The organism is Streptomyces altiplanensis (assembly GCF_053591575.1).
In genome coordinates this window covers 115046-172502 of the sequence record NZ_JBSFUB010000004.1, presented here as the reverse complement: position 1 = coordinate 172502, position 57457 = coordinate 115046, and the positions used below count along the sequence as shown (strand labels likewise).

The 57457-nt window shown below is 71.6% G+C and carries 45 protein-coding genes and 1 pseudogene (2 of these 46 cut by a window edge); 21 read left to right on the top strand and 25 right to left on the bottom strand.

Annotated elements, in window-relative coordinates; translation table 11 throughout:
- The 3 genes from ACWD0Y_RS03220 to ACWD0Y_RS03210 all read right to left on the bottom strand — a co-directional run.
- Positions 1-943, bottom strand: partial view of a BCCT family transporter gene (locus tag ACWD0Y_RS03220; protein ID WP_450258774.1) — the 5' portion only. It extends 773 nt beyond the left edge of the window; the window shows 943 of its 1716 coding nt (coding positions 1-943); the start codon lies at positions 941-943; the stop codon falls past the left edge of the window.
- A gap of 117 nt (positions 944-1060) precedes the next feature.
- Positions 1061-2347 carry a M14 family metallopeptidase gene (locus ACWD0Y_RS03215; protein ID WP_450258767.1) on the bottom strand — a complete coding sequence of 429 codons (1287 nt, stop codon included), beginning with the start codon at positions 2345-2347 and terminating at the stop codon, positions 1061-1063.
- Positions 2347-4362 carry a Xaa-Pro dipeptidyl-peptidase gene (locus ACWD0Y_RS03210; RefSeq protein ID WP_450258766.1) on the bottom strand — a complete coding sequence of 672 codons (2016 nt, stop codon included), beginning with the start codon at positions 4360-4362 and terminating at the stop codon, positions 2347-2349. The genes ACWD0Y_RS03215 and ACWD0Y_RS03210 overlap by 1 nt, the downstream gene beginning before the upstream one ends.
- A gap of 174 nt (positions 4363-4536) precedes the next feature.
- Between ACWD0Y_RS03210 and ACWD0Y_RS03205 the strand changes: the two genes are divergently transcribed.
- Positions 4537-6048 carry a M1 family metallopeptidase gene (locus ACWD0Y_RS03205; protein WP_450258765.1) on the top strand — a complete coding sequence of 504 codons (1512 nt, stop codon included), beginning with the start codon at positions 4537-4539 and terminating at the stop codon, positions 6046-6048.
- A gap of 166 nt (positions 6049-6214) precedes the next feature.
- The gene (locus ACWD0Y_RS03200; protein ID WP_450258764.1) at positions 6215-7246 is read left to right on the top strand and encodes a LacI family DNA-binding transcriptional regulator; all 1032 of its coding nucleotides are present in this window, start codon (positions 6215-6217) and stop codon (positions 7244-7246) included.
- A 36-nt stretch (positions 7247-7282) separates the two neighbouring features.
- Here ACWD0Y_RS03200 and ACWD0Y_RS03195 read toward each other — a convergent pair whose 3' ends face one another.
- Positions 7283-10108, bottom strand: coding sequence for a glycosyl hydrolase (locus ACWD0Y_RS03195; RefSeq protein ID WP_450258763.1), 2826 nt, complete (start codon positions 10106-10108; stop codon positions 7283-7285).
- 326 nt (positions 10109-10434) lie between these two features.
- On the opposite strand from ACWD0Y_RS03195, the gene ACWD0Y_RS03190 reads away from it, so the two are divergent.
- Entirely contained in the window at positions 10435-12504 is a 2070-nt protein-coding gene (locus ACWD0Y_RS03190; RefSeq protein ID WP_450258762.1) for a pentapeptide repeat-containing protein, read from the top strand.
- Positions 12505-12930: 426 nt separating this feature from the next.
- Entirely contained in the window at positions 12931-13863 is a 933-nt protein-coding gene (locus ACWD0Y_RS03185; protein ID WP_450258761.1) for a nitroreductase/quinone reductase family protein, read from the top strand.
- Positions 13864-13952: 89 nt separating this feature from the next.
- On the opposite strand, the gene ACWD0Y_RS03180 is transcribed toward ACWD0Y_RS03185, so the two are convergent.
- Positions 13953-14816 (bottom strand): oxygenase MpaB family protein, encoded by an 864-nt coding sequence (locus ACWD0Y_RS03180; RefSeq protein WP_450258760.1) that lies wholly within the window; start codon positions 14814-14816, stop codon positions 13953-13955.
- Between the two features lie 310 nt (positions 14817-15126).
- Here ACWD0Y_RS03180 and sph point away from each other — a divergent pair, with 310 nt between their 5' ends.
- From sph to ACWD0Y_RS03165, 3 genes are all read left to right on the top strand, one after another.
- Entirely contained in the window at positions 15127-16146 is a 1020-nt protein-coding gene (gene sph / locus ACWD0Y_RS03175) for a sphingomyelin phosphodiesterase (protein WP_450258759.1), read from the top strand.
- Positions 16147-16275: 129 nt separating this feature from the next.
- Positions 16276-16956: an NAD(P)-binding protein gene (locus ACWD0Y_RS03170; RefSeq protein ID WP_450258758.1), complete on the top strand. Its 681-nt coding sequence runs from the start codon at positions 16276-16278 to the stop codon at positions 16954-16956.
- A 78-nt stretch (positions 16957-17034) separates the two neighbouring features.
- Positions 17035-18030, top strand: a complete 996-nt coding sequence (locus tag ACWD0Y_RS03165) for a cation diffusion facilitator family transporter (protein ID WP_450258757.1) — start codon at positions 17035-17037, stop codon at positions 18028-18030.
- 179 nt (positions 18031-18209) lie between these two features.
- On the opposite strand, the gene ACWD0Y_RS03160 is transcribed toward ACWD0Y_RS03165, so the two are convergent.
- The gene (locus ACWD0Y_RS03160; RefSeq protein ID WP_450258756.1) at positions 18210-19760 is read right to left on the bottom strand and encodes a substrate-binding domain-containing protein; all 1551 of its coding nucleotides are present in this window, start codon (positions 19758-19760) and stop codon (positions 18210-18212) included.
- A 553-nt stretch (positions 19761-20313) separates the two neighbouring features.
- A pseudogene (locus tag ACWD0Y_RS03155) lies at positions 20314-20538 on the bottom strand (Appr-1-p processing protein); the annotation flags it as partial.
- 121 nt (positions 20539-20659) lie between these two features.
- On the opposite strand from ACWD0Y_RS03155, the gene ACWD0Y_RS03150 reads away from it, so the two are divergent.
- Positions 20660-21388, top strand: a complete 729-nt coding sequence (locus ACWD0Y_RS03150) for a MerR family transcriptional regulator (protein WP_450258755.1) — start codon at positions 20660-20662, stop codon at positions 21386-21388.
- Between the two features lie 45 nt (positions 21389-21433).
- Here ACWD0Y_RS03150 and ACWD0Y_RS03145 read toward each other — a convergent pair whose 3' ends face one another.
- From ACWD0Y_RS03145 to ACWD0Y_RS03125, 5 genes are read right to left on the bottom strand one after another with little or no spacing between them, the layout of a single operon-like run.
- Positions 21434-23608: a 3-hydroxyacyl-CoA dehydrogenase NAD-binding domain-containing protein gene (locus ACWD0Y_RS03145; RefSeq protein ID WP_450258754.1), complete on the bottom strand. Its 2175-nt coding sequence runs from the start codon at positions 23606-23608 to the stop codon at positions 21434-21436.
- A gap of 35 nt (positions 23609-23643) precedes the next feature.
- The gene (locus ACWD0Y_RS03140; RefSeq protein WP_450258753.1) at positions 23644-24858 is read right to left on the bottom strand and encodes an acetyl-CoA C-acetyltransferase; all 1215 of its coding nucleotides are present in this window, start codon (positions 24856-24858) and stop codon (positions 23644-23646) included.
- A gap of 59 nt (positions 24859-24917) precedes the next feature.
- The gene (locus tag ACWD0Y_RS03135) at positions 24918-26060 is read right to left on the bottom strand and encodes an acyl-CoA dehydrogenase family protein (protein WP_450258752.1); all 1143 of its coding nucleotides are present in this window, start codon (positions 26058-26060) and stop codon (positions 24918-24920) included.
- Between the two features lie 9 nt (positions 26061-26069).
- Positions 26070-26240: a hypothetical protein gene (locus tag ACWD0Y_RS03130; RefSeq protein WP_450258751.1), complete on the bottom strand. Its 171-nt coding sequence runs from the start codon at positions 26238-26240 to the stop codon at positions 26070-26072.
- Positions 26240-27385, bottom strand: coding sequence for a CaiB/BaiF CoA transferase family protein (locus ACWD0Y_RS03125; protein ID WP_450258750.1), 1146 nt, complete (start codon positions 27383-27385; stop codon positions 26240-26242). Before ACWD0Y_RS03125 ends, ACWD0Y_RS03130 begins: the two co-directional genes overlap by 1 nt.
- Positions 27386-27517: 132 nt before the next feature.
- Here ACWD0Y_RS03125 and ACWD0Y_RS03120 point away from each other — a divergent pair, with 132 nt between their 5' ends.
- On the top strand, positions 27518-28744 hold the full coding sequence (locus tag ACWD0Y_RS03120; RefSeq protein WP_450258749.1) for a saccharopine dehydrogenase family protein: 1227 nt from the start codon (positions 27518-27520) through the stop codon (positions 28742-28744).
- On the opposite strand, the gene mmpA is transcribed toward ACWD0Y_RS03120, so the two are convergent.
- Together mmpA and ACWD0Y_RS03110 are read right to left on the bottom strand one after the other, a co-directional pair.
- On the bottom strand, positions 28731-28955 hold the full coding sequence (gene mmpA, locus ACWD0Y_RS03115; RefSeq protein ID WP_450258748.1) for a morphogenic membrane protein MmpA: 225 nt from the start codon (positions 28953-28955) through the stop codon (positions 28731-28733). The genes ACWD0Y_RS03120 and mmpA overlap by 14 nt on opposite strands.
- 51 nt (positions 28956-29006) lie before the next feature.
- On the bottom strand, positions 29007-29708 hold the full coding sequence (locus tag ACWD0Y_RS03110) for an endonuclease V (RefSeq protein WP_450258747.1): 702 nt from the start codon (positions 29706-29708) through the stop codon (positions 29007-29009).
- 33 nt (positions 29709-29741) lie between these two features.
- Between ACWD0Y_RS03110 and ACWD0Y_RS03105 the strand changes: the two genes are divergently transcribed.
- The gene (locus ACWD0Y_RS03105) at positions 29742-30041 is read left to right on the top strand and encodes a YciI family protein (protein WP_450258746.1); all 300 of its coding nucleotides are present in this window, start codon (positions 29742-29744) and stop codon (positions 30039-30041) included.
- Between the two features lie 20 nt (positions 30042-30061).
- Here ACWD0Y_RS03105 and ACWD0Y_RS03100 read toward each other — a convergent pair whose 3' ends face one another.
- Positions 30062-31150, bottom strand: a complete 1089-nt coding sequence (locus ACWD0Y_RS03100) for a WD40/YVTN/BNR-like repeat-containing protein (protein ID WP_450258745.1) — start codon at positions 31148-31150, stop codon at positions 30062-30064.
- A gap of 173 nt (positions 31151-31323) precedes the next feature.
- Here ACWD0Y_RS03100 and ACWD0Y_RS03095 point away from each other — a divergent pair, with 173 nt between their 5' ends.
- From ACWD0Y_RS03095 to ACWD0Y_RS03085, 3 genes are all read left to right on the top strand, one after another.
- Complete coding sequence (locus ACWD0Y_RS03095; protein ID WP_450258744.1) at positions 31324-31740, top strand: SsgA family sporulation/cell division regulator; 417 nt, start codon at positions 31324-31326, stop codon at positions 31738-31740.
- Between the two features lie 324 nt (positions 31741-32064).
- Positions 32065-33702, top strand: a complete 1638-nt coding sequence (locus ACWD0Y_RS03090; protein WP_450258743.1) for an ABC-F family ATP-binding cassette domain-containing protein — start codon at positions 32065-32067, stop codon at positions 33700-33702.
- A 268-nt stretch (positions 33703-33970) separates the two neighbouring features.
- A complete protein-coding gene (locus tag ACWD0Y_RS03085) occupies positions 33971-34945 on the top strand; it encodes an acyl-ACP desaturase (RefSeq protein ID WP_450258742.1) in 975 nt (324 codons plus the stop codon).
- A 197-nt stretch (positions 34946-35142) separates the two neighbouring features.
- Here the strand turns inward: ACWD0Y_RS03085 and ACWD0Y_RS03080 are convergent, their stop codons facing one another.
- The 3 genes from ACWD0Y_RS03080 to ACWD0Y_RS03070 all read right to left on the bottom strand — a co-directional run bounded on the left by ACWD0Y_RS03080 (position 35143) and on the right by ACWD0Y_RS03070 (position 38129).
- The gene (locus ACWD0Y_RS03080) at positions 35143-36738 is read right to left on the bottom strand and encodes a GMC family oxidoreductase (RefSeq protein ID WP_450258741.1); all 1596 of its coding nucleotides are present in this window, start codon (positions 36736-36738) and stop codon (positions 35143-35145) included.
- 89 nt (positions 36739-36827) lie between these two features.
- Positions 36828-37070, bottom strand: a complete 243-nt coding sequence (locus ACWD0Y_RS03075; RefSeq protein ID WP_450258740.1) for a WhiB family transcriptional regulator — start codon at positions 37068-37070, stop codon at positions 36828-36830.
- A 69-nt stretch (positions 37071-37139) separates the two neighbouring features.
- On the bottom strand, positions 37140-38129 hold the full coding sequence (locus ACWD0Y_RS03070) for a multicopper oxidase domain-containing protein (RefSeq protein ID WP_450258739.1): 990 nt from the start codon (positions 38127-38129) through the stop codon (positions 37140-37142).
- Between the two features lie 173 nt (positions 38130-38302).
- Here ACWD0Y_RS03070 and ACWD0Y_RS03065 point away from each other — a divergent pair, with 173 nt between their 5' ends.
- Together ACWD0Y_RS03065 and ACWD0Y_RS03060 are read left to right on the top strand one after the other, a co-directional pair.
- Positions 38303-40792, top strand: a complete 2490-nt coding sequence (locus ACWD0Y_RS03065) for a ThuA domain-containing protein (RefSeq protein ID WP_450258738.1) — start codon at positions 38303-38305, stop codon at positions 40790-40792.
- A gap of 60 nt (positions 40793-40852) precedes the next feature.
- Positions 40853-43015, top strand: a complete 2163-nt coding sequence (locus tag ACWD0Y_RS03060) for an OmpL47-type beta-barrel domain-containing protein (protein WP_450258773.1) — start codon at positions 40853-40855, stop codon at positions 43013-43015.
- A gap of 21 nt (positions 43016-43036) precedes the next feature.
- On the opposite strand, the gene ACWD0Y_RS03055 is transcribed toward ACWD0Y_RS03060, so the two are convergent.
- On the bottom strand, positions 43037-44173 hold the full coding sequence (locus ACWD0Y_RS03055) for an ABC transporter permease (RefSeq protein WP_450258737.1): 1137 nt from the start codon (positions 44171-44173) through the stop codon (positions 43037-43039).
- Positions 44174-44478: 305 nt separating this feature from the next.
- On the bottom strand, positions 44479-45909 hold the full coding sequence (locus tag ACWD0Y_RS03050; protein WP_450258736.1) for an FAD-dependent oxidoreductase: 1431 nt from the start codon (positions 45907-45909) through the stop codon (positions 44479-44481).
- A 147-nt stretch (positions 45910-46056) separates the two neighbouring features.
- Between ACWD0Y_RS03050 and ACWD0Y_RS03045 the strand changes: the two genes are divergently transcribed.
- Positions 46057-48135, top strand: coding sequence for a DHA2 family efflux MFS transporter permease subunit (locus ACWD0Y_RS03045; protein WP_450258735.1), 2079 nt, complete (start codon positions 46057-46059; stop codon positions 48133-48135).
- 27 nt (positions 48136-48162) lie between these two features.
- Here ACWD0Y_RS03045 and ACWD0Y_RS03040 read toward each other — a convergent pair whose 3' ends face one another.
- The 3 genes from ACWD0Y_RS03040 to ACWD0Y_RS03030 are packed head-to-tail and all read right to left on the bottom strand — an operon-like array spanning position 48163 to position 51019.
- Complete coding sequence (locus tag ACWD0Y_RS03040) at positions 48163-49278, bottom strand: HTTM domain-containing protein (RefSeq protein ID WP_450258734.1); 1116 nt, start codon at positions 49276-49278, stop codon at positions 48163-48165.
- On the bottom strand, positions 49275-49952 hold the full coding sequence (locus ACWD0Y_RS03035; RefSeq protein ID WP_450258733.1) for a DUF5819 family protein: 678 nt from the start codon (positions 49950-49952) through the stop codon (positions 49275-49277). Before ACWD0Y_RS03035 ends, ACWD0Y_RS03040 begins: the two co-directional genes overlap by 4 nt.
- 8 nt (positions 49953-49960) lie before the next feature.
- A complete protein-coding gene (locus tag ACWD0Y_RS03030) occupies positions 49961-51019 on the bottom strand; it encodes a PucR family transcriptional regulator (RefSeq protein ID WP_450258732.1) in 1059 nt (352 codons plus the stop codon).
- 197 nt (positions 51020-51216) lie between these two features.
- Here ACWD0Y_RS03030 and ACWD0Y_RS03025 point away from each other — a divergent pair, with 197 nt between their 5' ends.
- Positions 51217-51351: a hypothetical protein gene (locus ACWD0Y_RS03025; protein WP_450258731.1), complete on the top strand. Its 135-nt coding sequence runs from the start codon at positions 51217-51219 to the stop codon at positions 51349-51351.
- Positions 51352-51355: 4 nt separating this feature from the next.
- On the opposite strand, the gene ACWD0Y_RS03020 is transcribed toward ACWD0Y_RS03025, so the two are convergent.
- The gene (locus ACWD0Y_RS03020; RefSeq protein ID WP_450258772.1) at positions 51356-53320 is read right to left on the bottom strand and encodes an NAD-binding protein; all 1965 of its coding nucleotides are present in this window, start codon (positions 53318-53320) and stop codon (positions 51356-51358) included.
- 379 nt (positions 53321-53699) lie between these two features.
- On the opposite strand from ACWD0Y_RS03020, the gene ACWD0Y_RS03015 reads away from it, so the two are divergent.
- The 4 genes from ACWD0Y_RS03015 to ACWD0Y_RS03000 all read left to right on the top strand — a co-directional run bounded on the left by ACWD0Y_RS03015 (position 53700) and on the right by ACWD0Y_RS03000 (position 57111).
- Complete coding sequence (locus ACWD0Y_RS03015) at positions 53700-54491, top strand: hypothetical protein (RefSeq protein ID WP_450258730.1); 792 nt, start codon at positions 53700-53702, stop codon at positions 54489-54491.
- A gap of 46 nt (positions 54492-54537) precedes the next feature.
- A complete protein-coding gene (locus ACWD0Y_RS03010) occupies positions 54538-55509 on the top strand; it encodes a hypothetical protein (protein ID WP_450258729.1) in 972 nt (323 codons plus the stop codon).
- Positions 55510-55589: 80 nt separating this feature from the next.
- Entirely contained in the window at positions 55590-56207 is a 618-nt protein-coding gene (locus tag ACWD0Y_RS03005) for a TOPRIM nucleotidyl transferase/hydrolase domain-containing protein (protein ID WP_450258728.1), read from the top strand.
- A gap of 181 nt (positions 56208-56388) precedes the next feature.
- Complete coding sequence (locus tag ACWD0Y_RS03000) at positions 56389-57111, top strand: VOC family protein (RefSeq protein WP_450258727.1); 723 nt, start codon at positions 56389-56391, stop codon at positions 57109-57111.
- A 184-nt stretch (positions 57112-57295) separates the two neighbouring features.
- On the opposite strand, the gene ACWD0Y_RS02995 is transcribed toward ACWD0Y_RS03000, so the two are convergent.
- Positions 57296-57457 carry the 3' portion of a hypothetical protein gene (locus tag ACWD0Y_RS02995; protein WP_450258726.1) on the bottom strand. It continues 102 nt past the right edge of the window, so the window shows 162 of its 264 coding nt (coding positions 103-264); the start codon falls outside the window, past its right edge; it ends in the stop codon at positions 57296-57298.

Genomic DNA, 57457 nt, shown 5'->3' with positions numbered 1-57457 from the left:
CGGCCAGCTGCGGCAGCTCGTCGGCGTAGGAGGCGAGCGAGGTGGGCAGCAGGTCGAGGACGATGATGGTCGGGCCTGCGACGAAGACGAAGACCGCGAGGACCACGGCGAGGACCATGTTGGTGTTGGACAACCACTGGATGCCCTTCTCGACACCGGAGACGGCCGAGAAGACGAAGGCGACGGTGAGAACTCCGATGATGGAGATCAGGAGCCCGGTGCCGGCCCTCTCCATCCAGCCCAGTTCACGGAATCCGCTGCCGATCTGGAGGGCGCCCAGGCCGAGGGAGGTCGCGGAGCCGAAGAGGGTGGCGAAGATGGCGAGGATGTCGATCACCCGCCCGGGGGTGCCGTCGGCGCGCTTCCTGCCGATCAGCGGCTCGAAGACGGCGCTGATGGTCTGTCTCCTGCGGCGCCGGAAGGTGCTGTACGCGATGGCGAGCCCGACCACCGCGTAGATCGCCCAGGGGTGGAGGGTCCAGTGGAAGAGGGTGGTGGCCAGGGCCGTCTGCATGGCGTCCGCCGAGTCGGCGGGGTCGGTGCCGGGCGGCGGGGTGGTGTAGTGCGCGAGCGGCTCGCTGACGCCGTAGAACATCAGGCCGATGCCCATGCCCGCGCTGAACATCATCGCGACCCAGGAGACCGTACTGAATTCGGGCCCCTCGTGCTCCTGGCCGAGCGGGATCCTGCCGTAGCGGCTGATGGCGAGCCAGAGAGCGAAGACGACGAATCCGGAGGCGGCCAGGACGAAGGCCCAGCCGCCGTTGTGGATCAGGCCGCTCAGCATCGTGTCGGAGACGGTCTCCAGCGTCTTGGTGAAGACGGAGCCCCAGACCACGAAGGCGAGGGTGAGAACGGCCGTCACGCCGAACACCACCCGGTCGGTCCGGGGCGTCTCGTCCTCGTGCGGGTGGCGGCCGGGGAGAGCCGCCCTGACCGGCAGCCGCAGCCGTTGAGCCGGTTTCTGTTCGTGCGACACAAGCGGCACCTTTCAGGGATTCACGGAGCCTTTTTTCGCTCTCCCGTACCCCCTACCACATGTGTCGCACGTCACAGCCGTCTAACAGGTGGTGTCGGGCCGCCCGGCGGTGAGGTGGTGGGCCGCCCGCTCGTCGAGCAGGAGGACGGCCAGGTTCCGCCGGGACTGGCGGAGGGGTACGTACGCCCCCTCGGTGTCCGGCCGGGACACGACCCCGTGCAGGGACAGCTCATCCCCCACGTCCGCGTACTGCGCCGCGGAGAGGTGGTAGCCGCAGGGCGGGTCCTGGATGGTCTCGGCGGGCTCGGCCGGATCGTTGTCGGCGCCGCCCAGATGGACGGGGCCCCGGTCCGCGAAGCCCGCGAGACGTGCCCGGGCGGTGGCTGCCCCGATGCGGCCGCGCCGCTCGTGCGCATAGGCGAACGCGCTGTCGAGGGCCGCCAGCTGGGTGTCGACGCGGCGCTTGTTGTTGTGTGCGGGGTCCTTCTTCTCCGCTTCGGTGAGGGGGTCGACGCGGGTCTCCACCAGGAGCCCCACGGAGTGCTTGATGCCCGCCGTGTTGCGCAGGATGCGCTCCTGGCCGTCGCCCGCCACCTGCTTGACGGGCTCGCCCGTCACCGGGTCGGTCCAGATGCCGTAGACGCCGCTGCTGAATCCGGCGTCCTCGGTACCGGGGCGCACGTACGACTCGGAGAGGGTGCGCGCTTCGGCGTGCACCCGGCCGGCCGTGTTGAGGTTGCGGGGCCAGAGGGCGAGCAGGTCCTTGTCGTAGTACGGCGGGGTGGCGCCGTACTCGTGCAGGTCGTAGACGATGTCGGGGCGGTGGTCGCGGATGACGGCGGCCATCGCCCGGCCCTCGGCGGTCCTGAGGGCGATGTGGTCGCGGTTGATGTCGACACCGTCGGAGTTGCCCCGGGTGCCGGCGGCGCGGCCGTCGGGGTTGGCGGTGGGGATGACGAGGACCGTGGAGCGGGCGAGGAAGTCGAGGGTCTTCCTGTCCTTGGCGTACGCGAGGTCCCGGACGGTGGTCAGGCAGGCTTCCCGCCCTGACGGTTCGTCACCGTGCTGGGAGCAGATCAGCAGCACGGTGTTCTCGGTGCGCTGCCGCTCCGCGATGCGTACGAGCTGGAGCGGGCGGCCCTGCTTCGTGGTGCCGATGCCGGACATCGTGACGCGCTCGCTGCCCCGGTCGACGGCGGCCAGCAGGGCCTGCTCCTCGGGCTGGGTGGTCCAGCGCGCGCCGTCGGACACCTCGAAGCCGGTACGGGGCGGAGCCGACGCCGCCCGGGCGGGCGCCGTGAGGACGACGGGAGCGGCCAGGGTCGCCACTGCGGCCCCGAGTGCGAGTGCGCGGACATGTGGGTGCATCAGCGGGTGCCTCCTGGGACCGGGCGGATGGAGCGCGGCTCGGCCACGCCGTCGAGGCGGGCGCCCGACGGGGCGGACCAGCGGGAGCCCGCGGTGGCGGTGGCGAACGCCTTGGCGCCGCCGACCACGGGCAGCTCGGCGTTCGTACGGGACAGGTCGACACTGAGGGTGGGGGTGGTGGAGGGCGGGTCGATGAGGCCCGCGTCGGTGCCGCCGACGATCAGCGCGAGACGGTGTCCGGCGGGGACGACGTGGTCGCTCGCGTGGAGGTCGAGGGTGATCGTGTACCGCTTGCCCGGCGTGAGCGGGCGGCCGCGGTCGGCGTCGGCGTACGTGCCGAGGTCGGCCCAGCCCCGGCTGAAGACGGTGTAGTCGACGTTCGCGGTACGGGCCTTGGTCTCCTTGAAGCAGGAGCTGTCGCCGGCGGTGCTCGGGCCCCAGCAGGTGCGGTCGGTGAGGGTGGTGATGCCTTCGCCGGACGCGGTGTAGTCGCGGATCGTGTCGGGGCCGAGGTCCACGAGGACCGCGGAGAGGTGCGCGGTGGAGGTGGAAGGCGTCGCGGTGACGGTCACCCGGGAGGAGCCGGACAGGCGCAGGTCACGGGTGAGCGGCTTGGTGGTGAAGCCGGCCTTGGCGGGGGTGGACGTGTCGATCTGCGCGGCCCAGTCGGCCTCGCTGAGCCGGGGGTCGTCCGTGAAGGTCTCGGTGGCGCCGCGGGCGGCGGGCTTCAGGGAGAGCGTGCCGACGCCGGGTGCGGAGCCCTTGCCGGGGCGCAGGGTGGTGGCGTCGGCGGAGCGGGGCGGCCAGACCTTGTCCGTGGACCACTGGTCGGGGGCGCGCTCGATGTCGGCCATCGGCTCGCGGTCGATGCCGTTGTCGTAGCCGAGGAGCTCGTGGTCGAACCAGCGGTGCAGGGTCTTCACCCATCCCCAAGCTCTCGACTCCGCTCGGGCAGGGGAGGCCCCGTCGGCGCGGCGGAAGTCGAACGGATCGACGTGGCCGGTCTGCGAGAGCCAGATCTTGCGGTCCACACCGGCGTCGGCGAGGGCGTCCCACCACTGGCCGAAGTGCTTGGCGCGGACGTTGAGGTCCTGCATGCCGTGTACGGCGAAGACGCTGGCCCTGACCTTGTCCGCGTCCGGTACGTAGTCGCGCTCGGCCCACAGGCGGGTGAAGTCGCCGTTGCGCGGGGCCTCGTCGACGAGGCGCTTCTGGACGGCCTGGCAGCGGGCGCGGGCTTCGGGGCTCTCGACGTAGTCGGAGAGCCACTCGGGGCCGCTGTCGTAGAGCGGGGCGCCCTGGGCGAAGTAGTAGTCGTACCAGGAGGAGATGGCGCCGATCGGGACGATGGTCTTCAGGCCCTCGACACCGGTCGCCGCGACGCCGTTGGCGACGGTGCCGTCGTAGCTCTTGCCGATCATGCCGGTGTCGCCGGTGGACCAACCCGCCTTGGCGCGCTCGCCGCCGGTGCGGCTGGTGTACGCCTTGCCGCGGCCGTTCAGCCAGTCGACGACCGCCTTGGCCGACTGGATGTCGGAGCGGCCGCCCACGTCGACACAACCGTCGGAGCGGTTGGTTCCGGCGAGGTCGACGGCGACGAAGGCATAGCCGCGGGGCACGAAGTAGTTGTCGTAGTAGAGGGGGAACTGGACGGGGTCGCCGTTCGCGTCGTACGTCTTCTTCTGGCTCTCGTTGCCGCGGCCGCAACAGGAGTAGTACGGGCTGGCGTCCATGATGACGGGTATCTTCCGGCCCTGCCGGGCGGGTTCCCGGGGGCGGACGATGTCGACGGCGACCCGGTCGGTCCTGCCGTCCGCGTCGCCGTCGATCCTGGTGTCCACCCATACGGCTTCGCGGATCGCGTTCTCGTAGGAGTAGACGGGTCTGCTCTCCTTGGGGCCGGCCGCCGCGGACTGGGCGCCCGTCGGGGTCAGCACGACCGCCATCAGGGCGGCCGCGGCCGCCGGTACGAACCTTCGCCACTTCACGTGGGGTCTCCGCGCAGGTATCGGCATGGGCCGGAAGGTACCCCGGTCAACTCCTGCGCAAAAGGGGGCAGCAGCGCGCAGTTGTGAGCAGTATGACGGCAGAATGTCAGTCGCGTGACAGCAGTAACCATGGACATGACTGGTGGCACAGGGGCTGAATAGGCTTCAAGCGATCCCTCGGACTGACCATTTGGAGCATTCGTGCACCGCAGATTCATCGTCCCCGGCGTGCTGACGGCCTCACTTCTGCTGGCGATCCCGGCATCGGCCGCGGACTTCTCGCCGGGCGCCCCGGGCATCGGCGATCCCTACTACCCGGCCAGCGGCAACGGCGGATACGACGTGTCGCACTACGACCTCCGCCTCAAGTACCAGCCCAGGACGGACCTGCTGGAGGGCACGGCGACGATCCTCGCCACCACCACGCAGAACCTCTCGCGCTTCAACCTCGACTTCGGTCTGGGGGTGAGCGAGGTGCGGGTCGACGGGAAGAAGGCGAAGTTCGCCAAGGAGGGGGACCAGGAGCTCGTCGTCACCCCCGCGGCCCCGCTGGAGAAGGGCCGGGCCGCCTCGGTCGTCGTCCGGTACGCCGGAAAGCCGTCCGAGCTGAAGATCGGCGGCTACACCGCCTGGCACCGCACTCCGGACGGCGGCGTCGCCGCCCAGGAGCCCGATTCGGCCGTCTGGTGGTTCCCGAGCAACGACCACCCGCTGGACAAGGCGACGTACGACGTCTCCGTCTCGGTGCCGGACGGCACCCAGGCCATCAGCAACGGCGTGCTCCAGTCACAGAGCTCGAAGCTCGGGTGGACCCGCTACAACTGGCGTTCGAACAAGCCGCAGGCCAGTTATCTCGCCACGCTCGCGGTCGGCAGGTTCGACATCACGACCGACAGGACGGTGGACGGCCTGCCGGTGCTCAACGCGTACAGCAAGGACCTCGGCGACAACGCCGGGGCGGCGCGCGCCAGCATCGAGCGGACCACCGAGGTCGCCGAGTACCTGACCGGGATCTTCGGCCCGTACCCCTTCAATGCGCTCGGCGGTTACGTCCCGAACGTGACCAGCGGGTACGCGCTGGAGACGCAGACCCGGCCGTTCTACAGCCCGCGGCAGTTCGCCAACGGCGCGAACGTCTCGGTCGTCGTCCACGAGCTGGCCCACCAGTGGTACGGCGACAGCGTCGCCGTCAAGGGCTGGAAGGACATCTGGATCAACGAGGGCTTCGCCCGTTACAGCCAGTGGCTGTGGTCCGAGAAGGAGGGCGAGGGCACGGCGCAGGAGCTCGCCGACTACGTGTACGAGACGCGCGCGGCCGACGATCCCTTCTGGACGGTCGAGCCGGGCGACCCGGGGCCGGACGACCAGTTCCACATCGCCGTCTACGACCGGGGCGCGCTCGCCGTGCAGGCACTGCGCAACGAGGTCGGCGACGAGGACTTCTTCAGGATCCTGAAGGGGTGGCCGGCCAAGTTCGCGCACGGGAACGCGAGCGTGGGCGACTTCGTGAAGTACGCCGAGAGGATCTCGGGCAAGCCGCTCGCCGAGCTCTTCGACACCTGGCTCTACGAGCCGTCGAAGCCGGGCGCCCCGGCCGCGGCCGAGTCCCGTATCGCACGTTCGCACACCGGTGGAGGCGGTGAGCCCGTGCAGCCCAAGTCGTGGAAGAAGATCGCCGCGACGAACACGGTCCACGAGCACGGACACCGCTGACCGGCGGTACTCCGCGCCGCCGTCCCCGCGCGAGGGGGGCGGCGGCGTCTTCGGGCGAGGGGGCGGCGCCTTCGGACGAACGGCTGGAAGCGCTCTCACAGGGAGGCGGCGGCGGATACCCTCCCTCCCAGAAGCCCTTTCCCCCGACCGCCGAGGAGCGCCCGCCTTGCCCGAACAGCCCGCCGGTTCCCGCCCCACGCTGGAAGCCGTCGCGGCCCGCGCCGGAGTCTCCCGGGCCACGGCCTCCCGGGTCGTCAACGGCGGCGCGGGCGTGCGGCAGCCGCTGGCCGACAAGGTGCGGGAAGCGGTCGAGGAGCTGGGGTACGTCCCGAACCAGGCGGCCAGGTCCCTCGTCACGCGGCAGAGCGGCGCGGTCGCCGTAATCATCGCCGAGCCCGAGTTCAGGGTCTTCTCCGACCCCTTCTTCGAGCAGCAGGTGCGCGGCATCAGCAGGGAACTGACGGCGAACGACTCCCAGTTGGTGCTGCTGTGGGTGGAAGGGCCCGGCGACCACGACCGGATCGCCCGCTACCTCGGGGGCGGCCACATCGACGGCGCACTCGCCTTCTCGCTGCACCACGACGACGGGCTGCCCGCCCTCATCCGCGGTTCCAGGGTCCCGGCGGTCTTCGGCGGCCGGCCCGGGGCCGGGGCCGCGACGGTGCCGTACGTCGACTGCGACAACCGGGGCGGCGCCCGCAGCGCCGTACGCCATCTCGCCGGTCTGGGGCGGGAGCGCATCGCGCACATCGCGGGGCCCCGCGACCAGACCTCCGCCGCCGACCGCGCCGACGGCTACCGCGACGTGCTCTTCGACGCCGATCCCGCCCTGACCGCCCAGGGCGGCTTCACCGTGGACAGCGGTGCTCGCGCGATGGCGGAACTGCTGGACCGCCGGCCGGACCTGGACGCCGTCTTCGCCGCCAACGACCTGATGGCCGCGGGCGCGCTGCGGGTCCTGCGGGAGAGGGGGCTCCGGGTGCCGGAGGATGTCGCGCTCGTCGGGTTCGACGATGTGGCGGGCGTCGCCGAGGCGGTCGATCCCCCGCTGACGACGGTCCGCCAGGACATCGAGGGGATGGGCCGGCTGATGGTCAGGCTGCTGATGCGCGTCCTGAGCGAGGGCGACGGCCGGGAGGCGGGTGCTCCGGCCTCGGTGATCATGCCGACCGAACTGGTGCGGCGGGCCTCGGCCTGAGCGGCCGGGGCCCGCCGTGTGGGGGGTGCGTGCCGGTCACTGGAAGGGAATCACCAGGACCGAGTCCGCCGTGCCGGTGCGGAGTTTCGCCGTGCCGTTGCCGATGGCGCTCCACACTTCGAGACGTACGGTGCCGCCCTTGAGGTCACCGGGCGTGCCGGTGGCCGAGGCGAGGCCGCGGGCCTGGGTGTACTCCTCCCAGCCGGTCACCGGGTCGGTCGCGAAGTACCGGTACGTCTCCGTCCGGTCGTACGTGCCGTCGCCGGTCAGGTCGTAACTGACGCGCGCCTGCTGGCCGAGGCCGACCGTCGTGCCCGCGTCGACCTGGAGGCGGAAGGCCGTCGGCGTACCGGGTTTGAGCGTGCCGTTGACGCCCTTGACCGTGTACGTCAGCGGCTGGTGCGGGGTGCCGTCGTGGTTGGCGCCGCCCGCCGAGGCGATGGTGTCGGTGGCGGCCGTGGTGCCGGTGGCGGTGGTGAGGGCGCCCCCGGTGCGGAGCTGGAAGGTGTTGCCGGTGGGCGGTTCGGGATCGGGTCCGGGGCCTCCGGTGCCGGTGCCGGTCGCGGTCGAGCGGGCGGGGACGGTGAGTTTCGCGCCGTCCGAGAAGGTCACGGTGCGGGTGGTGGCGGAGTGGTTGTGGGCGGCGTACGTCCGTACCGTGCCCTTGGTGAAGACGGCGGACGTCGGGATGTCGCCGCTCACCGTCGCGTCGGGGGCGCCGAGCGTGTCGAGGGTGCTGATCCAGTGGTAGGTGTGCGCCTTGGACTCGCCCTGCTCGGGGGTGTAGCCCGCGTGGCCCGCGTCCCACTTGGCCTTGGCGGCGGCCGGGTCGGCCAGCGACTGGAACTCCCAGAGGATGTCGCGCCATTCGACGGCCGGTCCGCCGTTCTCGCGTTCCATCTCGGCGAGGTTGCGCCGGACGGCGGCCTTCTCGCCGCCCAGGTGCAGGGAACCGCCGGTCACCGGAAGGACGTTGATGCCGTGGATCTCCTCCGGGTTGGCCGTCCACCAGGTGGCGTACGCGCCGCCGCTCCCCCACACCATGCCGACCGTGTCGTGGCCGAAGGAGGACGGGAAGACCTGCTCGTCGGCGTCGAACCAGTACTGCGCGATCGCCTCGGACTCGGTGGTCAGCAGATACGTGCCGAGATCGCGCAGGGCCGTGTCGCCGGTCGCCGCGCCCCACAGGACGAGACCGGCGCTGAGGTTGGTGGACTCCGACGAGGACTCCTGGTTGTTGCCGGCCGCGAATCCCTGGTGGCCCGACGCCCAGCTGTGTCCGGCGTACACGTCGAAGCCGCGCAGGAAGGGGAAGGCGGTGTCGGTGCGGCTGGGGTTGGCGGCGTCCCGTACGAGCGTCTTGACCATGCCGCCCCACGCGGAGTCGGCGGCCCAGGCCGGGTCGTACTGGGCGACGATCGCGGCGGCGTAGACGTAGTAGCTGTAGTGGAAGTGGTGGTCGTTGAGCTCGGTGTCGCTGCCGTACGACGCCGGGTAGCCGGTCAGCGTCTTCCAGGACTTGTCGTACGAGAACTCGTTGGCTCCGCCGGCCGTGAACCAGTCCTGGAGGCGGCCCTTCATCAGGCCGAGCAGCTTGTCGCGGACGGCGGTCTCACCGATCTGGTCGGCGACGGGCACGAGCTGGGCGAGGCGGCCCAGCGCCTTGCCGGTCCAGTAGGTGTCGGTGGCGCCCGAGAAGGGGTCGGAGGCGTTCGCGGCCTCGTTCAGGTAGCCCCTGAGCCTCGCCTTGTCGACGCCGCCCGACTGCGGCAGCGCGGGCAGCACGGCGGAGGCCCGCTGGCTGGTGGTGAAGGACGCGCCCTCGCGGACCTTCATCGTGCCGCGCGGCGAGACGTAGGTGTACGGGGTGAGCGGGTCGGAGGTGTGCAGCCACTGGTGGCGGTAGAGGGCCTGGAGCGTGCCCGTCTCGCTGCCCTCCTTCGCCTCGGTGGTGAGGGTGTACGTCGCCTTCACCGTGCCGCCGGTGGAGCTCCAGCTCGCCTTCGATCCGGTGATGAAGCTGTACGCGTACTTCTTGTACGTCGCGAGGGCGTCGGTGGAGGGCAGCACGGCGAGCGAGAAGTAGTCCTTGGCGCCGAGGCCGGCGGTGAGGGTCGACCCGGCGATGTTCCAGTCGCTGCCGGTCGGCGCGAAGAGGGCGTAGTGGTGGCCGGCGACGGTGATGCCGAGGACGTTGCCCTGGTCGGCGAAGACGGCGGGCGCGGCGGCGGTGGTGATCTGGGCGCTGCCGCCCGAGCCCTTGGCGTACACGAAGGGCAGGCCGTGGCCGATGGTGGTGCGCAGGGTGCGGGCGCCGTCGGACCAGTAGGGGGTGACGGTCCAGTCGGACCAGTCGTCGGCCTTGGTGTCGGGCGAGTTGAGACCGGTCAGGCCGAGCGTGAGGTCGCGCTTGTGGGCGTACTCGTACTGGCGGCCGTCCCCGACGACGGCGGGGGTCGTCGGGTAACCGACTTCGAGGCCGGCGGCGGTGGCCTGGTAGGTGAGCGGGTGCCCGTACATGGGCGTGGAGTGCGGGTTGTCGCCGTACCGCTGGAAGGCGAGGGAGGACCACCAGTCGTTGGTGGGGAGCGGCCGGTCCTTCGCGGCCGGGGTGAGCTTGGGGGTGACGGGCGTGCCGGTGTTGGTGGTGGGACCGGAGGTACCGGCGGGGCGCACGTCGGAGTAACTGCCCGAGCCGACGGGGATGGTGGCCGCGGCCGCCGGGGCGGCGGCGGTGCCGAGGCCGAGGGCGGTCAGGGCGGAGACGAGGATGAGCGCGGACGCGGATCTGGCGGATTTGGGCGATCTGGGGAATCTGGGGGATCTGGGGGATTTGGCGGATCCGAACGGGGGAGCTGGCATGGACGGCACCTCGAAGTCGTGGGGGAAGGGCGTCCGAGAGCGCTCTCAGATATCAGGGAACGTAAAACTCCTGAAATACAAGTGTCAATACGTGTGACACAGACGGCAGTTGGAGATGCGGCGGGTCACCACGCGTTCAACTGTTGACGGGACGGGCAGGCGGGTGGCGCGGCACAGGTGCGTGAGCTTCCATGTCGGACGGCACGGAAGGTTTCAGCAGCGCACGATGCACTTCAGTACGTTCTTCAGTGCCGCAACGAAGATTTCAGTGCTGCGGCCATGAGGTGAGGGCGGCACCAGCGGTCGCGCTCAATAGTCTTTCGGGTATGTCCCAGCCAAGCCCCGAGCCGTCCCCACCGCCCCGATGGGCGCACTGTGGCGAGGACGCCAGCCCCGAGCGACCGTTCGGCTGCCCCGGCATCCACGTGCCCGGCCATACCTTGTGTCTCGCCCACCTGGCCGACCCTGACCGGGACGCCTACCTCGTTGGCCTGACTCCCGGCGCGGACGTCGACCACCGCGGCACTCCCTTCACCCGCCCCCTTCTCGACGCCCTCCTCAACGCCGTCCGGGACCCCACAACTGGGCACTCTCACCTGGGAACCGCCTTGTTCGAGTCGGCGACGTTCTCGGGCCGCGCCGGGTTCGAGTCGGTGACCTTCACGGGCGATGCCGAGTTTGAGTCGGTGACCTTCACGGGCGAGGCCTGGTTCGAGGGGGCGACCTTTTCGGGCCGCGCCGGGTTCGGGTCGGTGACCTTCACGGGCGAGGCCTGGTTCGAGAGGGTGACCTTCAGGGGTAATGCGTGGTTCGAGTGGGCGACCTTCACGCGCGACGCCGGGTTCGCGTCGGCGACCTTCACGGGCAACGCCGAGTTCAGGTCAGCGACCTTCACGGGCAACGCCTGGTTCGAGTGGGCGACCTTCACGGGCAACGCCTGGTTCAAGTCAGCCACCTTCAAGCGCGTCGCCTGGTTCAAGTCGGCGACGTTCAGGCGCGATGCCTGGTTCAAGTCAGCGACCTTCGCGGACGACGCCGAGTTCGGGAGGGCGACGTTCACGGGCGACGCCGGGTTCGATTCGGTGACCTTCATTGGCGACGCCATGTTCGTGTCGGTGACCTTCGCGGGCAGCACTCAGTTCGAGTCGGCGACGTTCAGGCGCGATGCCTGGTTCAAGTCAGCGACCTTCGCGGACGACGCCTGGTTCGAGAGGGCGACGTTCACGGGCGACGCCGGGTTCGATTCGGTGACCTTCATTGGCGACGCCATGTTCGAGTCGGCGAACTTTGCAGAGGCCGCCGCCTTGGGGCCGTTCCTCTGTTCTGGGCGGGTCCTGCTGTCCGGAGCTACGTTTGGCGGCCCAGTGATCCTTTCGTTCGCCGCGCGGCGCCTGGAGTGCCGACGGACCCGCTGGTCGGCCACGGCGGAGATACGCCTGCGGTACGCCACGGTCGACTTCACACACGCGGTCTTCGAGTACCCCCTCACGATCGCCGCAGAACCGGATCCGTTCATGCTCGCCAACGGCCAGCATCTGGCCGAGACCGCTCTCGCGAGTGCGCCAGGTTCTGGCGTGAGGCTCGCGTCGCTGCGCGGCGTGGACGCGGCCCATCTGGTCCTCGCCGACATCGACCTGTCAAAGTGCCTGTTCACCGGGACCGTTCACCTGGACCAACTGCGGCTGGAGGGCGCCTGCATCTTCGAAACGACCCCTCACACCATGCATTGGCGGGGCTGGCACCCCATGTGGTTCACCCACCGTCGCACCCTCGTCGAAGAACACTACTGGCGTGCGCGACAGCCAGCCGCAGCCCCTGGCTGGCAAGCGGCCCCCTCCGGCGCCAGCCACGTCGGTCCGGTGCAACTGGCACCGGTGTACCGGGCGCTGCGCAAGGCGTTCGAGGACGGCAAGCACGAGCCTGGGGCAGCCGACTTCTATTACGGGGAGATGGAGATGCGCCGCCACGCCGATGACATCCCCCGAAGCGAGCGAAGCCTTCTGGTCGCCTACTGGGCGCTGTCCGGCTATGGCCTGCGCGCCTCCCGGGCGTTGGGCTGGCTCGCCGCTGCCATGCTCGTCACCATCCTGCTCCTGATGGGCTTCGGGCTCCCCGACAACGCCCCACAGCAGGAAGCAACCGGCACGGTGCCCTCCGGTGGCGGGAGCGTCACCTTCGAGATAGACAAGGACGATCCACGCAACCCCACCGGACAACGGTTCACCGGCGAGCGCTTCGAGAAGGCCCTGAACCTTACGCTCAATTCGGTGGTCTTCCGTTCCTCCGGCCAGGACCTGACCACCGCCGGCATCTACATCGAAATGACCTCGCGGCTGACCGAGCCCGTTCTTCTGGGCTTGGCCGTCCTCGCCGTCCGCAACCGCGTCAAGCGCTGACTCCCCTCACCTGACACTGAAACAGCAGGTGCCCCCGTACCGGCACAGGCTAGCGCGGGGAAGATTTCAGTGCCCAGGTCACAGGCCTGCTCACGGAAATCTTCGCTGCCGCCCGACATTCCACGTTGACAGGCGACTGCCGGATACGTGTAATGGAGCCGGTGTCGCGTGACTCCGGCCAAAGAGCAGTGGGCCGGCCGGTGATCGGGCGAACACCCTTCCCCGAGGGGCCCGCCATGAGTTCACACTCCGCGCCCTGCACATGACGTAGCGCACCCGCACGTCGTCTGCCCTCTTTCGCTTCGCGCGCTTTCCGGCACCGCCACGCGTGCCGTGTGCCGTGCGGTCGCTCCGCCCTGCGCGCATCACCATCGGCCACTCCCGCAGCCACTGCGGACACCTGCATCTCCGGAGACACAGAACCGTATGCCCACGTCTTTCAACCAATCCGTCATCGAGGAGTTCCGCGCCAACGGGGGGAAGGTCGGCGGCCCCTTCGCGGGCGAGGACCTGCTCCTGCTGACCACCACCGGCGCGAAGTCGGGGAAGGAGACCACCACTCCCCTCGGTTACGTCCGCCACGGCGATTCGCTGGTGATCGTCGGGTCCAATCTCGGCGCCCCGCGCCATCCCGACTGGTACCACAACCTGCTCGCCCACCCCGTGGTACGGGTGGAGGCCGGCATCCGGACCTTCGAGGCCCTGGCGGTTCCCGCCGAGGGAGCGCGGCGCGAGGAGCTGTTCGAGCACGTCGTGCGCGTGGCGCCCGGATACGGCGACTACCAGGCCCTGACCACCCGGCCCCTGCCGGTCGTGGTGCTGGAGCGCGCCGAGCCCGACGGCTGGGAGGAGCCCGTCGAGGTCAGGAGCCTCGCCGACAAGCTCCTGGAGGTCCACACCTGGCTGCGGGGCCAGCTGCGCCAGGTGAGGGCGGAGGTCGACGCCCACTTCGCCGCACGCGCGGCCCACCATGGCCCCGGTGAGCCACCGGCCCCGGGTCTCGGGCTGCAGATCCGGCAGCGCTGCCTGGCGTTCTGCCAGACCCTGGAGTTCCACCACACCAGTGAGGACGCGCACCTGTTCCCCGGGATCGCCCGTTACCACCCCCACTTGACCGACACCTTCGACCGGCTCCGCGACGAGCACCGCACGGTCGCGCGCATCCAGGGCGAGCTGGTGACCCTGCTGGCCGGCATCGGCATCGCCGATCCCCGGCGTTTCCGCTCCGAGCTGGACCGGATGTCGACGGAGCTGAACGCGCACCTCGACTACGAGGAGGAGTCGGTTCTCCCCCTCCTGGCCGGGGTTCCGTGGCCCCCGGCACCTCCCGCGAGCGCGGCCGGGGACAGCAGCGGCTGACCGGAGCACGCGGGGCTGTGACGGTCCGGTCCGGTTCCTCCGGCGTCACAGCTCCGCGGCCCGCCCGGCCGGAACTTCCGAGAGCGCTCTCAGTGGCCGCGGGCGGCGCGGTGCCGCGCCCGGGCCTCCCGCGCCAGGGGCAGCCAGCGCAGCCGCTCGGGCAGCAGCGGAACCAGGGTGCGTACGACGCGGCTGAACCGGCGCAGCCTGCGCTCCTGTGCGCCGCTCCACTCCAGCCCGAGGGCCCGGCGCGCGTCCGGCGGCAGGTAACCGACGGTGAGGAACGCCCTGAAGCGGGCCAGCGGCGGCAGCAGGACCGGCCACAGGGCGCGCAGGGCGAGGCGTACCGGCAGCGGGCCGCGGTCGGGGGCGGGGATCCGGGTGCCGGTGGCGAGCAGCTCGCGCACCACCACGGTCGCTTCCAGTTCGTCGGCCAGCACCTTGCGGTAGTACGGCCAGAACTCCTCGACGGTCTGCGGCATGTCCCGGTCATTGATGCCGAGAACCCGGCCGACCCGGAGCCACTCCGCGTACAGCTGCCGCTCCTCGGCCCCGGTCAGCGGCCGGAAGAGGTAGCGCAGTGCGTGCTGGTAGCACGGGAAGCCGGTGGCGTGGACCCAGGAGTAGTGCGCGGGGTCCAGGGCGTGGTAGCGGCGGCCGTGCGCGTCGGTGCCCCGGATCGTCTTGTGGAGCTGCCGGAGCCGGCGGCCCTCCTCGGCGGCCGCCTCTCCCCCGTACACCCACAGCTGCACGGAGCGCAGCGACCGCTCGCCGCGTCCCCACGGGTCCGTGCGGAAGACGGAGTGCTGGTCGACGCCCGCGCCGACGGCCGGGTGCGCGACCTGGAGGGTGAGCGCGGCGGGCAGCATGAGCAGCGCGCGCACGTCCCCGGCGACCGACCACAGGATGCCGCCGGGCGGGGGTGGCACGGGGTCCTGCCTGCCCTTCCTCACTCCTCCAGTATGCGATCCCGGTCCCGTCCCAGGTGGCGCGGGATGCGGGCGGTGGCGGTACGCACGGCACGGGGCGGTCCTGCCGCCCTGGAAGCGCTCTCCGGTACACCGCACGGGGGGGGGCGTCGAGGCCGTCACGGCCGGGACGGGCACGCCGTACGACGGACGTACCAGCCCCGCCGGCAACGGAAGTTGGCCAGATCATGCGCAACCGTCCGGCCATTCGCCGCCCAATGGCTACCGATAAGTAACTCCGGCTGATTTGATGTGCGGCGCTGATCATCACCGCCCACCCGAAACGGGAGTTCCAGTGCCGCATTCCGTGCTCCGCCGTACCCCTGGCGCAGCCCTGGCCACCGCACTCGCGGCCGCCACACTCGCCGCGACCGCCCCGTCCGCCTCCGCCGCCCCGATGACTCCGGTGGCCCCGGCGGCTCCGGCCGCCGCCGAGGTGCCGTCGCTGAAGGTGCTGTCGTACAACGCCTTCCTCTTCAGCAAGAACCTCTACCCCAACTGGGGCCAGGACCACCGGGCGAAGGCCATCCCGGCGGCCCCCTTCTTCCAGGGCAACGACGTCGTCGTCGTCCAGGAGGCCTTCGACAACGGCGCCTCGGACGCGCTGAAGAGCAACGCCGCCGCGCAGTACCCGTACCAGACACCGGTGATGGGCCGCAGCAAGGACGGCTGGGACGCGACCGGCGGGTCCTACTCCGCCACGACTCCGGAGGACGGCGGGGTCGCGGTGCTCAGCAAGTGGCCGGTCGTGCGCAAGGAGCAGTACGTCTACAAGGACGCGTGCGGCGCCGACTGGTACTCCAACAAGGGCTTCGTGTACGCCGTGCTGAACGTGAACGGCGCGTCGGTCCACGTCGTCGGCACGCACGCCCAGTCGACCGACCCGGGCTGCGGCGCGGGCGAGGCCGCCCTGATGCGCAGCCGGCAGTTCAAGGCGATCGACGCCTTCCTCGACGGCAAGAACATCCCCGCGTCCGAGCAGGTGATCGTCGCGGGCGACTTCAACGTCGACTCGCACAGCCCCGAGTACGCCACGATGCTCGCCGACGGCGGCCTGAGCGACGCCGACGCGCGCACCGGGCACCCGTACTCCTTCGACACCGCCGACAACTCGATCGCGTCCGAGCGCTACCCGGACGACCCCCGCGAGGACCTCGACCACGTCCTGCACCGCGCCGGGCACGCCAGGCCGCAGGGCTGGACGAACGAGGTGATCAAGGAGCGGAGCGCGCCCTGGACCGTCTCCAGCTGGGGCAGGCAGTACACGTACACCAATCTGAGCGACCACTACCCGGTCGTGGCGGGCAGCCGCTGACCGCACTCCTGCGGTCACGTCCCTGCGGGCCGATGTCACACTCCGCGCCGCCCCGTCCGTTTTGGTGAGCAGAGGACCGGAACGGACGGGACGAAGGAGAAGGACACGCCCGGGGACGGAAAGGCGACCGTGATCGGCGGCGGAGTGGCGGGGCTGGTCTCCGCCGTCGCCTGCGCCGAGGCGGGCGTGCGCGTGGACCCGTACGAGGCGCACGGATCGCTCGGCGGGCGAGGGAGGGCCACGCCCGCGCCGTACGTCGCCCATGAGGACCCGCACGTCTTCTACAGCGATCTGCCGCACTGGAAGTGGCTCACCGGTCGCGGTCTGACCGGACCGGTCGCGCTGCCGCCGCTGCGCCGGGCCGAGGCCGGATTCGTGCGCGACGGACGGCTGCGGCTCGTGCCGCCCGCCGGGCTGGCGCGGATGGTGCTGCCGGGCCGTCCGCGCACCGCGCCGGTCGACGAGACCTTCCACGCCTGGGCGTCCCGGCGGTACGGCGAGAGCACCGCGCGGGCGGCGGCCAACGCGCTCGGCGTGCGGTGCGCAGCGACCGGCGGGACCGGCTGGTGGCGGACGACCTGGCAGCGTACGGCCACGGCGAAGGGCCGGACCGGGGCGCTCGGCCTGCCGGGGGCGACCTGGCGGGGCCGTCCGGCGATCGACCGGGGCGACGGGGTGTTCCTGGCGGGGGACATGGCGGCCGCGCCCGGTGTGCGCGGGGAGATCGCGATCTTCAGCGGGATCCGGGCGGCGGAGGGCGCGGTGCGGGCGGTGCGGGCGGCCCGCGCGGCGCGTTCCGGAGCGGCGTAGTCGCGAGGGGTTCGCACCTGGTCACGGGCGGTTGTTCGGCAGTGGCTGCAAGGGAGTTGATGTGCCACTGTGAGGTGCATGACGGGTCACGGACACGGACACGGACACCATCATCACCATGGCCGTCAGGACCGGGTCGACTCCGCGCTCGAAGGGTCGTCGGCCGGACTGCGAACCCTCTGGTTCTCCTTCGCCGTGCTCGCGGCGACCACCGTCGCCCAGGCCGTGGTCGCCGCCCTCTCGGGGTCGGTCGCGCTGCTCGGCGACACCGTCCACAACGCCACCGACGCCCTGACCGCCGTGCCCCTCGCCGTCGCCTTCCTGCTGGGGCGGCGTGCGGCGACCCGCCGCTACACCTACGGCTTCGGGCGGGCCGAGGACCTGGCGGGCGTGTTCGTGGTGCTGGTGATCGCGGCCTCCGCGGTGTTCGCCGGGTACGAGGCGGTGCGGCGCCTCCTCGAACCGCAGGAGGTCGGCCACCTCCCCGCCGTCGCCGCGGCCGGCCTGATCGGCTTCGCGGGCAACGAGTGGGTGGCGCGGGCCCGTATCCGTACCGGCAGGAGGATCGGCTCCGCCGCGCTGGTCGCCGACGGGATGCACGCCCGCACCGACGGGTTCACCTCCCTCGCCGTACTGCTGGGCGCGGGCTGTTCGGCTCTCGGCTGGCGCTACGCCGACCCGCTGATCGGGCTTGTGATCATGGTCGCGATCGTGCTGGTGCTGCGGGGTACGGCCCGGGAGATCTGGCACCGGCTGATGGACGCGGTCGATCCGGCGCTGGTGGACGAGGCCGAGCACGCGCTCTCCCATGTCGAGGGCGTGCGGGCGGTGGGGGCCGTCCGCATGCGGTGGCTCGGCCACAGCCTGCGCGCCGAGACGTCCGTGGTGGTCGATCCGGATCTGACGGTGGTCCAGGCGCACGCGGTGGCGGTGGCCGCGGAACACGCGCTGCTGCACGCGGTGGAGCGGCTGGCCTGCGCCACCGTGCACGTGGATCACGCCCCGCAGACGGCGGCTCCCGACCCGCACGCCACTCTGGCCCACCATTTCGCCCCGGCCGTGCCCTCCCGGTGACGCGTGCGGCGGCAGACGCGCCTGTGCGGCTCCGTCACCCACGGAGCCACGGAGCCACGGAGCCCAGGAGCCACGGATCCCAGGACGGAGAGCAGCGCCTGGAACGGCAACAGCGGCGGCGGTGTACGGATCGCGCCGGGGCCGGACGGCGGGCGCCCCTCTCTCGAAGCGTCCTTCCGCTAGGCCGGGCGGCAGAGCAGCGGCTTCGCCAGTTCGGAGCAGGGCCGGTGCCCGTGGGAGCGGAGGATGTCCCTGCCGACCTCGTCGGCCAGGTAGCGCAGGAAACCGGCGGCGACGGAGTCGGCGGGCGGCTCTCCGTAGGTGTACGCGAACTCGGTCTGCCAGTACGGGTACGCGCCCTCGTCGGCGCCTTCCAGCGTGGCCGAATACCCGTCGATGCGCACCTGCTGGAGGTCGTCGTGCGTGAGCGCGGCGCCGACCTCGCTGTGGCCGAGGGCTCCGGGGGTCGTGGACACGGTGTTCAGGAGGGTGCGGGTGTCGTCGACCTCGCAGCGGCCCGGCCTGTTCTCCTCCATGGCCGCGCAGTCGCCCTCCGTGACCTTCATCGGTTCCTCGCCGTCCAGGACCTGATGGACGAGCGTGGCCCGGGTGCCGGAGCCGGGGTTGCGGCTGATGAGGTGGATGGGGAGGGGGTTGCCGTTCACCTGGCTCCAGTTGGTGACCTTCCCGGCGTAGATCTGCCGGACCTGCTTCAGGGACAGGTCCTGGATTCCGGCGTCCTTGTTGACGACCAGGGTGAACAGGGACAACGCGACGGGTCTGGGCAGCAGTTGCGGGCGGCGGTCGCTCTTGGCCCCGTCGGTGAACGCCAGCCGGTCGGGGAGCCCGTGGCTGCCCAGGTCCTTCGCGTCCTTGCCCGCGGTGGCGAGCGCGTCGAGTCCGGCGACGCTGCCCTTGAACGAGTTCTCCGTAATGGGGATACGGGCGTCCGGACACGTCTTCTCGTACTGCTTCGCGGCCTGCCGGACCACGGGCTCGAAAGCGGTGGAACCGACGAGTGTCAGTGTGCCCTTGGCGCAGTCCAGAGGGGCGGCCTGGACGTTTTCCCTGGTGAACGTGGTGAAGGACTGGGCGGCCGCCACGAGGACCAGGAGTGCGATGAACACCATGACCGGCTTCGAGGCGAACGTGTGGCTCGCGGTCCTCTTGATCCTCCCGCCGCGCACCCCGCCCTTGACGCCCGCCACGATCACCGGGTCGGGGAACTCCTGCCCCGCCGCGGACGCCGGGTCGCGTTCCAGGACGGCGAGGACCTTGTAGTGGGCGCCGCGGTTGAGGGGCACCCTGGGCAGCTCGATGAGGCCGTCGCTGGTCCGCAGGCCGGCGGCTCCCTCGAAGCAGGGGCCCAGGTAGTCGTGGCTGAGTTCGGTCACGACCATGCCGACGACGCGGCGGCCCGGGAAGCTGGCCCGTACGCCGACCTGGTCGTCGTCGCGTACGACGTAGTCGCCCGCGTCGATCAGGGTCCAGCCGCTGTTCTGGATGCGCAGCAGCACGAACGACGGGTCGAGCAGCGGGGTGTCGTTCCGCCGCATCTGCTGCAGCACTCCGGCGTACGGGGAGTTGGCCGCGTCCGTCGCGGTGGTGTCCATCTGCACCCGGTAGCCGAGCCTCTTGCGGCCGACGAGCGCGAACTCCCACGTGGCCGCGAGCACGGGGATCGCCAGGCCGAGGACGGCGATCGCTGACTCCCAGGGGAAACCGTTCACCGCCGACTCCCGATGATTCGATGCCTGATGACTGAACGCGTTGGTGCGGAGTGGTCAAAGTTACGAGTGCGGTCGTGAGGCGACCAGGCGTACCGAGGTCCTCCAGAGCAAGTTCACCGAGGTGTCATCCGGGGAGGCGGCCGTTCGCCCGCTGTTGGCCCGCCCGTGGTTGTGGGCGTGCGCACGTGGGGGCGTGCGTGGCTGCGGGCGCCCGTAGGCGTGGGCGTACGTGACGGTGGACGCCCGCAGTTGGGGGCGTGCGCGCCCCGGGCCCCGCCGGGCAGGGGGGAGAACACCCCGGGCATCCGGCCTCGGCGCGCACCGCGGCCGTTGGCCGGCCGGGCGACGGCCACGCCGGCTTCCGGCACCACCCGCAGACAGCCGTACTGCCCGACCGGCGCGCCGTCGTGGCCGGACCCCGGCGTACCGGACCCGTCGTACGGCGTCCGGCCGAGGCCCCGGCCGCGCCCCCTCGGGCCGCTCAGTCGTGGTCGTAGACCGTGACCGCGATGCCCCGCCCCACCAGCCGCTCCGCTATCAGCGGGGTGGACGGCGGCTCGGCCCGCACGAACTGCACCGCGCCCAGGCCGAAGTCGTTGGCGGCCCGCTCCCGGTGCCGGCGCCGGTACGCCGCCTCCGGCTCGGACCAGCGGCGGGACGCCGCCACCACGAAGCCCTTGCCCCAGCCGCCCAGGTCGTTGCAGACATGCGCGATGATCTTGACACCCTTGCCCTGCGGCGCGGTGGCGTCCCCCCGTACGTAACAGATCCCGGACATGGCACCACCGTACGGGCCGCCACTGACAGTCGGGTCGTGAAGCTTTCACAACACTGGTGAGACAGCAATACTGTTGTACTGCATCACCGCACGGCAGTGGGACGGGAAGCGAGGCGCAGACATGACGACGGACACCGAGGAGCCGACGCTCACGGTAGACGAGCTGGCCGCACGGGCCGGCGTCACGGTGCGCACGGTCCGCTTCTACAGCACGCGCGGCCTGCTCCCGCCGCCCGTGATCGGTCCGCGCCGCGTCGGCCGCTACGGGCCCGCCCACCTGTCCCGGCTGGCGCTCATCGAGGAGCTCCAGCACCACGGCATGACGCTCGCCGCGATCGAGCGCTACCTGGAGCAGCTGCCGCCCGGCCTGAGCGCGCACGACCTGGCGATCCACCGCGCGCTCGTGGCGACCTGGGCACCCGACTCGGCGGAGGACGCCACCCGCGCGGAGCTGGACCGCCGCGCGGGCCGCTCCCTGACGGAGGAGGACATCGACCGGCTCGCCGCGATGAACGTCCTGGAACGCACGGACACGCCCGGCACCTTCCGCGTCGATCCGGGGCTGCTGGCGCTCGGCACACAGCTGCTCGACGTACCGATAGCGCACGAGACGATACTCGCCGCCCGCACGGTCCTGATGGAGCACACCCGCTCGGCGGCGCACGCGCTGGCGCGGCTCTTCAAGGACGAGGTGTGGAGCCCGTACCGCGAGCGCGAGTCGGATCCGGAGCATGTGAGGGCGATGAAGTCGCTGTCGGCGCACATGCAGCCGATGGTGGTGCAGGCGCTGGTCACGACGTTCCAGCGGTCGCTGAAGGAGGAGTTGCGGGCGGCGTTCGGCGCGGAGTGACCGGGGCGCGGGGCCCCGCGAGGGGACCCCGGCACCCGCAGGCGGTCACGCGTCGCTGAACGTCTCCCCCCGTTCCGCCTTCTCGACCAGCAGCGCCGGCGGCGTGAAGCGCTCGCCGTACGTGGCCGCCAGCTCGCGCGCGCGGGCCACGAAGCCGGGCAGGCCGCCCTCGTACCCGTTGATGTACTGGATCGCGCCGCCCGTCCAGGCCGGGAAGCCGATGCCCATGATGGAGCCGATGTTGGCGTCGGCGACCGACGTCAGCACGCCTTCCTCGAAGCAGCGGACCGTGTCCAGCGCCTCGGAGAAGAGCATCCGCTCCTTCATGTCGGTGAAGGGGATCTCTGCGCCCGGCTTCGTGAAGTGCTCGCGCAGGCCCGGCCACAGGCGGGTGCGCTTCCCGTCCTCGCCGTACTCGTAGAAGCCCGCCCCGCCACTGCGGCCCGTACGCCCGAACTCGTCGACCATGCGGTCGATCACCGCGTCCGACGGGTGCCCCGGCCAGGTGCCGCCCGCCTCCTCGACCGCCCGCTTCGTCTCGCGCCGGATCTTGCGCGGGAGGGTGAGGGTCAGTTCGTCCATCAGGGACAGGACCTTCGCCGGGTAGCCGGCCTGGGCCGCCGCCTGCTCGACGGACGCGGGCTCGATGCCCTCGCCGACCATCGCGACGCCCTCGTTGATGAACTGGCCGATGACGCGCGAGGTGAAGAAGCCGCGCGAGTCGTTGACGACGATCGGGGTCTTCTTGATCCGGCGTACGAGGTCGAAGGCGCGCGCCAGCGCCTCGTCGCCGGTCCGCTCCCCCTTGATGATCTCGACCAGCGGCATCTTGTCGACCGGTGAGAAGAAGTGCAGGCCGATGAAGTCGGCGGGACGCGCGACACCCTCGGCGAGACCGGTGATGGGAAGCGTCGAGGTGTTGGAGCAGAGCAGCGCGTCCGGCTCGACGATGTCCTGGATCTCCTGGAACACCTTGTGCTTGAGCGAGGTGTCCTCGAAGACCGCCTCGATCACGGCGTCGCAGCCCGCCAGGCCGGCCGGGTCGGCGGTCGGCGTGATGCGGGCGAGGAGCGCGTCCCGTTCGGCCTCGGTCGTACGGCCGCGCGAGAGCGCCTTGGCGAGCAGCTTCTCGGAGTACGCCTTGCCCTTGGCGGCGGCTTCGGGCGTCACGTCCTTGAGGACGACCTCGATGCCGGCCCTGGCGCAGGAGTACGCGATGCCCGCGCCCATCATCCCGGCGCCGAGGACCGCGACCTTGCGGACGGGGCGGGGCTCGATGCCCTTCGGGCGGTTGGCACCGGAGTTGACGGCCTGGAGGTCGAAGAAGAACGCCTGGATCATGTTCTTGGCGATCTGCCCGGTGACCAGCTCGGTGAAGTACCGGGCCTCGATGGCCAGCGCGGTCTCGAAGTCGACCTGCGCGCCTTCCACGGCCGCCGCGAGGATGTTGCGCGGGGCGGGGTAGGGGGCGCCCGCCGTCTGCTTCTTGAGGTTGGCGGGGAAGGCGGGGAGGTTCGCGGCGAAGCGCGGGTTGGACGGCGTGCCGCCGGGGATCTTGTAGCCCTTGACGTCCCAGGGCTGCCGGGACTCGGGGTTGGCGTCGATGAAGGCGCGGGCCTTGGCGAGCATCTCGTCGGGCGTGGCGGCGAGTTCGTGGACCAGGCCGTTCTCCAGAGCGCGCCGCGGGCTGTACTGGGTGCCCTGGAGAAGCACCTTCAGCAGCGCGTCGGCGATGCCCATCAGCCGTACGGTACGGGTGACGCCGCCGCTCGCCGGGAGGAGACCGAGCGTGACCTCGGGCAGGCCGATCTTGGAGCCGGGCGCGTCGAGGGCGACGCGGTGGTGGCAGGCGAGCGCGATCTCGTAACCGCCGCCGAGGGCCGCCCCGTTGATGGCGGCGACGACGGGCCTGCCGAGGGTCTCGATGCGGCGCAGGGACGCCTTGATCGCCATACCGGCGTCGAATGCCTGCTGGGCGTTCTCCGGACCGACCTTGATCATGTCCTTGAGGTCGCCGCCCGCGAAGAAGGTCTTCTTGGCGGAGGTGAAGATGATGCCCCTGATCGAGTCCCTCTCGGCCTCCGCGCGGTCGGCGACGGCCGCGATGGAGTCCTTGAAAGCCTGGTTCATGGTGTTCGCGGACTGGTTGGGGTCGTCGAGGACGAGGGTGACGACACCGGTCTCGTCCTGTTCCCAGCGGATGGTGGTGCTCTCGCTCATGAGTTTTCTTCTCCGTAAGGGGTGGGACGGGACGGTCAGAGACGCTCGACGACGGTGGCGATGCCCATGCCGCCGCCGACGCACAGCGTGGCCAGGCCGTACCGCTGGTCACGGCGTTCCAGCTCGTCGATGAGCGTGCCGAGGATCATCGCGCCGGTGGCGCCCAGGGGGTGGCCCATGGCGATGGCGCCGCCGTTGACGTTGACCTTGTCGAGGGAGATGCCCATGTCCTTGACGAAGCGCAGTACGACGCCCGCGAACGCCTCGTTGATCTCGACCAGGTCGATGTCGTCGATGGTCAGGCCCGCCTTGGCGAGTGCCTTGCGGGTGGCGGGCGCGGGGCCGGTCAGCATGATCGTCGGCTCGGAGCCGGAGACGGCGGCCGAGACGATACGGGCGCGGGGGGTGAGGCCGTAGCGCTCGCCGACCGTCTGCGAGCCGATGGCGACGAGAGCCGCGCCGTCGACGATGCCGGACGAGTTGCCCGCGTGGTGCACGTGGTCGATCTCCTCGACCCAGTGGTACTTCTGGAGCGCGACGGCGTCGAAGCCGCCGTGCTCGCCGATCGTCGCGAAGGACGGCTTGAGCGCGCCGAGCGACTCGGCGGTCGTACCGGGGCGCATGTGCTCGTCGTGGTCGAGGACGACGAGGCCGTTGCGGTCCAGGACGGGGACGACGGAACGCCCGAAGCGGCCGTCCTTCCACGCCTCGGCGGCCCGCTCCTGCGACAGCGCGGCGTACGAGTCGACGTCGTGGCGCGTGAAGCCCTCGATGGTGGCGATGAGGTCGGCGCCGATGCCCTGGGGCGCGAAGCCGGTGTCCCAGTTGGTCATCGGGTCCATGGCCCAGGCGCCGCCGTCGGAGCCCATGGGGACGCGTGACATCGACTCGACGCCGCCCGCCAGCACGAGGTCCTCCCAGCCGGAGCGGACCTTCGCCGCCGCCATGTTGACGGCTTCCAGACCCGAGGCACAGAAGCGGTTCTCCTGTACGCCGGCGACGGTGTCGGGCAGCCCGGCCGCGACAGCGGCGGTGCGTGCGATGTCCGAGCCCTGGTCGCCGAGCGGGCTGACGACGCCGAGGACGATGTCGTCGACGGCCGCCGGGTCCAGGCCGGGGAAGCGGCGGCGGACTTCGTGGATGAGGCCGACGACGAGGTCGATCGGCTTGGTGCCGTGCAGGGCGCCATTGGCCTTGCCGCGCCCGCGCGGGGTGCGGATCGCGTCGTACACAAACGCTTCGGTACTCAAGACAGCAGCCTTTCGAGGGGTACGTGACAAAAGCCGGCCGGAGGAGGACCGGGCGGGGGTCAGGCGAGGAGCGAGCGGCCGATGATCTCCTTCATGATCTCGGTCGTGCCGCCGTAGATCGTCTGGATGCGGCCGTCGGTGAAGGCCCTGGCGACGCGGTACTCGGTCATGTAGCCGTAGCCGCCGTGCAGTTGCAGGCAGCGGTCGGCGACGCGCTTCTGGAGCTCGGTGGCCCACCACTTGGCCATCGACGCGTGGACGGCGTCGAGTTCGCCGTTCGAGTGATCGACGATGCAGCGGTCGAGGAAGGTGCGGGTGACGGCGCACTCGGTGGCCATCTCCGCGATCTCGAAGCGGATGTGCTGGAGCTTGGACAGCGGCCGTCCGAACGCCTCGCGCTCCTTGACGTACGCCGTGGTGATCTCCAGCAGGTACTCGGCGGCGGCGATCCCGGCGACCGCGATGCCCATGCGCTCCTGCGCCAGGTTGGTCATCAGGTGGACGAAGGCGCCGTCGAGGTCCCCGAGCAGGTTCTCCTTGGGGACGCGTACGCCGTCGAAGAACAGCTCGGCGGTGTCCTGGGACTTCTGGCCGATCTTGTCGAGGTTGCGCCCGCGCTCGAAGCCCTCGGCGCCGCGCTCCACGACGAGCAGGGACAGGCCCTTCGCTCCGCCCTCGGGCGACGTCTTCGCGACGACGATCACCAGGTCGGCGAGGATGCCGTTGGAGATGAAGGTCTTCGAGCCGTTGAGCACCCAGTGGTCGCCCCGGTCCTCGGCCGTCGTGCGGATGCCCTGGAGGTCGGAGCCCGCGCCCGGCTCGGTCATCGCGATGGCGGTGATCGTCTCACCGGTGCAGAAGCCGGGCAGCCAGCGCCGCTTCTGCTCGTCGGTGGCGAGCCCGGTGAGGTACGGGCCGATGATGTCGTTGTGCAGGCCGAGCGCGAGCCCGGACGCGCCGGCCCGGGTGAACTCCTCGGCGAGTACGGCGCTGTAGCGGAAGTCGGGGTTTCCGCCGCCTCCGTACTCCTCCGGTACGGCGAGACCGAGCAGGCCCTGCCTTCCGGCCGCCAGCCACGCCTCCCGGCTGACGATGCCGTCCTTCTCCCACTGCTCGTAGTACGGCGTGACCTCCTTCGCCAGGAAGGTGCGCACGGTCTCCCGGAAGGCTTCGTGCTCCGCGGTGAAGATCTGACGCTTCAACTGTGCCTCCTACGGCCGGCCCTTGAGGTCCTTGAGGTCCTTGAGGTCCTTGAGGTCCTTGAGGTCCTTGAGGTCCTTGAGGTCCTTGGGGTCCTTGACGGTTTCGATCGGCCCGGCCGGCCCGGGACCGGCGGGAAGGGCGGGGAGGACCGCGCGGCTCAGCGGTACGCGGAGCACCATCAGGCGCCGCCGTCCCCGACGAGCTCCGGCAGGTCCCAGTCCCGCGCCACCTCGGCGGCACCGGCCCCGGGCCGGGCGGGGCCCCGCCGTACGGATCCGGGCGTGGCGGAGAACCGGGGCGCGGGGGCCGGCTGGGTGATCCCGCCGTGGTCGGTGAACGTGGAGCGCGCGGCCAGGTGCGGGTGTGCGGGGGCCTCGCGCAGCGAGAGGACGGGCGCGACGCAGGCGTCCGAGCCCTCGAAGACGGCGGTCCACTCGTCGCGGGTCTTCGCCTTGAAGCGGGTGGCGATCGCTTCGCGCAGCTCGCCCCAGCGGGCCATGTCGCCGCGGGCCCGCGCCTCCTCCGCCCCCAGGCCGAGGAGCTCGGTGAACTCGGCGTAGAACTGCTGCTCCAGCGCGCCGACCGCCATGTACCGGCCGTCGGAGGTCTCGTAGGTGCCGTAGAAGGGGCAGCCGCCGTCGAGCAGGTTGGCCGACCGCCGGTCCTGCCAGCCGCCGGCCGCCAGCATGCCGTGGATCATCGTGGCGAGGTGGGCGGCGCCGTCGACGATCGCGGCGTCGACGACCTGCCCGGTGCCGCCCTCGGTGCGGGCGTGCCGGAGCGCGGCGAGGACGCCGATGACGAGGTAGAGCGAGCCGCCCGCGTAGTCGCCGACGAGGTTCGCGGGGACGGTGGGCGGTTCGTCCGCCCTGCCGGACATGCCGAGGGTGCCGGTGAGGGCGATGTACGCGATGTCGTGCCCGGCGCGCCGCGCGAGCGGGCCCTCCTGGCCCCAGCCCGTCATCCGCCCGTACACGAGCCGCGGGTTGCGGGCCAGACAGGCGTCGGGGCCGACACCGAGACGCTCGGCGACGCCGGGGCGGTAGCCCTCGATGAGGACGTCGGCGCGCTCGGCCAGGCCGAGGACCCGGGCCGGTCCCGTGGCGGACTTGAGGTCGACGATCACCGAGCGCTTGTTGCGGTTGGTGAGGTCGTACGCCGGGTCGACGCCCAGCGCCGCACCGCCGGGGCGGTCCACGCGGACCACGTCGGCGCCGAGGTCCGCGAGGAGCATGGCGGCGAACGGACCGGGGCCGATTCCCGCCAGCTCCACCACGCGCACCCCGTCCAGAGGTCCGCGCGGGCCGTTCCCTGTGGCTGCCATCAAGCCCCCAGCTCTGTGACACAACTGATGTAACATCAATGATGCTAAGAACGCGTTCCACTCAGCACAAGCCCCTGGGGCAAGCAAGCGCTTAGTTCTTTTTACTCCCCGTTGCCGCTAGCCTCTGCCCCCATGAGCGAAACAGTGCCAGGCAGCGGCAGTACGGGGCGCGCGTACGACATCGTGCTCTTCGGGGCGACGGGCTTCGTCGGGGAACTCACCGCGCGGTATCTCGCCGTCCACGCTCCCGCCGGCTGCCGCTGGGCCGTCGCCGGGCGCGACCGCGCGAAGCTGGAGAAGCTGCGCGAGCGGCTCGTGGCGGTCGATCCGGCCTGCGCGACGCTCCCCCTCCTGCACGCCGACGCGTCCGACCCCGCCTCGCTGCGCGAACTCGCCGCGAGCACCCGGGTCCTGGCCACGACGGTGGGCCCCTACATCCAGTACGGCGAGGAGCTCGTCGCCGCCTGCGCGGACGCGGGCACGGACTACGCGGACCTGACGGGCGAGCCGGAGTTCGTCGACCGGATGTACCTCCGGTACGACGCGCGGGCCCGCAGGAGCGGGGCACGGATCGTGCACGCCTGCGGCTTCGATTCGGTCCCGCACGACCTCGGGGTGTACTTCACCGTCAAGCAGCTGCCCGAGGGCGTACCGCTGCGCGTCGACGGATTCGTCCGCTCCCGCGCGATGTTCTCGGGCGGCACCTTCGCCTCCGCGATCACCGCACTGGGGCGGGGGCGGCAGACGCTCCGGACCGCGAAGGAGCGGCGGCTGTCCGAGCCGGGGCCCGTGGGGCGGCGGGCGCGGGCTCCGCTCGGCGGGCCGCGGCGCAGTCGCGAGACGGGGACCTGGGCACTGCCGCTGGCGACCATCGACCCGCAGGTGGTGGTCCGTTCGGCGGCCGCGCTGGAGCGGTACGGCCCGGACTTCCGCTACCGGCACTACGCGTCGGTGAAGTGGCTGCCGGTCGCGGCCGGCTCGGTGGCCGCGGTGGGGGCCGTCTTCGCGCTCGCCCAGTTCCCGGCGGCGCGCGCGTGGCTCATGAGCCGGTACGCGGCGGGCTCGGGCCCCGACGAGGAGCGCAGGGCCAGAAGCTGGTTCACCGTGCGCTTCGTGGGTGAGGGCGGCGGGCGCCGGGTGTTCACCGAGGTGTCGGGCGGCGACCCGGGCTACGACGAGACGGCGAAGATGCTGGCCGAGTCGGTGCTGTGCCTGGCCTTCGACGAGTTGCCCCCGACGTCGGGGCAGGTGACGACGGCGGTGGCGATGGGCGACGCGCTGCTGGAGCGGCTGACGGCGGCCGGGCTGGGGTTCCGGGTCGCGGACGTGCGGGAAACGGCCGGGGTCACTGGCCGGTGACCCAGCCCGCGATGGTGTAGATCATCCCGCCGGTCCAGCCCAGCGCGGCCAGGCCGCCGAGCAGAATGCCCACGTTCGTACGGCGTCCCGCGCGGTGCAGCGTCACGGACTCGGCCGACCGGGGAGGCCGGGGGTACGTGGGGTGTTCCGGGTGCGCGTGCAGGTGCGGGTGCCCCTCGGGGCTCGGGTTCGGATTCGGGTAGGGGCTCATACGATCACCCTGTCCCATCGCCACGGTTCAAACATCCGTACAGGTACTCAGTCACGCGCTTGTTCCGAAACCGGCACCGGCCGCCTCGCGCAGCGCCCGGCGGCACAGGGCGTCCGCCCTGCGGGTCGACTCCGGGAGCCGGAAGCCGGGTGCCAGGCGCAGCGTGTGCGCGCAGGCGTTGTCCAGGCTCACCCGGTGGCCGACGGAGACGAAGACCGGCTTCACGCCGTCCTGGGTACGCACCGCACGGCCGACCTCTTCGCCCGCCCCGTCCAGCAGCGGGGACACCGCGCCGCGGTGGGGGCCCGGCTGCTCGTACGTGAAGGTGAAGGGGTTCTTGGCGACGCCGACGGTCGCGAGCCCCGTCACGACGCCGAGGTGGCTGGCCAGGCCGAAGCGGCGCGGGTGGGCCTGCCCGTACCCGTCGCAGACCACGAGCCCCGGGTCCGTCGACAGCGACGCGAGGGCGGCGAGCACCGTGGGCAGTTCCCGGAACGCCAGCAGACCGGGGACGTACGGGAAGGCGACGCGGCCCACCGCCGTGGCCTCCTCCACCACGGCGAGCGTCGCGGCGTCGAGGACGACGGCCGCCGCGGCGACGATGTCACGCGCGTCGTCGTACGCCACGTCGACACCCGTCACCAGGCCGGTGCCGGGGGGCGGCCCCGGCTCGTCGAGCACCACGCGGGCGCGCAGTTCGTCCTGGATCGCTCGGGCTTCGGCTTCGTCGGCGGGGGAACTCGGGCTCTTCATAGTGGTCAGAAGGGTACGGGTAGCCTGACGATCATGTTTGTACTGGAGCTGACCTACACCGCCCCCGTCGAGCGCGCCGACGAACTGCTCGAAGCGCACATGGCCTGGCTGGACGCGCAGTACGAGGCGGGGGTGTTCGTCGCCTCGGGGCGCAAGGTGCCGCGTGACGGCGGGGTGATCCTTGCCGTCGGGGACGACCGGGGGCAGATCGAGAAGATCGCGGCGGCCGACCCGTTCACGGCGGCGGGGGTCTGCGTGTACCGGATCACCGAGTTCGTGGTGACGAAGACGGCGCCGGGGCTCGCGCCGTACCGGGAGCAGCCGCCCGCGTAGGGGGCAGCCGCTCCCGGTCGTCAGAACTCCAGGCGCGCCACGCGGCCCTTCTCGCCCGACGCCCAGCAGCCGAAGTCCGGCGCGCAGTCGACCGTGTCGTACGAACCGGTGTCGACCGTGCGCCAGTTGCGGCCACCGTCCAGCGTGAGGTCCGTGCCCGTGGGGCCGACCGCCAGTGCGCCGGACCTGGTGTGCGGCAGCCAGGTCACGCCCGAGCGGTACGCCGGCGGCGGGGTCTTCGACCGCTGCCAGCTGCGGCCGCCGTCGCCGGTGACCGCCGCCGCCCGCGGCGATGCCTGGCCGGCGCGGTAGTCGCCGCCGACCGCGATGCCGTGGTCGCGGTCGCGGAAGGCGAGGCCGAAGACGCCCCGCGCCGGGTCGCCCGCCGGGATCGCCGTCTCGGCCGCGGTCCAGGTCAGGCCGCGGTCCGTGGAGTGCAGCACCCGGCCGGCCGCCCCGCCTCCCGTGGCGAGCCATACGTCCCGCGGACCGGAGCTGACCAGGCACTGGCCGCTCGCCGCGAAGCCCGCCTCGCCGCTCTGCGCCGCGGGCATGCCCGCGCTCGGCAGGACCTTCCACGACATGCCGCCGTCGCCGGTGGACAGGATGCGGTACTTGCCGTCGACCGGGTCGCTCATCGCGAGGCCGTTGCGGCTGTCGAAGAAGGTGACGCAGTCGTAGAACGCCTTGGGGTCGGTGTTGCGGAAGCTCTCGGTCCAGCTCGCGCCGCCGTCCCCGGTACGGAAGATCCGGGACGCCTCGCCCTCGCCGATGGCCAGCACCACCGCGCGCCGGCCGTCGAAGGCCTCGATGTCGCGGAACTCCATCTCCCCCGCGCCCGGCGGCGAGACGTCGCGCCAGCTCCGGCCGCCGTCGGCCGTGCGCAGCACCGTGCCCCTGGACCCGGCGACCCACGCGGTCTTCCGGCTGACCGCCGCCAGGCCCCGCAGCCGCACGTCCTCGCCGGTGTCCTTCAGCTGCCAGCCGGGACCGCCCCGCGGTGACCGCGTCTGTACGTCCGCCTGCGCCGGGGCGGCCAGGGCGGCGGCCAGCGCCGCCCCGCACAGTCCCACCGACACCGTCCGTCTCGTCTTCCCCGTACCCCTCATGGCGGTGGAAGCTAGTCCACGCCACCGGCGCCGTCCAGGGCGCGTCTCCAGCCCGCACTCCGGGGAGGCGCTGGTGACGCAGGTCACGTCCCCGTCGCATGCACGGAATCGCGTGTTCTTACGTCTGTCCCTGTGACAGGACACATCGACCGAACCGTGAGAGGGGGCAGGTCTTGTCTCCCGTGATCGAGCAAGCCGTGCAGGCCCGTCTGATCTCGTCCGCGCCCCGGATGGAGATGCTCCCCGCGACCTTGCGGTACGACCGCGCGGAGCCCTTCGCCGTACGCATGACCTTCCCGCCGCCCGCGACCCTGGAGGGTGTCGAGGTGTCCTGGATGTTCGCCCGCGATCTCCTGGCCACGGGCGTGGACACGCGGGCCGGCCTGGGCGACGTACGGGTGCGGCCGTACGGCTACGGGCGGACCGTACTGGAGTTCCACGCCGCCGAGGGCACCGCGATGATCCACGTCCGCACCGCCGATCTGCACCGTTTCCTCCGGCGCGCGCACGCGGTCGTGCCCGCGGGCGACGAGCACCTGCACCTGGACGTCGACCACGACCTGGCCGAACTGCTGCGCGACGCGCTGTGACGAGAGAGCCGGATTAATCGGTTGGCGTCTCCGGAGCCATGACGTACTTTGGTTCTGGCCCTGTTGTCGTCGATCGGAGTGGACGTTGCTCGTCTGAGGTTCTGAGACACCGTGCCGCGCAGCTTCTGCCTGTGCGTGCCGCGTGCGACCTCGGCACTTGAGCCGTCCCTTCCCAGACCGGGCCTTTTCGCAATTCCGCAGCTCTGCGTTCTGCGTTCTGCGTTCCGCGCGAAGATCCCTCGCTCCTTTCCGGCCGCATGTCGCCCACGCCCCGGTGTCTCCACCCGTTGCCCTTGCTCGTTATCCAGCAACCGGGAGGCACTCTTGTCCACCTTCCCCGCCCATCTCACCTGTTCCGCGCTCTCCTTCGGCTGGCCGGACGGGAGCCCCGTGTTCGACGACTTCCAGCTGGCGGTCGGCCCCGGAAGGACCGGCCTGATCGGTCTCAACGGATCAGGGAAGTCAACCCTGTTGCGGCTGATGGCCGGTGAGCTCACCCCCGCCCGCGGGAAGGTCCGGGTGGCCGGTGAGATCGGTTACCTCCCGCAGAACCTGGTCCTCGACACCACGCTGCGCGTGGACGAGGCCCTCGGTATCGCCGGGACACGCGCCGCCCTGCACGCGATCGAGGCGGGCGAGGCGACCGAGGAGAACTTCACGGCCGTCGGTGACGACTGGGACGTCGAGGAGCGCGCCCGCGCCACCCTCGACCAGCTCGGGCTCGTCCGGATCGGCCTCGACCGGACCACCGGCGAGGTGTCGGGCGGCGAGTCGGTGCTGCTGCGGCTGGCCGCGCTGCTGCTGCGCCGCCCCGCCGTCCTCCTCCTCGACGAGCCGACGAACAACCTGGACCGGCGGGCTCGCGAGCACCTGTACACCGCGGTCGAGGCCTGGTCCGGCGTGATGGTCGTGGTCAGCCACGACCGTGAACTGCTGGAGCGCGTCGACCAGATCGCCGAGCTGCGCGAGGGCGAAGTCCGCTGGTACGGCGGGAACTTCTCGGCGTACGAGGAGGCGCTCGCCGTCGAGCAGGAGGCGGCCGAACGCATGGTGCGGGTCGCCGAGGCCGACGTGCACCGGCAGAAGAAGGAGCTGGCCGACGCACAGGTGAAGCTGGCCCGCCGGAAGCGGTACGGGCAGAAGATGTACGACAGCAAGCGCGAACCGAAGATCATCATGAACGCCCGCAAGCGTGCCGCGCAGGAGTCGGCGGGCAAGCACCGCATCATGCACACCGAGAAGCTGGCGGAGGCGAAGGAGCGGCTGAGCGGGGCGGTGGAGGCGGTACGCGACGACGACGAGATCAACGTCGTACTGCCGCACACGACCGTGCATCCGGGGCGCAGGGTGCTGACGCTGCGCGATCTCCACCTGCGGTACGGGGCGCGGATCGACGGCGAGTTCGAGGTGCGCGGCCCCGAGCGGATCGCGCTGACCGGGCGCAACGGTGCGGGCAAGACGACACTGCTGCGCACGGTCACCGGAGAGCTGGAGCCGGTCTCGGGCGAGGCGATCGCGCACGTGCCGCTGCGTTTCCTGCCCCAGCGGCTCGACGTACTGGACGACGGGCTGACGGTGGCCGAGAACGTGGCGGAGTTCGCGCCCTCGGCGACCAACAACGCCATCAGGGCGCGGCTGGCGCGCTTCCTGTTCAAGGGGGCGCGGGCGGACCAGCGGGCGGGGACGCTGTCCGGCGGAGAGCGGTTCCGGGCGACGCTGGCGGCGCTGCTGCTGGCGGAGCCGGCGCCGCAGTTGCTGCTGCTGGACGAGCCGACGAACAACCTGGACATGGCGAGCGTGCGCCGGCTGGTCCAGGCTCTGGAGTCGTACGAGGGGGCGCTGGTCGTGTCGAGCCACGACGAGCCGTTCCTGGAGTCGATCGGGATCACCCGGCGGCTGGAACTGGGACGGGAGCCGGAGCCGGGGCCGGATTCGGGGCCGGGGCCGGACGGCGACTCCTGAGGGGCGCCGCCCGCCGGGCCGGGGGCCGCCGAGTCGTCCGCCGGCCCGGGGCGGGAACCGGTTCTGATTGAAACCGGGGAGTGCGGGAAACCGGGAGGTGACGTGACATGCCTCTCGGTACACCCGCCTGACCTGTGCACATAACTCACCGTAACGGGAGATTGCAAACCAAGACTTGGCTCAGCTCTTACGACCCCCTTAACCTACGGTCACGTAACCTACGAAGCCGTAGGTATTTCTCCCCTCGTCCCCGTCCCCAGGAGCACCCGTGACGATCGCCTCTCCCCAACTCGGCAGTTCGGACGCGTGGACCGACGCCCGGCTGCTGTACGCGCTGGAAGAGGTGGTGGAAAAGGAACTGAACCGCCATCTCAAGGTCGCCAAGGACTGGATGCCGCACGAGTACGTCCCGTTCTCCGACGGCCGTAACTTCCCCGGCATCTTCGACGACGGCCAGGCCTGGGAGCCCGGGCAGTCGAAGGTCACCGACATCGGCAAGATCGCGCTCGTCGTGAACCTGCTGACCGAGGACAACCTCCCCAGCTACCACCACGAGATCGCCTCCCTCTTCGGCCGCGACGGCGCCTGGGGCACTTGGGTGCACCGCTGGACCGCGGAGGAGGGCCGGCACGGCATCGTGATGCGCGACTACCTGCTCACCTCGCGCGCCGTCGACCCGGACAAGCTCGAGGCGTTCCGCATGCAGCACATGTCGGAGGGCTTCGAGTCCGACAACCGCCACTCGATGCTGCACTCCGTGGCGTACGTGGCCTTCCAGGAGCTCGCGACGCGCGTCTCGCACCGCAACACCGGACACCAGTCGGGCGACCCCGTCTGCGACCGCATGCTGGCGCGGATCGCGACCGACGAGAACCTGCACATGGTCTTCTACCGCAACCTGCTGGGTGCGGCCTTCGAGCTCGCCCCCGACCTGACGATGCAGTCGGTGCGCGACGTCGTCGTGAACTTCCGGATGCCCGGACACGGCATGCCGGGCTTCGAGCGGGCCGCCGCGCAGATGGCGATCGGCGAGATCTACAACATGCGCATCCACCACGACGACGTGCTCCAGCCGGTCCTGCGCTACCTGAAGGTCCTGGAGATCGACGGGCTCGGCCCCGAGGGGCTCAAGGCGCAGGAGGAGCTCGGCCTGTACATGAACGGGCTGGACTCCGAAGCGAGCAAGTTCGACGAGAAGCTGGCCGCGCGCAAGGCCCGGATGGCTGCCCGCGCCGCCTCCTGACCGTCCCCGGCTACCAGCCGTACGCCGCCACCACGGCACAGGCCGCGTCACGGACGTCCTGTACCGGGTGGCGGCGCGGCCGTTCCAGCAGGTCGCGCCGGGGACCGGCCCGGCCGGTGCGCCTGCCTCCGCGCCACGGGACTTTGCCCGCACGCGCCGCGTCCGGGCAGGGCCCGGGCCCCTGACGTCCGCGGGCCCTACACCCGCGCGTCCTCACGGATCAGCTCCGCCGCCTTCTCCGCTATCGCCACCGTGGGGGCCTGTGTGTTTCCCCGGGTGATCCGGGGCATCACCGAGGCGTCCACCACCCGAAGCCCCCGCACCCCTCTGACCCGCAGCCGCGGATCGGTCACCGACGCGTCGTCGGCGCCCATGCGGCAGGTGCCCACCGGGTGGTAGAGCGTCTCGGAGGAGTCCCGGATCGCCTGGGCCAGGGCCTCGTCGCCGACGACGCCCGGGTACGGAGCCATCGGGCCCGCCGTGTACGGCGCGAACGCGGGGTCGGCGAAGAGGGCTTCGGCCCGGCGGACGCCCGCCGCCAGGCGGCGCAGGTCGGACTCGTCCGTCAGGTAACACGGATCGATGCGGGGCGCCGAGGTGGCCCGGTCGTCGGTGAGGGTGATGCGGCCCTCGCTCGCGGGCTGGAGCAGGATCACGCCGATCGTGACGCCGTGCTCGGTGGGCGGCGTCAGGCCGTGCTCGACGAACGGCACCGGGGCGTAGATCAACTCGATGTCCGGGGCGGCCAGTTCCGGCGTACTGCGGACGAAGGCGACGGCCTCGCCGACGTTCGAGGTGAGCGGTCCGCGCCCGGCGAGGAGGAAGCGGCCGATGTTGGCGAGCGTGTCCGCGCCGGTCAGGGTGACCGGGAGCGGGCAGCGCATCGTGACCACCGCGGACAGATGGTCCTGGAGGTGGCGGCCCACGTCGGGTGAGGCCGCCCGCAGGGCTATGCCGGTCTCGCGCAGGTGGTCCGGGTCGCCGATGCCCGAGAGCATGAGCAGCTGCGGGGAGCCGATGGCGCCCGCGCTGAGGATCACCTCGCGGCGGGCGCGCAGCACCTTCCCCGCGTCCGCCACCACCCCCGTCGCGCGCGTGCCCTCGAAGGACAGCCGCCGCACCCGGACATCCGTGAGGACGTCCAGGTTCCGGCGGCGCGCCGCCGGCTTGAGGTATCCGTCGGCGGTGCTCCAGCGGCGGCCGGCACGCTGGTTGACCGGGGTCAGGGAGAAGCCGCTGGGGTCGGGGACGTTCAGTTCGGGGAGTTCGGTCAGGCCCGCTGCGCGGCAGGCCCCCAGGAAGGCCGCCGTGGTCGGGTTGGGGTCGCGCGGCGGCGAGATGGACAGCGGCCCCCGGGTCCCGTACACCGAGCGGCCCGCCGTGCTGCCCGTCCACCGCTCCGCCCGCCGGAAGTACGGCACGATCGCGTCGTACGACCACTCGGGGCCCGCCGCCTCGCCCCAGGCGTCGTAGTCGTCGCGGTGACCGCGCACCCACATCATCGCGTTGACCGAGGAACAGCCGCCCAGTGTGTGACCGCGCGGCCAGTACAGCTCGCGGCCGCCCAGTCCGGGCTGCTCGGCGGTGCTGAAGTTCCAGTCGTACGGCGTCTTGAAGAGTTTGGGGAAGGCCGCGGGGATCCGTATCTCGGCCTTGCGGTCCCGGCCGCCCGACTCGACGAGCGCGACCCGCACCGTCGGGTCCTCCGACAGCCGGGCGGCGAGCACACAGCCCGCCGAACCCGCTCCCACGATGACGTAGTCGTACTCGGCCGCTGCCTGCCTGCTGCTCAACACGTCTCCCCGGGCGGTTCGCCGATGGTGCGGACCTCAGCATGGCGGGTGGGGGTCACCCGTGCCAGAGGGCGTGCGGAAGCGGCGCGTCAGCGTGCCCCGCGCCTGAGGCGGAGCCTCTCCTTCTCGGAGAGTCCGCCCCAGACTCCGAACCGTTCGTCGTTCGAGAGGGCGTACTCCAGGCAGGCCACCCGCCCTTCGCAGGCGCCGCAGAGCTGCTTTGCCTCGCGGGTGGAGCTGCCGGGGGCCGGGAAGAAGAACTCGGGCCCGGCCTGGGCGCACAGCGCTGTCTCCTGCCAGGAGAGTTCACGTTCAGTGGTGTTGATCGGCATGCGGCACATCCTGCCCCGGAAGAATCAACATCCGCTGAACGTCCCGTCAACGCGGTCCGCCCGCCGGCGCTAGTGGGCGTGCTCCGCCGGATGGTGCGGCTCGTACCCGGGGATCGTGCCGTCGGCCTTGGCCACCAGGAAGAGCCCGGCCATCCCCATGTCGGAGTGGCTCTGGACGTGGCAGTGGTACATCCAGGCGCCCGCGCCGACGTGTTCGCCCGCGATGATCTGGAAGCCGAAGGAGTCGGCCGGGCCCGTGATCTTGTTGTCGACGATGCGGCTGGGGTCGTCGGGGCCGGTCAGCATGCCGGTCCTGTTGTCGGCCCAGCGATGACCGTGGATGTGGAACGTGTGGTAGAACTCGCCGTGCGTGATCATGACGATCTCCACGCGATCGCCCACCGTGGCCTCGAAATCGGGGCTCTGGTGTCCCGGCCTGTTGTTGATGGTCATGTCGTTGAAGACGATGGTGAAGGTCTTGTCCGGGAGGATGTCGCCCTTGCGGCGCACGATCACGCCGCCGTAGAGGCCCTTGCGGATGCCGCCCGTGCCGTGGTCCGTGCCCACCACGTGGTCGTGGTAGTGCCAGTAACCCGCGCTGCCGGACCGCCAGGTGCCGTCCTTGCGCCGGCCGGGGACGTGGGTGCGCCAGGTGTACGTCCGGGTCCCGCCGGGTTCGACGTGGCTCTTGCTGAGCTTGGTGCCGTCGCTCCCGATCTCGTAGTCCACGCCGTGCACATGGAGGCTGACCGGCACGTCCAGGGTGTTCTCGAACTCGATGTGGACGGTGTCGCCCTCGATCAGCTCGATCAGCGGGCCCGGCACCGACGCCTTGCCCTTCTCGAAGCCGTAGCCCAGCTGCCCGTCGGGCAGTTTCTCGGCGTACATCTTCAGCCGGTGGATCCGGCCGCCGGCCGGTGCGGTCCTCGGCGGGCTCTCGGCCGAGGGAGCCGCCACGGCGGGGGGCGCGGACTCCGCCGCGAGTGACAACGATGTCGCCCCGGTCGCCGCGACCGCCCCGCCCGCCAGGAGCCGTCGGTTGAAGCTACGCCTGTCCATGCCCAACTCCCCACTCGGTACGGAGATTGACGGCCACACCGTAGCGGGGACGACCGAGTTCATCCACACCAAGGACAAAGTTCGCGGTATTCCGGTCATACCTCTTGGCGTGTGGCGAAAAGAGGTCTAGCTTCATCGGCTGTTCCTGTGACCACTGAGGGATGGGTGAAGACATGCATCGCACACCACATCACCGGTCAAGACGCCGACGCGGACTGGCAGCCGCCCTGACGGCCGGAGTTGTCGCATCCGGCCTGCTCGGCGGCGCCGCGGCCTCCGCCCGGCCGTACCCAGAACCTCCGCCCACGACAACGTTGTCCCTCCCCGCGCTGCCGTCTCCGCCCGGCGGCGCGAACGTCCGCGTACTCGTCTTCCACGGCTCGGCGGGCGCCGACGAGTCGCCGACCGTCAACGCCGGCATCGAGGCCATCGAGAAGATCGGGCAGTCCGGCCCCGCCGCGCAGCGTTTCCGCGTGGAGGCCACGGACGACGCCTCCGTCTTCACCACGGCAAGGCTCGGCAGGTTCAACGCCGTCGTCTTCCTGACCGGTGGCGGCGATGTGCTGGACCCGGAGCAGGAGGCGGGCCTGGAGGCGTACATGGAGGCCGGCGGCGGCTTCCTCGGCATCCACGACGCGGCGCGCACCGAGCCGTACTCCGACTGGTTCGGCGGCCTGATCGGCGCCCGGCCCGCCGCGGGCGGACCCACGAACGTACAGCGCGCGACCGTGGAGGTCGGCGACCGGCGGCACCCGGCCACCAAGAACCTGCCGCTCCAGTGGAAGCGGCCCGACAAGTGGCTCAACTGGACGGAGAACCCGTCCGGTGACGTGCACACCGTGGCGCGGGTACGGGAAGCGACGTACACGCCGGGAGCGAGCGCCAACGGCTGGGACCACCCGGTCTCCTGGTGCCGCGACTACGACGGCGGCCGGTCCTTCTACACCGGCATGGGCGGCACGGCCGACTCCTTCCAGGAGACGGACTTCCGCGACCACCTGCGGGGCGCCCTCCAGTGGACGACGCGCATCGCGCGCGCCGACTGCAAGGCGAGCATCGACGCCCACTACAAGGCCGAGCGGATCACCGCGCCCAACCAGCCGGGCCAGTCCGACCAGATCGGCGAACCGCACGGCCTGGTGACCGCGCAGGACGGCCGGGTCATCTACATCGGCCGGGGCGGCGGCGACGGCAACGCGCCCGTGATCACCGACTGGAACAACCCGGACATCGGCAAGGGCCAGGGCCAGATCCACGTCTACGACCCGAAGACGAAGAAGGTGACGCTCGCGGGCGCGCTGACGGTCTTCGGCAACAAGGGCGGCGGCGACGAGCTGGTCAAGAACGAGGAGGGCCTCCTCGGCGTCGAGACCGACCCGGACTTCCTCACCAACGGGTGGGTGTACCTGCACTACACGCCCCACTCGAAGATCAACCGGGACACGCACATGGCCGAGCGCCGCGTCTCCCGCTTCACCCTCGACCTCGCCACCAACAAGCTGGACCTCGCCTCCGAGAAGGTCCTGCTCACGTGGCCGGTCCAGATCCACAGCTGCTGTCACGCGGGCGGCGGCATGGCCTGGGACTCCGAGCAGAACCTGTACATCGCGACGGGCGACAACAACTCGTCCGGATTCAGCGGCGGTTACTCCGGCAACAACCCGGAGCCGAACTTCAAGGGCGTGTCCTTCGCGGACGCCCGCCGCACCGCGGGCAACACCAACAACCTCAATGGCAAGATCCTGCGGATCCACCCCGAGGACGACGGTACGTACACCCTGCCCGAAGGCAACCTCTTCACCGGAGAGGAGCCGGACGAGGGCGGCGGCAAGACGCGCGGCGAGATCTACGTGATGGGTGTGCGCAACCCGGCCCGCATCGCCGTCGACCCGAAGACCGACACCCTGTACGCCGGCTGGGTCGGCCCCGACGCGGGGGCGCCGAGCACCACCTGGGGTCCGGCGAAGTACGACACGTTCGCGGCGATCACCAAGCCGGGCAACCACGGCTGGCCGTACTGCATGGGCAACAACCAGCCCTACCGCGACCGCAATCTGCCCGATCCGAGCAAGCCGCTCGGCTGGTACGACTGCGACGCGCCGAAGAACGAGTCGCCCCACAACGACGGCCTGGTGAACCTGCCGCCCGTCACGCCCAACACCATCTGGTACTCGCCGCAGGGCGGCGGCGTGGACTACCCGCGCGACGCGAACGGCGTGCCCAGCTACAAGCAGGAGGAGCAGAAGCTGCTGCTGCCGTGGCTCAAGGGCGGCGGCCAGGCGACCATGAACGGCCCGGTCTACCGCTACGACGAGGCGAATGACAGCAAGGACAAGTGGCCCGCGTACTGGGACGGCAAGTGGTTCGTCGGTGACTTCTACGACGGCGACCAGCCCCGCCACGCGGTGCTGACCGACCCGAAGACCGTCGGCAACGGCGGGCTGCCCACGCACGCCGAGTCCCTCAAGAAGATCGTCCCGGTGGGCGCGAACGGCATCCGCAACCTCATGGACTGGAAGTTCGCGCCGGACGGCTCGCTCTACGTCCTCGACTACGGGCGCGGTTTCTTCACCTCGGACTCCAAGTCGGCGCTGTGGCGCGTGACGTACAAGGGCGGCGGGCCGACACCGGCCGCCGGGGACCTGGCCAGGAAGGCGGAGTAGGCAGTGAAGCTGAAACGGAGAACTCCCCAGCTGTGGACGGCGCTGGCGGCCGCCCTGCTGATGGTCCTCGGACTGACGTCGACGGCGGCGTACGGGCGCGAGGACGACGGGGCGGGGACAGCGGCCGCCCCCGTCCAGACGCTCACCTGGACCGCCGGCGACCCGATCGACCGCTATCTGACGTTCCCGAAGACGGCGGTGGCGGGCGAGACGACGATCGTCTTCGAGAACAGCGCGGCGACCGGCAACACGACCGGGATGCCGCACACGCTGACGTTCGGCGTGTCCGACCCCGAGTACAACGACGACGTACAGCTGAACATCCTCGCCAACCCCAACGACGACCAGGGCGGCAAGCACACCGCCACCGTCACCCTCACGCCCGGCCGGTACTTCTACCACTGCACCATCCCCGGCCACGGCCCCATGCAGGGCACCCTGACCGTCACCGAGCCGGGCGGCGAGGACACCACCGCGCCGGAGACCTCGGCGAAGGCCGAGGGCGAGAAGAACGCCGACGGCGCGTACATCGGGCACGCCTCGGTGACCGTCGAGGCCACCGACGCGGGCTCGGGCGTCGAGCGGATCGAGTACGCGATCGGGACGGACGGCGCCTGGACCCCGTACACCGCGCCCCTCATGGTCCACGAGGTCGGCACGCACACGGTCCGCTACCGGGCCACCGACAAGGCGGGCAACACCTCCGCCGAGAAGGCCGTCGACTTCACGGTCGTCGCACCGCCGACGGACGACAAGGCCCCGCCGGAGACCTCGGCGACGGTGAGCGGCGAGAAGAACGCCGAGGGCCAGTACCTGGACATGGCGACGGTCACGGTGACCGCCTCCGACACCGGCTCGGGCGTCAACACCATCGAGTACGCGATCGGGGCGACCGGCGCCTGGACGGCGTACGCGGGACCGGTCATGGTCCACGAGGCCGGCACCCACACGGTCCGCTACCGGGCCACCGACCGGGCCGGGAACACCTCCGCCGAGAAGGCCGTCGGCTTCACGGTCGTCGCACCGCCGGCCGGGGACACCACCCCGCCGGAGACCACCGCGACCGTCAGCGGCGACAAGAACGCCGACGGCGCGTACATCACCAGCGCCAAGGTGACGCTGACCGCGACGGACGCGGGCGGCTCGGGCGTCGACAAGGTCGAGTACTCGCTCGACGGCGGCCCGTACCTGGCGTACACCACACCGGTGATCGTCGACCGGGTGGGCCGGCACACCCTCGACCACCGCGCCACCGACAAGGCGGGCAACACCTCAGCCGCCCGGCAGGTGGTGCTCCAGGTCGCGGAGGGCGGCGGCGTCCCCGCGCCGAACTGCCCCGAGCACGACGAGCGGCTGACGGTCATCGTCGGCACGGTCGACACCGGCGTGCCGAACCGCGTCACGAACAGCCGCTGCACCATCAACGAGCTGATCGAGGACGAGCGGGAGTGGACCTCCCAGGCGCTCTTCCTCAAGCACGTCGACAAGGTCCTCGACAAGCTGCTGTACGACGGGGTCGTCGACGACCGCGAGCACCGGAAGATCTACCGCGCGGCCAGGCAGTCCGGGATCGGCAAGCCGGGCCAGACGGCCGGCTACCGCGACCTGTTCGACGGCACGCAGTCCTCCTTCGCCAAGTGGCAGCAGGTGGGCGGCGGTTCGTTCGGCCTGAACGCGGACGGCTCGATGACCAGCTCCACCACGACGCCGGGCATGGGCATGCTGTGGTTCCCGGAGCGCAAGTACGAGGACTTCTCGCTCAAGCTCCAGTGGCGCGACGACGCACCGGGCACGGGCAACGCCAACGCCGGTGTCTTCGTGCGCTTCCCGCAGGTCCACGACCACCCGGAGGAGACGCGCCCGGAGTGGGTCGCCATCAAGTACGGGCACGAGGTGCAGATCCTGGACCGCCCGGACGGCGACATGTACAAGACGGGCTCGGTCTACGGCTTCGACCGCGTGGGCCTGGGCGGCGCGGGCGTCACCCCCAAGGGCACCTGGAACGACTACGAGATCCGGGTGGAGGGCCAGCACTACTCGGTCTTCCGCAACGGTGTCCTGATCAACGAGTTCGACAACAACGGCGGGCAGGACTTCTACCCGCCGCGCGGTGACGACCCGGGGACGGACGGCCGGCGGTACGCCTCCGGCTACATCGGCCTCCAGGTCCACGGGACCACCGATGTGATCTCGTACCGCGACATCCGCGTCAAGCAGCTGTAGCGGGATCCGGTCCGGCCGGTCTCAGGCCCCGGCGGGTGCGGCCGCGTGCGCAGGCGCGCGGCCGCGTCCGCCGGGGTGGCGGTGCCGGTACACCCAGAAGACCGCGCAGGAGACGAGCGCCCAGGCGGCCAGCACCAGGAAGGGGAAGAGGTGCTGGTGGCCCTCGAAGTAGACGGCCGTGTGCTGGGCGTTGACCGAGGCGCCCGGGGGCAGCCACTGGCCGATGTGGCCGAGTACGGACGGCAGCAGCGGCCAGGACACCGCGCCGCCCGACGACGGGTTGCCGAGGAGCACCATCAGGCCCCAGGTGGGGAGCATCGCCCAGCGGCCCATGAGGGTGTTGAACATCGTGAAGACCATGCCCGAGGTGAACATCGTCAGCGCCAGGATCAGCCACGACTCGGTGAACGGCAGGTCGAGCGCGCCGAGCAGCCAGTCCACGACGGCGGCGATGGCGAACGCGCCCAGGAGCGAGTAGGCGACGGTGAAGGCGATCCGTTCGGCGGGGTTGAGCCCGCGGGCGTGGACGCTCAGCTGGATGGCGCCGACGAAGCCGATGATGACGGCGGCGAGCGAGATGTAGAAGAGGGCGAGCCCGCGCGGATCGCCCTCCTGGAGCGGCTTGATGTCCCTGACCACGACCGGAACGCCGGTCCGCGCACCGACCTGCGCGGCGGTCTCGGCGAGCACCTGCGCGACCGAGGCGCCCGACGCGCCCGCCACGTCGAGTTCCACGGCGTCGCCCCTGGCCTGCACGATCGCGAACTCCTCCTGCTCGTTCACGGCCTCGCGCGCCTCGGCGGCGGTGTCGTAAGGGGTCAGGACGAGCGAAGCGTTGAGTGCCTCCTCCATGCCGGCGGCGAACGTCCGGGCGGGCGGCGCCCCGGTGCCGCCGACCACGGCGACGGGGACCCGGCGCGGGGTGGGGTCGGCCATCGTGTACGTGTAGGAGCCGGCGAAGAGCCCGGCCGCGACGGCCAGGATGAACACCAGCACGAGGGCGGGCAGGAACGGCGAGTCCTTGAAGGCCGCCCATTTCTCGGCGGCCGTCGGCGGCCTGCCGTGCGCGCCGTGCGAGGGGCGCTCCTCGCCGGTGTCCTGCGCGTCCTGCGCTCCCTGCGCTCCCTGCGCGTCCTGCGCTCCCGGTCCCTCGGTCATACGGCGCTCACACGTCCTCGTGCTTCGCCCGGCCCGGCGGGTACGGCAGGTCTTCCGGTCCGTGGTCGTGATCGTCCATGTCCGTCACGCTAAGCCGGTCGGACCCGGGCCGCACACCGGACCGGCCCGGGCGCGCCACCGGGGACAGCCCGCGGGACCGGCCCCCGGGCCCGCCGGAGGTGCCGGGCGCGGGACCGTGAGCGCGGGCCCGCCCGCGCGCGGACCGTACGCCCAGTCGGAGGAGCCGGTGGGCCGCGGCCCCGCGGACGTCCTCAGGGCTTGGTGATCGTCAGGGCGCGGTGATCTCAGGGCGCGGTGATCTTCTCCCACTCCCTGCGGTCGGGGCTCACCACGCTCGGTACGTAGTCGGGGTGAGCCGCCAGCCAGGCCGCCACCCGCGCCCTGATCTCCGGGGCCCCGTACGCCTCGGCCGGGAACGCCGCGAGGTGCCGGACCCTGGCGCGCGCCCGCATCACCTCCGGGTCCTCCCGGGCGCACTCGAAGAGCGCCGCCATCTGCCGGGCGGGGCCGGCCGTGAACTCCCTGGCGACGAAGCGTTCGCCGATCGCGCGGTCGGTCACGACCTGGAAGTCGAACCAGGGCCTGAGGGTCCGCAGCGCCCAGGCGTAGTGCTCGGCGACGAAGTCCGGCGAACCCGGGGCGGGGCGCGGGCCCTGGCGCGGCCCCTGGTCCCGGTCCGTCTCGTGGGCGATCCGGCGGGCCGCCCACAGGGCGAGCGACATGCCCTGCCCGATGGTCGGGTTGGTGTGGGTGACGGCATCCCCGACGCCGACCATGCCCGTGACGACGGGCCCCTGCTCGTCGACGAGCGCGCTCCAGCGGTTGTCGAGTGCGGCGGTCGCGAGAACCGGGGAGAGGGGCCGCGCCCCCAGCTCCAGCCACGCCTCCCCCGGCGGGAACGTGCGGGCCGCCGCCTCGAAGACGGCCGGGTCGCGCAGCGCGCCGCGCGTCGGGTCGTCGGTGTGGACGAAGAGCGTGACCGCGAACAGCCCGTTGTCGGCGGGGAAGACGGCGCAGCCGGCGAAGGTTCCGCCGGACACGGTCCAGGGCCGGGCGGGGCCGTCGAGACGCCCGTCCGGCAACCGGTACCAGCGGCAGAAGTACGCGATGCCGGTACGGTGCCGCTCCACCACCGGGGGGCGGCAGCCGGCCCCGGTCAGCCACTCCCCCGACGCGCACCGGCGGCCACCCGCGTCGATCACCAGTTCGGCTTCGTACGCTCCCCGTTCCGTCCGTACGCCGCGGACCCGGGGCGGGGCCGCCGACGGGTCGACGAGGAGCCCGGTGACGGGCTCGCCGTAGCGCAGGGCTGCTCGCGGCTCGGCCCGCAGCGCCTCGGTGAGCGCCGTCTCGACGACGATGCGCCGGGCCTGGACCGTCACCAGGTCCTCGTCGCCCGGCCGGGCCGGGGGCCGTTCCTCGAACCAGTCCAGCTCGTGCCGTTCGCGGGCACCGAGCCGCATGACCGTGGCGTAGACGTCGGGCGCCTCGGCGCGGAGCACGGCGCGGGCGGCGCCGAGCATGAGGTGGGGCTGGGCGGCCTGCGGTACGCCGGGCCGCCGCCGGCCGAAGAAGTCCTCGTCGAGGCTGGAGGCGGAGCCGCCCGGCGCGCGGGGGTCGCGCTCGAAGACCGTCACCCGGTGGCCGCGCCGGGTGGCGAAGAGCGCCGTTGCCAGCCCGCCTATTCCGCCGCCGATCACCGCGAAGTCCGCCATGCCGTCCCCCTCAGCCCACAGTGCCCGTCGCTGGAGTCTGCCCAGTGCGGGGCGGCCCGACCCGGGCGGCGGGCCCCGCGGGGCGGCCGCTACGGCGTACGGACGTCACCGCATGCGCGGCGCCCGCGCCGGTGTGAGGGTGCAAGGGTGACCACCACCCACGAGACCAGCCCGGCCACGGCCCCGACCCCCGCGCGGGCGCCCTCCGCGCCGCCCGTGCTCGACAGACGGCAGCGGAACATCGTCTTCGGGACGATCATGCTCGGCATGCTGCTGGCCGCTCTGGACCAGACGATCGTCGGCACCGCCCTGCCGACGATCGTCTCGGAGCTCGGCGGCGCCGAGCACATGTCGTGGGTGGTCACGGCCTACCTCCTGGCCGAGACCGTCGCCACCGTCCTCGTCGGCAAGTTCGGTGACCTCTTCGGCCGCAAGCTGGTCTTCCAGGTCTCGGCGGTCGTCTTCATCACCGGCTCGTTCCTGTGCGGTCTGTCGGCCAACATGACGCTGCTGATCGCCTGGCGCGCGCTCCAGGGCATCGGCGCAGGCGGCCTGATGGTCACCTCGATGGCGCTGATCGCCGACGTCATCCCGTTGCGCGAGCGCGGCAAGTACCAGGGCGCCATCGGGGCGGTCTTCGGTGTCGCCACCGTGATCGGCCCGCTGCTCGGCGGCCTCTTCACGGACCATCTGACCTGGCGCTGGGCGTTCTACGTCAACGTCCCGCTCGCGATCGCCGTGATCGTCGCCGCAGCCCGCACCATCCCCTCCGTACGCTCCGCGGGCCGCCCCGTCATCGACTACCTCGGCATCGCGCTCGTCACGGTCGGCGCGAGCGCGCTGATCCTGGGGACGAGCTGGGGCGGCAACGAGTACGCCTGGGGCTCGGGCGTCATCATCGGGCTCTTCGCGGGCGGTCTGATCGCGCTCGCGCTGTTCTGTTACGCCGAGACGCGCGCCGTCGAGCCGATGCTCCCGATGCGGCTGTTCTCCAACCCCGTCTTCACCGTCTGCTCGATCCTCAGTTTCGTCGTCGGTTTCGCGATGCTCGGCGCGATGATCTTCCTGCCGACGTACCTCCAGTACGTCGACGGGGACTCCGCGACGGTCTCGGGCGTGCGGACGCTCCCGATGATCGTCGGCCTGCTCATCGCGTCCGTCTTCAGCGGCAGCGTCGTCAGCAGGACGGGCAGGTACCGGATCTTCCCGGTCGTCGGCTCACTGGTGATGGGCGTCGGCCTGTTCCTGCTCTCCCTGATGGGGACGGGGACCAGCGCCTGGCTGGAGTCGCTCTACATGTTCGTGCTCGGCGCCGGCATCGGCCTGTGCATGCAGGTCCTGACGATCGCCGTGCAGAACACCGTGGAGTACGCCGACCTCGGCACGTCCACCTCCGGTGTCACCTTCTTCCGCACGCTCGGCATGTCGTTCGGCACGGCGGTCTTCGGCACCATCTACGCCAACTCGCTGCGCCCCAACCTCGCCTCGGGCATCGCCGAGGCCGCCCGCGGCGGGGCGGACCCCGCGACCCTGACGCAGGTGGCGCAGAGCCCGGAGGGCCTGCACACGCTGCCGCCCGCGCAGGCGGAGCCGATCGTCCAGGCGTACGCGGACTCGCTGCACACGGTGTTCCTGTGGACGGTCCCGGTCGCGGTCGTGGGCTTCCTGGTGTCGCTGTTCCTCAAGCAGGTCAAGCTGCGCGACACCGCCCGCGCGGGCTCGACCGACATGGGCGAGGGGTTCGCGTCCCCCGGCACCGGTGACTCGGCCGGCCTGCTCGAACTGTCCGTCGCGCAGATCCTCCGGACCAAGGGCCCCGACACGGCACGGTGGATCGTCAGCGGCTCCGACACCCGTCTCGACATCGCGGGCGCCTGGGCGGTCATGCAGGTCGCGCTGCTCACCCGCCTCGTCGGACATGCCAGCCTCGGGCTGATCGCCGTCCGCCGCAACGTCCCGCCGGAGGTGCTGCTGCCGGTCTTCGACCGGATGGTGGACGAGGGCTACCTCACCCGCGACGGCAACCTGCTCTCCCACACCCCGGCGGGCGCGCGCGAGGCCGAAGTGATCACCGCGGCGTGGTCGCGGTGGCTCGGCGACCAGCTGGAGATGGACGGCGGGCGGCCGGACAGCGAGGAACTGCGGGCCGCCGTCGACGCGATCGCCAAGCGGCTGCTCGCCGAGGACCTGGCGCAGGGCGAACTCCTGCCGGCCGGCCGCCGCTGAGCGTCACGGGGCCGGCCGGTCACAGGGTCACGCCGATGAACCGGCCTCGGCGTCCACCGCTTCCCGGGGTGGCACAACCGGTGCGTGCGGCGTCTTCTCCGGGGCCGCCCGCGCCGTCCGCACCAGCCGGGCCGCGGCGAGCCAGAAGGTGGTCGGCAGGAACACCAGGTCGCCGACGATCGTGATGGCGGAGAACATCGGCAGGGCCATCAGGACACCGATGCCGACGTGCGTGCCGAGCATGAGGACGAGGATGCAGTACTTGAGCCGCCGGTTGAACACCAGGGCGGGGAACAGCATCTGCGAGAACACGGTGACGTACGCCATGAGCGCCGCGAAGGTGCCGTGGCCCGCGACCCAGGCCGAGAGTTCGGGCCAGGTCGAGAAGTCGTCGTACATCATCGAGTAGTAGAGGGCCGTGCCGTTGCGCCACGACTCGCCCTGGATCTTGTACATGGCCGCGGAACCGTAGATGACCATGACCTGGAGCGCGATCATCGCCATGCCGGCGTTGTGCAGGACGGTGACCAGGCGCCGGCGGAGTTCTTCCGTCTCCGCGCCCCAGAAGACCGGCTTCGGCTTCGGCGGCGTCGCGCTCCCCGCCTCCGCCCCGCGGGCGCGGCGGCGGGCGTCGAGCGACCAGTGACGGCCCGACGCGACGAGGAGCAGGTAGTTGGCGAACAGCAGACTCAGCAGCGCCCAGCCGCTGTTGGCCATGGACCCGCGCAGGTAGAAGGCCACCACGAGGAACCAGAAGACCACGGCCGTGGCGCGGGTGCGCCAGCCGAGCATCAGCAGCGCGCTGGCCACGATCGCGAGCCCGTACCAGGCCCAGAAGACGAGCGCGCTGTCGGTGGCGAGGAGCGAGTACCACCAGGAGAAGGCGCCGTCCAGGCCGCGGGCCTTCAGGGTCTGGTCGAAGAGGTCGGGGGTGAACGGTGAGCCCGGCCCCCAGATGCGGTCGGCGCGCACCGACTCGCGGAGCAGGTGGATCAGGTACAGGCCGCCGAGGCCGATGCGTATCGCGGCCGCGCTGTAGGGGGCGAGCGGTTGGAGGGTCAGCTTCCGGGCCGTGCCCGCGACGCGGCGGCCGAGGCCGCCCGCGGAGTCCAGGCCCAGGGCGAGCGCCGCGCGTACGGTCATGAGCGGACCTTCCAGTATCCGAGGGTCTGATACTGCGGCCGCGTCACGACGGCGCCTGGCCGGGAGCCGGGCGCCGGTATGCGGGTGCTCTTCAGGCGGAGCTGCACGGCCTGTCCCGGTTCTTCCCCCATGTCGTCGAGCCTGACCAGAACCACGTTGAGCAGATAGCGCGCCGAGCGGCCGGTGGCCGCGGTGGCGTTCTCGCGCGCCGCGTTCGTCCGGTACTGCGACACGGCCCGGCGCAGTACGAGCTGGTCCTCGATGCTGGGGAGCAGCTCGCCCCGGTACGCCGCGTTGTCGTGCGCGGTGAGGTCGATCCACCGGCCGAACTTCCCGTCGGTGTTCGCGCGCACCTCGAGGTGCTGGTTGAACTTGGAGGGTTCCGGCGCGAAGATGCTCCAGTCCTGCGGGAAGAACGGCCGCATCCACCCGTTGACCTGTTCCCGGTAGCTCTTGGAGAGCGGGAAGTCCGTGGCGACGTAGAGCAGCAGCATGCTGGAGTGGACCAGGGCCACGAACGCGACGAAAGCGGCGAACCACCGGACGATCGCACGCCGCGGCGCTCCGAGGGGCGTGCCGCTGGGAGCCAGCGGGTCGGGCGGCGGTATGACGGACTCGGCCACGCTTGTTCTCCTCATGGTGCCCTGCATCACGACGGCGCCCAGGGTATCCATCCGCCGCGTCAGATCTCCTTGGCGGGCCATTCCAGCAGCCGTGCGCCGATCACCGCGGTCTGGAGCGTGTAGCGGTGCATCGGGTCGGCCGGGTCGGAGCCGGTGAGCTGGTGGATGCGCTGCAGCCGGTAGGTCAGCGCCCGTACGCTCAGGCTGAGCCGCCGGGCGGCCTCCGCCGACACACAGCCGGCATCGAAGTACACGCTCAGCGTCTCCAGCAGAGGCTCGGCGCCGCCGCGGGCCTGTCTGAGCGGGCCCAGCGCGCTGAGCACCAGGTCGGCCATCGCCTGGCGGTCGCGGGTGAGGACGGGGAAGACCAGCAGTTCGGCGGCGTGCAGCACGGGAGCGTCGAGTGCCATGCGGTCGGCCAGTTCGAGGGCGCTGAGGGCTTCTTCGTACGAGTGGACCACGCCGCCCGCGCCCGGGTGCACGCGGCCGATCGCCACGCGGCCGCCGTCCGTGGCGGCGTGCGCCTGCTTGGCGAAGTAAGTGAGCACCTCGGTCTGGTCCCCGGGTACGATGCAGATCAGCCGGCCGTCCTTGGTGGCGAGCAGGATGCGGCGGTCGCCGAAGCGGCCGATGAGCTCGTGGTCCACCCGGCGGGTGACGTGGTCGGTGTCCTCGTACGTCTCGGCGCCCTCGGCCACCGCGACGGCGTGGGCCTGGGAGAGCCGCAGGCCGAAGCGCTCGGCGCGGGCGGCGAGCCGGCCCAGGTCGCTGCGTCCGTGGAGGAGGTCGTCGATGAACTCGCGCCGGGCCGCCTCCTCCTGGCGTACGGCCAGCCGCTGGGCCCGCTCGTACCCCTCGGCGAAGGCGTCGACGGCCTGTTCCACGGCAGCCAGGACCCGGTCCGGCGCCGCGGACGCGCCGGGCCAGGCGGCGCGGGTGGCCGCCAGGTGGAGGCCGACGAGGGCGCGCAGGCCGTGCCCCGCCTCGGCCGCCTGTTCTCCGAGCGCGCGGCGCGAGTCCAGTTCGTCCCGCGTGAGACGGCGTCCGGTGGCGGAGACTTCCACCAGGATCCGGGCATAGCCGTCCAGATAGTCCTCGGACATCTCGCGCTCTGTCACGCACTTCCCCGGATTCCCGACGCTTCCTGACGCGCCGTCGACGACTCCTTGACGTGGCCCTCGGGCATGGACAGAGCATAAAGATTTCCGGAACACGGCAATACACCGGGAGTTGCCCGCCTGGAACGACGGGCGGGCCCGGAGCTGCCGTACAGGGGCCGGCAGCTCCGGGACGTCAGGTCGTATGCTGGGCTGCCATGGGAGACGACGCTCCGCACGGAGCCGGCACATGGCGCCAGGGACGCAACCCGCGGCGACGGAGGATCGGGGTGCTCGGCTGGGCGCTGCTGGTCCTGCTCGTCGTCGCGCTGTTCGTCCTGGGGCCGCGCTGACGCCTCAGCCCGCCGGCGCGTCGGTGCGCGACGCGGGTGTACGGCCGAGGAGTTCGGCGAGGCCGCGGCGGGTGGCCGCGAGGACCACGCGGTCGTCGGAGCGCAGTACGTAGCCGGGGTGCAGGTCCCAGACCAGGCGGGGCGGGCGCCCCGCGCCCCTGCCGCGGCCGGCGCCGTCGTCGTCGGCCCGGGTCGCGCTCAGGTCGCTGCGGCGGTCCTCGGTGGCGGTGTCCAGGGCGAGGAGGCGCCACGCGCCGGAGCTGAATGCCTCGGCGACGGTACGCCCTTCGAGCTGCGGCAGGCCCGCCACCTGGACGGCGGCGAAGAGCAGCACCGTGCGCTCGACCGGTATGGCGCCCAGGATCTGCCGTCCCATCATCGCCCCGGCGAAGGCGGGCGCGGCGAGGTGGGAGACGCTGCGGCTGCGGGTCAGGGCGCGGGGGTGGGCGGCGCGCAGGGTGCGGTAGACGGCGGTCGCGAAGTCGTCGTCGTACAGGCGCAGGGCCACACGCAGGTCCGGCTTGATCGAGCGGCCGTACAGGGCGGCTTCGAGGTTGGTGGTGTCGGCGCTGGTGAGGGCGAGCATGGAGTGCGCGCGGTGGATCTTGGCGGCTTCGAGTACGCCCTCCTGTGTCACGTCGCCGATCACGGTCGGTACGCGCAGGCGGCGGGCGAGCGGGATGCCGCGCGCCTCGGGGTCCTCCTCCACGCACACCACGGGGATGTCGAGTTCGCGCAGCCGGGCCAGTACGCGTGTGCCGATCTTGCCGAGGCCGAGCAGCACGACGTGGCCGGAGAGGCCGCGCGGCGGGCGGCGCAGTCCGGAGGCGCTGCGCAGGGCGCCGAGGGCCTGGAGCACGGCGGCGACGAGTACGGGGAGCAGCAGCATCCCGGCGAGTCCCGCGAGGAGTTGGAGGATCTGACGCTCGACCGGCGCGTCGACCGCGGGGTCGTTGATCGCGAAGAGGTCGAGCAGGGTGACGTAGGCGGCGTGCAGCGGGGGTTCGTCGGTGGTGACCCAGGTCGTGACCGCGAGGCCGAGCACGGCGGTCGCGATGCCGGCGATCGCCCACCGCAGGCGGCGGGAGAAGAGTTCGGCGAGCGGCAGGCCGCGGCCCGCGAGCCGGCCGGGCGGCGGCGCCGTACCCGTGTGGGAGATCGCTTCGAGCACGATGGTGCCCCGGCCGGTGGCTTCGGCGACGCTGCGGTCGTCGGGCAGCAGGCGCGGCGCTTCCGCGCCGCCGCGGTCCGAACCCTCGGCGCCGGCCGGGTTGCTGGTGGTGGAGGAGAGCAGCGCGAGCGTGCAGAGTCCGGGGCCGGCGACCTCGCCGTCGGCGGGCGGGGTGCGTTCGACGGCGCGCAGCAGCAGCCCGTCGGCCTGGACGACCTTGCTGGTGCCCGCGACGGCGGTGGCGGCCAGGGCGGGAGCGGCGGTGTCGGCGTCCGAGAGCACGGTGGTCGCCGCGTCCAGGACGGCGGGGTCGAGTCCGGGCGAGGCGAGGGCGGCGGCCTGGTCGAGGAGCTCTTCGAGGTGGAGGCCGAGCTTGCGGTTGTAGAGGCGGATGACCAGCCGCAGACGGGGGTTGAGCCGCCGGGCGGTCAGCGCGGCGCGGATGTTGGTCTCGTCGTCGTCGTGGACGAGGGCGAGCGCGGCGGCCCGTTCCACGCCCGCCTCGGTCAGGGCGAGGTCGTCGAGTTCCCAGGCCTCCACGACGCGCACGGTGTCGGAGGGCCGGCCGTCGGCGCCCGGGGCGGGGGTGCCCGCGGGTGTGGCGGCGGTGCGGTTCATGACGGCGGACACCCGCCCGAAGAGCGCGGACGCCCGGCCGGGGCCACGGCCCGCGAGGGGCTCGGGAGGGCGGCGCGATTCGTGGGCGGGCGGCACGACGAGGGTCACCTCCTCCCCGTACACCTCGCGCAGTTCGGCGGCCAGCCGGTGGGCGAGTGCGTCGTCGCCACTGACGATCATGTGGTGCTCGCGGGGGCCGTGCCGACCCTGGTGGGGAAGTGAGGTCACGCCCTTAGGGTGCCTTGCCGGCTCCGGCCTCGGCGTCCGGCCTCAGGAGGACGCGGCGGAGACTCCGTGGGACGGCGCCCGGCCCACGCACGCGTCACGCATCTCCGGCGGGGCCGGACCGCCGTTCGGGCGTCGGGCCCGGGCGCCCTGCCGCGCGAGGGGCGCCGCCCTCCGTCCGGCCGGCCCTGAGAGGCGGCGCCCCTGATCATCTAAAGTGCGTGCGGCGGGCACAGGCCCGTCGCACACACATTCAGCATTTCAGGGGTGGGGATTGAACACTTCGGTATCCGCCGTTTCTTCGGAGCGGCACAGATCTTCGGCTCTGCGGCGCGTGGCCGCCGTCGCGACGGCCGGGGGCATGGCGCTCGCGGGCGTGGGGCTCACGGCGCCGGCCGCGCACGCGGCCGACAGTGACATCACGTTCTCGAACGTCGTGTTCAACAACGGCAATCCCATCGTCGTCGGCATCAGCGCCGAGGTCGAGGCTCCGTTGACGTACACGGTGAAGAGCAAGGTGGCGCTGGACAGCTGGTGGGTCGACGCGTACCGGGGCACCTACGGGACCAACGAGTACAAGCTCTCGGGCATCACGACCCGGTGGGGCTGCCGCCAGTCCTCCGCGGGCGGCTACACGTTCCGCGACTGCAACGAGACCATCACCGTGGACCCCGACAACATGCCGGGCGGAAACGGCAACAAGCTCGTCAACAGCGATGCCACCGCCTGGAAGACCCACGGCACGGCCATCAAGCCGGGCGGCGGTTTCGACCACGACCTGCTCTCCGCGACGGTCCGCCTCCAGCGCGCCTCGCGCATCGTGAACATGAACGCCTCTCCGGAGCCCGTCACCAAGGGCAAGCCGATCACCGTCACCGGCACCGTGCAGCGCGCCAACTGGAGCCTGCACCGCTACGACAACTACGGCGGCCGACTGGTGAAGCTGCAGTTCAAGCCCGCGGGATCCAGCACGTACACCACGGTCAAGGAGGTCACCGCGAGCAGTACCGGTTACCTGAAGACCACGGTGACCGCCTCCCAGGACGGCGCGTGGCGCTGGCGCTACAGCGGCAACACCACGTCGGGTCCCAGCAACTCCTCCGGTGACTACGTAGACGTGAACTAAGAGGCCGCTTCTACCACCCATACCGTGTTTTCTGCGTGTTTTTGTGATGCAGGTCCGCGGTGCGGGCGGGGCTGAGACAACGAGTACGGAGGCCGAGCGTGCCGACCGGAGCACCCCGGCCGGCACGCTCGGCCTCCTGCTCCCCGTCCTGGCCGCCGCAGCCGGTGTCCAGGACGGGGAATCGGTGAGCGCGGTGAACGGACGGCGAGTGGTGACGGCGCTGGCGGTGGCCCTGGTGGTGTTCACGGGACCGGCGGGCTGCGGAAACGGCGCGAGCCGGGCGGGTGGGAGCGAGGCGTCCCCGGCCGCGTCCCCCCGCCCCTCGCCCTCTCGTGCGCAGGAGAGCCCCCTCCCTGAAATCGTGCGGCCCGCCGGTCCGGCGGCCGCGCCCGGCCGCGACACCGTCGCGCATCCCCGACGGGTGTTCACGGGCTCCGAGTTGAAGAAGGCGCTCCTGCCCGACTCCGCGTTCGGCCGGCGCCTGGAGCGCGGCGACGCGTACGCGACGGCGTTCGAGAGCACCCGCGAGCAGCGGAGGGGGCGTTGGCAGTACTGTCTCCGCGGCGACGAGGACCCGGCCTGGCTGGGCCCGGCCACCCACCGCGGCACGGAGACGGTGGCCCACACACTGCGTGTGACCGGCGACGAGGGGGAAGCGGTGGCCGTACAGCGGCTCGTGTCGCTGTCCGTGGCCTCGGCCCGCGACCACCTGCGCGTGGAGCGGGACATCATGCGGCACTGCCCGTCCTTCTCCTCCGGTATGGAGGCGGGCACGGCTCGTGAGGACTACTCCGTGGAGCCGCTGGAGGGGCTTGGCGACGAGGCGTTCCTGGAGATCCGCGCAGTGAGGTACGAGGGCGACGTCCGCATCGAGTACGCCGCTCACATCCGGGTTGGCGGCGTCCTCGTCTCCGTCAGGGGCGTCGAGGGTGCGGCGGGCCGCGACGACACCGTCCGGTGGGCCGCACAGCTCGCCCGGAAGGCGGGCAGCGCCTTGTACGGCGCCGGCCGGGGATGACCGCGTACGCGCCGGCCGTGCGGAGCGGGGCCGTCGGATAATTCCGTGCCATGCCGTCGGTGGAGGTGCAGACTCGCCCCATGGCGGACATGCGGGCGTTCCTGGACGAGGTGAATGGCTGGGCGGCCGGTGGTCCCGGCGGGCCGGCGAGTGATCTGGCCGTGCGGCTGGGGGTGCGGACAGCGGTGCTGCTGGAAGGTCCGAGCGACCTCGCCGCCGTCGAGGCGCTGGCCGCACGGCGTGGCCGGGACCTGGCCGCCGAGGGGGTGTGCGTCGTGTCGATGGGCGGGGCGATGAGCGTCGGCCGCTACACCGAGCTCCTCGGACCGCCCGGCCTCGGACTGCGCCTGGCAGGGCTGTGCGACGAGGGCGAGCAGCGCTTCTACGACCGCGGCCTGGAGCGGGCACGGGCGTCGCGCCGGGACTTCTTCGTGTGCGTGACGGACCTGGAGGACGAGCTCATCCGCGCGCTGGGCACAGCAAGGGTGGAGGAGATCGTCCGGGCCGAGGGCGACCTCCGTGCCTGGCAGACCTTCCTGCACCAGCCCGCACACCACGGCCGGCCCCGGCAGCAGCAGTTGCGGCGTTTCCTCGGCACGAAGAAGGGCCGCAAGATCCGCTACGGCCGCCTCCTCGTCGAGGCCCTCGGCCCCGGGCAGACACCGGCCCCGCTCGACGGCCTCCTCACGAGCCTGTGACGTGGTGGACGAGGAGGGTGTGGTGACGGCAGTGGCTGAGCGCGGGTCGTCAATGGGTTGACCGGATGGCGCCGTCTGGGCAGGATCCAGCTCTGACCTGGACGAAAGCCTTCCTGCTGGTGGAGCGCCCTGCCCGATCGGCGGACGGGGCGGCGGACCGGCGGATCGGAGATGCCGGAAAATGACTTCTCACCTGCACGCGCTCTGCTTCGACGCGGACGACCCGCTCCGTCTCGCGCGCTTCTGGGCCGGCGTCCTGGGCTGGGAGACGGCCGGCGACTCCTACGACGGCGTCACGCTCCTGCCGGGCGACGACACCGGGTTCCGCATCCGGTTTCTTCCGGCCCGGGAGCGGAAGGCGGGCCGGAACCAGATGCACTTCGATCTGACGAGCACGTCCCTCGACGACCAGCAGCAGGTGGTGGCGAGGTCGCTCGGACTCGGCGCCCGGCACATCGACATCGGTCAACGCCCGGAGGAGGGGCATGTGGTGCTGGCCGACCCCGAAGGCAATGAGTTCTGCGTCATCGAGCCGGACAACGCCTTCCTGGCCGACTGCGGATTCATCGGAGCGCTCGCGTGCGACGGCTCGCAGGACGTCGGGTACTTCTGGAGCCGGGCGCTGGGCTGGCCGCTGGTGTGGGACCAGGACCAGGAGACCGCGATCCGCTCACCGCACGGCGGTCCGAAGATCACCTGGGGCGGTCCGCCACTGATGCCGAAGACCGGGAGGAACCGGCTGCGTTTCGACCTCGCTCCCCCTGCCCACGGTGATCAGCAGGCGGAGGCCGACCGTCTCGTCTCCCTCGGGGCGACTCGGACCGGCACCGGCCGGGACGGGACCGGCCGGGTGGTGATGGCCGATCCCGACGGCCACGAGTTCTGTGTACTGACCCCCCGGTGACGCGAGCGGTCCGGAGGCGAGGACCCTCCTCACGACAGGGCGGGCCGTGGCCGTTCGGCTCACCCGCGTTGCTGAAAACGCGAGGCGCCGGGCCCGGGCGCCGAACCCCGGAAGGGCCACGAAGGACCCGCCGCCGCCCGGCATCCGCCACGACGGGACCGTAGAGATCATTTGACGGCAGGCCCTAGGGGCCGCCCCGCTTCTTCTGCTCCCGTACGGCGTCGCGGTCTCCCGCCGCGCTGCCCGTCGGCGGATCGACCTCCACCGGGGGGTGCCACGGCCCGCGCTCGACCCGCTCCCCGGGCTGGATGCCCTCGACGGGGCCCTCGGCGATCTCGGGCTGCTG

Excerpts from the sequence above, each read along its gene's own strand:
- ACWD0Y_RS03215 (WP_450258767.1), bottom strand. The coding sequence starts at position 2,347 with ATGCACCCACATGTCCGCGCACTCGCACTCGGGGCCGCAGTGGCGACC.
- ACWD0Y_RS03210 (WP_450258766.1), bottom strand. The coding sequence starts at position 4,362 with ATGCCGATACCTGCGCGGAGACCCCACGTGAAGTGGCGAAGGTTCGTA.
- ACWD0Y_RS03195 (WP_450258763.1), bottom strand. The coding sequence starts at position 10,108 with ATGCCAGCTCCCCCGTTCGGATCCGCCAAATCCCCCAGATCCCCCAGA.
- ACWD0Y_RS03190 (WP_450258762.1), top strand. The coding sequence starts at position 10,435 with ATGTCCCAGCCAAGCCCCGAGCCGTCCCCACCGCCCCGATGGGCGCAC.
- ACWD0Y_RS03185 (WP_450258761.1), top strand. The coding sequence starts at position 12,931 with ATGCCCACGTCTTTCAACCAATCCGTCATCGAGGAGTTCCGCGCCAAC.
- ACWD0Y_RS03165 (WP_450258757.1), top strand. The coding sequence starts at position 17,035 with ATGACGGGTCACGGACACGGACACGGACACCATCATCACCATGGCCGT.
- ACWD0Y_RS03150 (WP_450258755.1), top strand. The coding sequence starts at position 20,660 with ATGACGACGGACACCGAGGAGCCGACGCTCACGGTAGACGAGCTGGCC.
- ACWD0Y_RS03145 (WP_450258754.1), bottom strand. The coding sequence starts at position 23,608 with ATGAGCGAGAGCACCACCATCCGCTGGGAACAGGACGAGACCGGTGTC.
- ACWD0Y_RS03130 (WP_450258751.1), bottom strand. The coding sequence starts at position 26,240 with ATGGTGCTCCGCGTACCGCTGAGCCGCGCGGTCCTCCCCGCCCTTCCC.
- ACWD0Y_RS03125 (WP_450258750.1), bottom strand. The coding sequence starts at position 27,385 with ATGGCAGCCACAGGGAACGGCCCGCGCGGACCTCTGGACGGGGTGCGC.
- ACWD0Y_RS03120 (WP_450258749.1), top strand. The coding sequence starts at position 27,518 with ATGAGCGAAACAGTGCCAGGCAGCGGCAGTACGGGGCGCGCGTACGAC.
- mmpA (WP_450258748.1), bottom strand. The coding sequence starts at position 28,955 with ATGAGCCCCTACCCGAATCCGAACCCGAGCCCCGAGGGGCACCCGCAC.
- ACWD0Y_RS03110 (WP_450258747.1), bottom strand. The coding sequence starts at position 29,708 with ATGAAGAGCCCGAGTTCCCCCGCCGACGAAGCCGAAGCCCGAGCGATC.
- ACWD0Y_RS03105 (WP_450258746.1), top strand. The coding sequence starts at position 29,742 with ATGTTTGTACTGGAGCTGACCTACACCGCCCCCGTCGAGCGCGCCGAC.
- ACWD0Y_RS03100 (WP_450258745.1), bottom strand. The coding sequence starts at position 31,150 with ATGAGGGGTACGGGGAAGACGAGACGGACGGTGTCGGTGGGACTGTGC.
- ACWD0Y_RS03075 (WP_450258740.1), bottom strand. The coding sequence starts at position 37,070 with ATGCCGATCAACACCACTGAACGTGAACTCTCCTGGCAGGAGACAGCG.
- ACWD0Y_RS03070 (WP_450258739.1), bottom strand. The coding sequence starts at position 38,129 with ATGGACAGGCGTAGCTTCAACCGACGGCTCCTGGCGGGCGGGGCGGTC.
- ACWD0Y_RS03065 (WP_450258738.1), top strand. The coding sequence starts at position 38,303 with ATGCATCGCACACCACATCACCGGTCAAGACGCCGACGCGGACTGGCA.
- ACWD0Y_RS03060 (WP_450258773.1), top strand. The coding sequence starts at position 40,853 with ATGGTCCTCGGACTGACGTCGACGGCGGCGTACGGGCGCGAGGACGAC.
- ACWD0Y_RS03055 (WP_450258737.1), bottom strand. The coding sequence starts at position 44,173 with ATGACCGAGGGACCGGGAGCGCAGGACGCGCAGGGAGCGCAGGGAGCG.
- ACWD0Y_RS03050 (WP_450258736.1), bottom strand. The coding sequence starts at position 45,909 with ATGGCGGACTTCGCGGTGATCGGCGGCGGAATAGGCGGGCTGGCAACG.
- ACWD0Y_RS03040 (WP_450258734.1), bottom strand. The coding sequence starts at position 49,278 with ATGACCGTACGCGCGGCGCTCGCCCTGGGCCTGGACTCCGCGGGCGGC.
- ACWD0Y_RS03035 (WP_450258733.1), bottom strand. The coding sequence starts at position 49,952 with ATGGATACCCTGGGCGCCGTCGTGATGCAGGGCACCATGAGGAGAACA.
- ACWD0Y_RS03025 (WP_450258731.1), top strand. The coding sequence starts at position 51,217 with ATGGGAGACGACGCTCCGCACGGAGCCGGCACATGGCGCCAGGGACGC.
- ACWD0Y_RS03020 (WP_450258772.1), bottom strand. The coding sequence starts at position 53,320 with ATGATCGTCAGTGGCGACGACGCACTCGCCCACCGGCTGGCCGCCGAA.
- ACWD0Y_RS03010 (WP_450258729.1), top strand. The coding sequence starts at position 54,538 with ATGCAGGTCCGCGGTGCGGGCGGGGCTGAGACAACGAGTACGGAGGCC.
- ACWD0Y_RS03005 (WP_450258728.1), top strand. The coding sequence starts at position 55,590 with ATGGCGGACATGCGGGCGTTCCTGGACGAGGTGAATGGCTGGGCGGCC.
- ACWD0Y_RS03000 (WP_450258727.1), top strand. The coding sequence starts at position 56,389 with ATGACTTCTCACCTGCACGCGCTCTGCTTCGACGCGGACGACCCGCTC.